The following is a 57,671-nucleotide window of genomic DNA, read 5'->3' on the forward strand; positions in this document are numbered from 1 at the left end:
CACGTCGATGAGCTGGACGATTTCGACAGCTCCCCCATCGCTTCCCGTCTGGCCGACCTGCACGCCGCGTTCGCGGATCCGGAAGTCGACGGGATCATCAGCGTCATCGGCGGGTTCAACGCCAACGAGTTGCTGCCCTACCTGGACTGGGACCTCATTGCCGCAAATCCCAAGGTCTTTTGCGGCTATTCGGACTTCACCGTACTTGCCAACGCCATCTACGCCAGAACCGGCTTGATCACCTACGTCGGAGCTCACTGGTCCTCCTTCGGGATGCGTGACCATTTCGAGCCAACCGGCCAGTGGTTCCGGCAGGCAACCCACGAAATGTCCTGGTCCATCGAGCACGGCACGGAGTTTACCGACGACCTGTGGTTCATGGACCAGGAACACCGCATCATACATGGCACCGACGGCCCATGGATTATTAATCCCGGGCAGACAACAGGCCGGGTAATCGGAGGCAACCTCGGCACGCTGAGGCTGCTGCAGGGCGGCGACATGATGCCCGAGTTGGCTGGCTCGCTGCTATTCCTCGAGGACGACGGCGCCGCAGACGCCGATGAATTCGCGCGCAGCCTCGCCTCGTTGCTGCAGATGCCAGGGGCTGAAAAGATCCGGGGCCTTGCCATCGGCAGGTTTCAGCTCGAATCCAAGATCACTCGGTCGCTGCTGGAACAGGTACTCGCCAAGCATCCGCGGCTGTCCTCCGTGCCGGTAGTCGCCAATCTGGACTTCGGGCACACCAGCCCGATGTTCACCCTGCCCATCGGCGGCTGGGCCACGCTCGATACCGACAACGGCAGCGTCCGGCTGGACTTTGCCCACCATCCCGACGGGCTCGCCGACTGATTTCCGGCCGGAAAGGCAGCAACGGGCTGGCGCCCGCCGAATTCCTTCGGCGGGCGCCAGCCCGTCAACCTTGTGTGCCGTGGATTGCAGCACCAACGCGGTGTTGCAGCTATGCCTTGTCGATGGCTTCCTTCAAGGTCGACAGCAGCAGCGCCACCGATGAAGGATTGGCATTGGGGCCCATCAGCCCGATGCGCCACACCGTATTTGCGTACTGTCCCACGCCGCCGCCGATCTCGATATTGAACCGCTCCAGCAGGTAGCCCCGGACCTTGGCAGAATCCACATTCTCGGGAACCTTCACCGTGGTCAGCTGCGGCAGGCGGTAGCCCTCCGCCGCGAACAGCTCCAGGCCCATCTCCTGCAGGCCGTCCTGCAGAGCCGTACCGGCAGCCTGGTGGCGCGCAGTCACCGAGTCAAGACCCTCGCTGAGGATGCGATCAAGGCCTGCTTCCAGCGAAGCCACCATGGCCACTGGCGCCGTGTGGTGGTAAGTTCGGCCTCCGCCGGTGGAACCGGTGGTGTATCCGCCCAGCAGTCCCAAGTCCAGGTACCAGGACTGCGGCTTCTGCACCCGGCGCTCGAAGGCGCGGTCCGAAATGGTGAACGGCGCCAGTCCGGGTGCCACGCCGATGCACTTCTGGGTGCCGGCATAACCAACGTCGATGCCCCATTCGTCGGCGAGCACGGGCATGCCGCCGATGGACGTCACCGCGTCAGTGATCAACAGAGCGTCGCCCTTGATGGCACCCAACGCGGCGATGTCGGACAGCACTCCGGTGCTCGTCTCGGCGTGGACTCCGGCGATCACCGTCGGATTCGGGTGGGCCTCGGCCACTCGCTGCGCATCGATCGGAGTTCCATACTCGTGGTCTACCCGGACAACCTCGGCACCCACGCGCGAAGCCACCTCGCACATACGCTCGCCAAACAGGCCGTTGATGGCGATCACTGCCACATCACCCGGGTTGATGGTGTTCACGAAGGCGGCTTCCATGCCTGCGGACCCGGTGGCGCTCAGCGGCAGGGTTCGGGCGTTGGACGTACCCCACAGGGTGCGCAGCGATTCGCAGACCCGGTCCATGCGGGCAATGAATGCCGGGTCAAGGTGTCCGAGCAACGGCAGGCCAAGGGCCGCGGTGGCCTCCGGGTACGGGTTGCTGGGACCAGGGCCGAAAAGTTGACGCTGAAGAACTGGCTGGGTCATGACGACTCGCTTTCTTGACACGGTGAAGCTCGAACGTGCCTCAAGCCTAACGCCGGTCACCAGTCAAAACGAAAGTTAACTTCCGTATGACAATAATTCCACAGTTCAAAGAATCCGCTAAACGTCGATATTTCCGTGATTCTGCCTGTGGCGGCGCTGAATTCGATATTCGCGTCTCGTGAGCCAAACAATGAACACGTCGAAGAGCGTCAGTGCCAGCAGACCAACGCTGAAACCGACAATCAGTTCGTAGCTCTGGTAACCAATGAAAATCAGCAGGAAAGCAATCATCCACGGATAGGCCCAGAGTTTGTCTAGCAACACTGCCCAGACCAATACCACCTTGACGATCCCGTGAAGCAATAGATAGGCGGCGAGAAACCATGAGCCCGATACAGTCAGCGACCCGCTGGCATGGAGCAGGAAGTTGGCAATCAGGTCCCCGGGATCCTCAGAGAGTTCATGCTGCGTGAGTATTCTGGCCAATGTATCCAGCTGGTCGGGATTGAACAGGAGAAAGAGCCCGCCGCCGACGATTTCCAGGAGACCGTCGATGCCTTTGAAGAGCAGTCCTACCCGAAAGATCCAGTCAAGAACCTGTGCACGGTGCTGGTGCTTTCCGGCCATTTCCAAGCCCTCCCGTCACCTACACCATTCGACGAACTGCCACTGATTCGGATTTTGTCACATTCCCACCGCCCCACCGCGCGCTTGATGAATCATCGCAAGCTCAGCGCTGGAGCATTCCCCAACACAACTTTCGTGCATGGTTGCTTGGTGAACTGTTTTTCTGATCAATTTTTTTGATCAGATTCTTGGACCGGTAAACAACAAGCACGACCGGAACAAACATGGTTTTCGAGCAGAATCATTGATCAGAAATCTTGCTCAGGCCCTCCGCACTGGACACAGAGCGTGGTTTTCGAACAGAATTCCTGATCAAAAAATCTTGATCAGATTCTCGGGCTCGACCGCAAAAGACCTGCACCGAATGCCGCCAGAGGTCCGTCCTGGACATCAAAGCCGGATATCAGCTCTCAATGACCTAGCTGGCAAGTCCCTCCAATTCCTTGAATCACCGGGAACCATCAACAAGGCTGGGGATACGAAAGCGAAAGGAGCACACCTTGAAGAAAATCCTCATGGTCCTTACCAGCGTTTCAGAACTCGGTGATACCGGAGAACCGACCGGCTACAACGTCGCCGAAGCTGCCCACCCGTGGAAGGTCTTCCGCGACTCCGGGCACTTTGTGGATTTCGCATCCATCAAGGGAGGTCAGCCACCGCGGGACGCCGTGGATGCCTCGGACCCGATTCAGGTGGCATTTACCCAGGATGAAACAACCCGTGCCGGTTTGTACAACACCGCCAGGGTTGAAGTCATAGACCCGCAGCAGTACGACGCGGTCTATCTTGTCGGCGGCCACGGCACCATGTGGGACTTCCCGAACAACGAAGGCCTGCAGAAGCTGATTTCAAGCATCTATCTCAAGGGCGGCATCGTCGGTGCGGTCTGCCACGGCCCGGCTGGGTTGCTTGATGTGGAACTCGACCACGGCATGAAGCTGCTGACGGGCAAGCATGTCGCCGCCTTCACGAATTCGGAGGAGATCACGGTGGGCAAGGAGAAGATCGTCCCGTTCCTGCTGGCGGACCGCTTGGAGGAGCAGGGAGCCACCCACGTGGCAGCGGACGACTTCGAGGAGAACGTCCAGGTCTCCGACCGGCTGGTGACAGGACAGAATCCTGCTTCCGCCGGAGGCGTAGCCAAAGAAATGGAAAAGCTGCTGGCCGAGGTGATTCACCACGAGAAGGCTGCAGCAGCCGAAGCGGAAGAAGCCGCTGAAGCCGCCACCCAGCCAGCTGAGTAGCCGCTTCCTCACCGGCAGATGCGAAAACCCCCGATTCCGGCAGGAATCGGGGGTTTCGGCTGAACAGCCGGAGACTACTTGCGCAGGCCCAGACGCTCGATCAGCGAACGGTAACGCTCGATGTCGGTGTTCTTGAGGTAGCCGAGCATACGACGACGACGACCAACCAGAGCCATCAGGCCACGGCGGGTGTGGTGATCATGCTTGTGCATCTTCAGGTGCTCGGTCAGGTCCGAAATACGACGGGACATAACGGCGATCTGAACCTCAGGCGAACCGGTGTCACCCTCGTGGGTGGCGTAAGCCTTGATGATTTCGTTCTTGATTGCGGCATCCAGTGCCATAACAAACTCCTAGAGTTGGACCGCGTTTCATTCAAATGCGAGCGTCAGACGCTCGCGGTGGCATCTCGCAACCGCGGACTGCAGCGAAGGCCATCAATAATCATATCATCGACGGGTGCGCCGACGCGCCCTCCAGGCATGCGTGAGATAGGGCACCTGCACCTTCGTCTCGGCGGCATGGCCCAGATGCTCCATCCAGTACCAGGCGAGGTTCGCTTCGACCTTGGCACGGGTGGATTCGTTGGCTCGCCGGTAGTAGCTGCGGGACTTGGTGAGTTCGACGATCTGAGCGAAATCCAGTTCCATAGACCAGTGCCAGATCCCGTGCTCGGGTTTTGAGAACTGCGTCCCCAACGGCGGCTCCAGCTCCGGCCGGTGGACGTCGCCCGCGTGCATGATCCGTGCCAGCCGGTGCACCCACGGAACGGTGACATCCAGCTGATTCCACAGCAACGTCAGCCAGCCGTCGCTGCGCAGCAGTCGCGCCGCCTCGGCGCTGGCTTTGGGGTGGTCCACCCAGTGCCAGGCCTGGGCGTAGGTGACCAGGTCGAAAGCGTCCCCGGGAAGCCCGGTATTCTCCCCCGCGGCGCAGGTGCTCACCACCTGCGGCAGGCGTTCGGCCAGCACCCGGAGCATGTCGGCGGACGGGTCAACCGCGCTGACCTCCAGTCCTCGGCCCGCGAGCTGCTCGGTGAAGATGCCCGAGCCGCAGCCGATGTCCACTACTGTCTTCGGATGCGCTTGCAACGTGAAGTCCAGCGCCTGCTCCGGATAGGAGGGGCGGATATTGTCGTAGCTGTCCGCCCCGTGCTGGAAGGCGGAGGCCAGGTCGGTGCGCCGCGCGGCGTCGACAGTGAAGGCGCGCCGCGGCAGCGAGGGAATTTCAGCCATCGAGCCTAGTGCTGCTCCAGCGCCAGGACCGCGCGGGCCTGCTCGACGTCCTCGGCCATCTGGTCGATCAGGGCCTCGATGCCGCGGTAGGCGACCATCGGGCGCAGGTGCGAGACGAATTCGACGATGACCTGCTGCCCGTAGAGGTCGAAGTCCTCGACGCCCTCGTCCGGGCGGTCCATGACGTGGGCTTCCACGACGCGGGAGATGCCTTCGAAGGTCGGGTTGGAGCCCACAGAAATCGCGGCAGGCCAGCGCACGTCGGCCTCGTCGACCAGCCAGCCGGCGTACACGCCGTCGGCCGGGATGATGCCGGAGGCGTCGGAGGACAGGTTCGCAGTCGGGAAACCAAGTTCCCGGCCGCGGGCGGCCCCGTGGACCACTTCACCGCGCATGCGGTGCGGGCGGCCGAGGATCGAGGCGGCGGCTTCGACGTTGCCGGCGGCCAGTTCCTCGCGCACCCAGGTGGAGGACAGGCGGCGCTTGTCGCCCACGTCGTCCACGCCGATGACGTCGAAGCCGTACTTCCGGCCCAGTTCCTGCATGAACTCGAAGTCGCCGGAGTTGTTGCGGCCGAAGCGCACGTCATGGCCCACCACGACGGCGGTGGCGTGCAGCGTGTCCACGATGATGGACTTCACGAATTCCTCGGCGCTCTGGTCCGCGAATTCCAGGGTGTAGTGGATCATCAGGACGGCGTCCAGGCCCACACTGGCCAGGGTGTCCACGCGGTCGGCGAGACCCATGATCAATTCCGGTGCGCTGTCCGGGCGGTGCACCAATGCCGGGTGGGGTTCAAAGGTGATGGCCACCGACTTGGCCGCCCGCTGCTTCGCCAGCGAGACGACGGCGTCCAGGACTTCGCAGTGTCCCAGATGGACCCCGTCGAAGTTGCCAATGGTCACAACGGTGGGAGCCACGTCAGTGGGGACTGCGTCCAGGCCCTTCCAATAGTGCACTTTGCTCCTTTATGGGTACTTTCCTCGGCAGATCAAAAAACCCGCCGAAGCAATTCTTACACGGGTTTAGCTGTGACGCTCACTACGATTACGGTACAGCCACCACAGGCCGATGATCGGAAGCACCAGCGGGATGTATCCGTAGCCTTCTCCGAAACCGCTCCACACCGACGGGTGGGCGAAGATCTCAGGGTGGGTCAGCGACAGCGTGCCGACCACCAGCACTCCGACCAGCTCGATGCCCACGGCCCACAGCGACACCATCCACGCGCGCGGCTTGGCCGAGGACAGCGAGAAGGTTGCGACGAAGTAGATCAGGCCGGAAATCAGCGACAGCACGTAGGCTTCCGGGGCTTCGTCGAACTTGCTCACAATTTGGTATACGGCGCGCACCGTCGCAGCCAGGGCGAGGATGCCGTAGACCGCGATGATGACCCGGCCCAGGCCGGTGGTGCGGCTGGGCTTGGGTCCGTCAGCGCTTTTCTTGGCTTCGGCCGCCTGCAGGATGCGCGAATTGCGTGGCTTCTGACTCATGTGGAGGCTCCTACTGCCAGATCTGTTCCATGCGGAACAACATTACGAACGTGACCAGTGCCGAAGCCGCGAGCAAGGCGTTTGACCAGCGGCTTTTCTCGCTGACGGCCCAGAAGAACGCGATCGGCGGCATGATCAGCGCGGTGATGAAGTAGCCCCAGAACTCGATCGGGTCTCCTGCCACAGCATCTCCCCCGGCCTGGCGGATGGCCGCGGCAATGCCGTAGACGATCAGGAACACCTCGGTGGCGATCGCGCCGACCAGGGCCCAGTCGTCAGGGTGCTTGCGGATGAGCGTGGCGATCACCGCGACAAGCAGCGCTACCGCGCAGCCAATCGCGCCGGCGACGAAAAAGCCGTTCATGACAATCAAAAGGGCAATCCTCCCTGGATTACGTTCCGGGTCCGCGGCTTACTTGGCGGTGAAAACCAGCGTGGTGCGGGCCTTGTCGCCCTTGTCTTCCAGCAGCGCGACCAGCACGCCGTTGGGCGCGAAAGCGGCCACGGGCTGGTCTGCCGCGACGTCCATGGTCTTGGATGACGCAGCGATGGGGCGGCCGAAGGACAGCTCGACTGCTTCGTCGACGCTCACGGTGCGGTTCGGGAAGATCGCCGCGGCAGCCTTTTCCAGGGGCAGGATCTCGAACTCCTGCGCCAGTTGCTCTAGGGTGCGGGCCAGCTCGATCTTGTACGGGCCGACTTCGGTGCGGCGCAGCGCGGTCAGGTGGCCGCCGACGTTCAAGGCTTCGCCCAGGTCGCGGGCCAGGGCGCGGATGTAGGTACCCGAAGTACAGGAGACGGTGACGTCCACGTCCAGGATCTTGCCGCCATTCTCGCGGCGGATCTCGTGGATGTCGAAGCGCTTGATCGTCACCGGGCGGGACTTCAGTTCCACCTGCTCGCCGGCGCGAACGCGCGCATAGGAGCGCTTGCCGTCGACCTTGATCGCAGAAACCTGGCTCGGGACCTGCTGGATGTCCCCGCGCAGCTTGGCCACCTCGCGCTCGATGTCCTCGTCGGTCACCGCAGCGGCGATGCGCTCGGAGACGATATCGCCCTCGGCGTCGTCGGTAACGGTGCTCTGGCCCAGGCGAATGGTGGCGGTGTAGGTCTTGTCGTGGCCGACGATGTAAGTGAGCAGGCGGGTAGCCTTGTTGACGCCGATGACCAGCACGCCAGTGGCCATGGGATCCAGCGTTCCGGCATGCCCGACCTTGCGGGTGCCCGCCAGCCGGCGGATGCGACCAACCACATCGTGGGAGGTCATGCCCTGTTCTTTATCGACTAGTACGAGGCCAGAGGCCTGCTCTTCAGTGTTCTGCCCGGCTTTACTCACGCGTTCCAGTATAGGCGCTGCCCCGGTCATTAGCCTGTTTGGGACGCAGATGTGGTCGATCCCATCACCAGCGCGCTGTCGGCCCATCAGGCCCGGAAAACACCGCGTTGAGTTCGGCTGTGCGATAGCGCGCCAACGCGATGCCGGCTGCAACACACCCCCCTGCGCTGCCGAGCGCTGGTCCCACGCCGTCCGCGCAGCGAAGAATGAACAAAAAATATGTTCACGCCGGAATTTCTGCAGACCTCAACGACGTCCCGGATCCTGGGCCGGAACCAAAGGTTACTGCTCGGAAACGATTGACCGGCGACGTCAACACTCCTAAACTCTAACCACTTGCGTGGTTTTATCACGCCTGTGACGTTGGGGACGAGGTGGCTGGGGCACTTCGCCGCGAGCCGCCTCGCACGGCTTCCACTCACTCGCAAAATTCTTGGGGCTATCAAAAACTGTTCCCTGTGGCCGCGCGCCATCAGGGGAGTATTTGCGCATGATGACTTCCACGGATCTTGCGGGTGACGATCCACAGCGCGCGATCCCTGTGATGGATCGCGAGTCACCAGCAAGGCAAGGAACACCCCATGAAATTCCGTGCATTCGCAGCTGTTGCTGCGGGGGCGCTTCTGGCAACAACGTTGAACATCGCCCCGGCACAAGCCGGCGGTGACTCCCACCATAACTCCCGGACGACGGTGCAGCATGTCGAAACCCTCATCGAGGGGCTCGGCGGGCCGTTGAAAGTGGCCTATGGATCCCACGGCAACATCCTGGTCGCAGAATCTTTCGCCGGCATGTTGTCGTCGGTGGCATCGGACGGAACCAAAAAGGTTCTGGCTTCTGCGCCGGGTAAGGAAATCGGAGCCGTGTCGTACTCTCGCGGCACCACCTACTACTTTGAAAACGTGGCGGGCACCGATGAAAATCCAGAGGCCATCGGCCCGGCATTGCTCAAGTCCATCAGCCACCATGGCAAGACCCGGACCATCACCGACATGACCAAGTGGGAAGTCAAGCTCAACCCGGACGGTAAGACCGTCTACGGTGTGCGCGATGCCCCTCAGACCTGTCTGGATCAAGCTCCGTGGATGCAATCCACCGGCGAGGTCTATTCCCATCCGTATTCCACCTCCGTGTGGCGCGGCAATGTCTATGTGGGCGACGCGGGCGGCAACGCACTCTGGAAGGTGAATTCACACGGCAAGGCGAGCGTAGTCAAAGTGCTCCCCGCCGAACCTGTTGTGATCGATGAAGCAGCCGTCGCTGCAGCCGCAGAAGCAGGACTGACGGTTCCCGATTGCATGATGGGACGCACCTACTGGGCCCAGGCCGTTCCTACCGACATCGAACTTCGTGGCAATTGGCTGTACTACACCGTACTGCCGGGAGCTCCGGGCGAGTCCATGTCCAAGGGCAAGATCTACAAGTTGAATCTCCACAGCAAGAAAAGCTACCTCGTGGCCAGCGGCCTGAGCGCGCCCACCGGCATCGCAGTGGATGATCGCGGAAGCATCTACGTGACCGAGCTGTTCGGCGGAGGCGTATCCAAGATCGTGAAGGGCAAGGCAGTTAATGTGCTCCCAGCGCCGATGGCCTCCGATGTCGCCATCAGCGGGCACAGGATGGCTGTCAGCACGAACGCGCTGACGCCGTCCGGATCAATAGTCACTGCAACGTTGGGCCACAGCCATCATGGCCATCGCTGAGTTAAATAGGAAACCGAAATCCGTGCAGGTCTCTGGAGAGACCTGCACGGATTTCTCCTGTCCGGCGAATAATCCTGCGTGGGAGCGATGGTGGTCAGAGCGTGACAATTCCAAGTCGATTAACCTATCCGCAAAGAGTATGAAAGTTGTAGCGGTTGCTTGCGAAGCTCTGGATCTGCCAGACGACCCGTCAACGATCTCAAGATCCCCCGGACCGAAGTCTGCGCATACTCTGTCTACCCATCAACAGGAATTAGGCAGCGGTGTAGAGCCGGTTCCGCTGCGGTATCTGCAACGGATCCACATGCTTCGGGAACAAGATATACGCCAATCCCCCGATCTTGACCAAGGTCAGCAACCCGGCATGGATCGCCAAATGATGCCGACGGCACAAACACGACGCATTACGGCAACTGGTCTGCCCGCCATGCTCCCACCAATCATCATGATGGCACTCAAGCATCTCCGGCGGCGCGGTGCACCCGGGCACAATACACCCTCGGTCCCGGGCCAACGCGGCCCGCTTGATCGCCTCGGTGAAGAACCGCTGGGACCGCCCCACATCCAAGGGCTGCCCGTCGGGCCCGAAGATCACCCGGTAAATCGCTCCCTCGCACATCAACCTCCCGGTCTCCGCCGCGTCGAGCCCCACCCCGTGATCCGTGGTCGAGGTGAGCATCTCGGGGTGCCGCAAATCCTCCAAGGCCTTGAGCTGGATGTGGATCCCGACCCGCGGCGCGATGGTCTTCGCCCCCGGCCCCGCCGGACCGGAGCTGAGGGCTGCGAGGAACGCGTTCAACCGGCGCTGGGCCGGCGGCACGTCCGCGTCGCCGCCCAACTCCGGGTCCTGATCGCTGTATTCGGTCCGCGGCTGCCCGGCGGCATCCCCGAAGCCATGGCCTGCATCCTCGTGACCGGTTTCCACACAGTCAAAATCTTGTTCTTCCTCGGCGTCTTGGCTCTTCGAGGCACCCTGCGAGCCTTTGCCCGCGCTATGCCACGTATCAAAGTCAATGAGATTCTCCCGGCCTTCCTCGGCCGGGCCGCCACCAGTGCCGCCATCGGGGGCGGGACCGGCATCGGGGCTGCTGTCGGGGCCGGAATTGATGCCGGCCCAGTCGGGAGCCGGGGCATCCGAACTGAACAACGGATCGGTCTGCACCTCGCCGCGTTCTATTGCCTCGGCGTCCGCAGCCGAGCGGTCGGGGTTCGAGGAACCAGGCCGGGCGGCCCGGGCGGCCCGGGCGGCCCGGGCGGCCTTGCCGGCCTGGGTGCGCGGGTTGTCCGCCTGCCCCATCAACGAGCGCAACTGCTCGGCCTGCTCCCCCGCCGCGCGCAGGTCATAGCAGTCCACCCCGGCGCGGGTGCCGCGGAAGAAGATCCCGGTCTCCGGGGCCCGTTGCTTGCCGTGCTCGCGCCGGTAGTCGGAGATCAAGGTGCAGACCTGTTTCTCGCTGGTGGTGCGGTTCGGCTCGGCCAAGGCGGCGAGCACGTGCTCTTCCATGAGTGCCCCGTCGGCGTGCCGGGCGGTCGGCGGCAACGGGAGCCCCTCGAAGCAGGTGTCGGCTGGTTCGAACTTGTCCAGCGCCCGGGCCGCCTGCGCGATCCGGCGCGGGTCCACGGCTCCCGGCTCCTGGTACAGCCGGGCCAGCCCGGCCAGCCGCGGGGTCAGCGTGCCGCCGTCCATGGCGCGGCGGGCGATCAGCAGGTGCGCATCGTGCAGCCGGGACGCGGCCCCGTAGTAGTTCAACCCCAGCCAGGCCGCGGAGAAGTCCGCGGTGCTGGTGTAGTGGGCGCGGCCCGCGTGCAGGCGCGGGGCCGTTGCCAGGTCCAGCTGCCGGTAGGCGTGCTGCTCCCCGGCTTGGCGCAGGGCGTCCAGCTCGTCGTCTTCGAGCAGGTGCGCGCCGGTGGATTCCAGATGGATCTGGCTGCGCAGCTGCTCGCGCTGGATGTCGTGGGCCAGCTGCTCGATCAGGTGGGCGTGGGCGGCGGCGACCCGAGGGTCCTCGATGCCGTGCAGGGCTTCGGAGAGTTTCACCAGCAGGGCGCGGCACGAGGCCATGACCTCGAGCAGGGCGGCGGCCGCGCCGCGCGGGATGCTCGTGGTGACGGCGTTGTGCAGGACCTGTAGTGCTGCGGCGAGCTGGTGGATACTCATGACCCCAGCCTGCGCCGGGTCTACGGGTGGCGGCGGGAGGTGGTTGCGGGGTGTGGAGAAGTCGGGGAAATATTTTCCACCCACCAGCTAGGCCTCCGTTATCCCAGGAGGACATCACATTGCCGTAATCCTCGATCCATATCACCACGCTGCGCCGGTTCCGACCGCACGTTGACTAGCCCTTTGCGTACTTCTGCATTGGCCGCAAAAGCGAAAATCCGGTGATGTTCCGCTCGCAGCCCATTCAACGTCCTTTCACGATTCGTCCGTTTGGGAAACATATTTTTGTGAGCCCACTCACCCATGACAATATGTCTTCAACCAAAAATAAAACCTACATCAAGGAACCTCATGACGCGCCCATCATCGGCAAGCCTTCGCGAGATCAGCGACCTCATTGCCCTCGACACCACTAGCAGGGACACCAACCTGCCGCTGATCGATCTGCTCGAAGCAAAGCTTCAAGCGGTTGGAATCGATTCCAAACGGATCTACAACGAAGATCGAAGCAAGGCCAATTTGCTGGCAACCATTCCGGCGGACGACGGAAGCCGCCGCGGGGGCGTGGTCCTCTCCGGCCACACCGACGTCGTCCCGGTCGACGGACAGAACTGGTCCAGCGATCCGTTTACTGTCCATGAGCGTGATGAGAAGCTGTACGGGCGTGGCACCTGCGACATGAAGTCCTACATCGGGGTCATCCTGGGCAAACTGCCCGAGTTCATCTCCGCCAAGCTTTCGCAGCCGATTCACCTCGCGTTCTCCTATGACGAAGAAATCGGTTGCGTCGGTGCGGTGAGCCTCGTTGATGAAATCGTGAGCCAGGAACTGGACCCTCGCGGCTGCTTCGTCGGTGAGCCAAGCAGCATGCGCGCAATCCGCGGGCACAAGTCCATGAATGTTTTCAAGGTTTCCTTCCACGGGGTCGCAGCGCACTCATCGCTGCCCAGCGAAGGACTCAACGCCATCTCCTACGGCCTTCGTTTCGCCAGCTTCGTGGAAGAGATCGCCCATGAGCTGCGGACGGAGGGCCCTTCCGACCCGGCTTTCATCGAACCCACCACGACGATGAACGTGAATCTGATCAACGGTGGAATTGCCGTCAATACGATCCCTTCAGACTGCACAGTGCATTTTGAGTTTCGTTCGCTGGCGGTCGTGGACCGCGAGGCGCTGACCGCCCGAATCAAGAATTTCGCGAGCCAACTGGGCGAAGAAATGCGCGCCCGGAACCCACAGGCATCCATGACCTTCGAGCAGGTAGCAGGTGCCCCGGGCCTGGACACCGACCCGTCGGAAGAGATCGTCGATCTTGCCGCTCGATGCGGCGCCATCGCCGCCGACGACAAGGTCACCTACGGCACGGAGGCCGGACTGTTCGCCGCCGCAGGCATTCCGACCGTGGTTTGCGGTCCGGGCGACATCGCCCAGGCCCATGCACCGGACGAATTCATTGAACTCGAACAAATCGTTGCCTGCGAAGGATTCATGGATCAACTGATCAAGGAACTTTCCTCATGACCGCTTCACCGCAATCCCCGACCACGCAGCAGCTTGCCGACGCACGCAAGGCAGTGATTTCTTCTTCCATCGGCGCAGCCCTGGAATGGTTCGACATCATTGTCTACGCAACCTTCGCCACGACAATCGCCAAATTGTTCTACCCCGAGTCGGATGCAACCTTCGCGCTAATCCTCACATTCGCCACCTTCGCTATTTCCTATGTCATCCGTCCCTTGGGCGGCATGGTTCTGGGCAGCTACGCTGATCGCAAGGGACGCAAAGCTGCGCTGACCCTCACATTGATGCTCATGATGGTCGGCACCTTGATCATGGCCATTGCCCCGACCTACGAAATGGTGGGTGTCTGGGGCGCCTTGATCATCCTGCTCTCACGCCTGCTCCAGGGTTTCTCGGCGGGTGGCGAATTCGGCACCGCCACGGCATTTCTCATTGAAACCGCCCCGCACAAGAAGGCCTTCTACTCCTCCTGGCAGGTCGCGGCACAGGGAGCCTCCATGCTGCTCGCTTCTGCTTTCGGGTTCGTCCTGACTACACAGTTGTCCACCGAGGCCCTGGAGAGCTGGGGATGGCGCGTTCCGTTCTTTGTCGGTTTGCTCATCGGTCCGGTCGGGCTGTACATCCGAGCACGGCTCGAAGAGACCGAAGAATTCATCAAGGTTGAAAAGTCGAAGTCTCCGCTGGGGCAGCTTTTTGCCCACAATTACGGACGGCTTTTGGCCGGAGCAGCGGCGATCGGCGTCGCCACGATCTCTGTCTACATGATTCTCTACATGCCGACATTTGCCGTACAGAATCTGCACATCCCTGCCGATGCCGCATTCCTGGGTGGCGTGGTTGCTGGCATCGTAACGCTGGTCAGCGTGCCGTTCATCGGCCATCTTGCCGACAGGGTGGGGCCAGCGCGCGTTATGACTTGGGCAGCGGTGGCCGCGCTCGTGGGAGCCTGGCCGCTGTTCAAGTTGATGACAGGTAATCCCACAGTTCCAGTCATGATCGTCGTGATCGCTCTGCTGGGTGTCATCATGGCGTTCTACTTCGGTCCACTTCCGGCGCTGATTTCGTCGTTGTTCCCTGCAGCGATTCGCGGATCAGGAATCTCGGTCACGTACAACGTAGGTGTCACCGTACTCGGCGGCATCGCGCCACTCGTGCTCACCTGGCTGATTAGCGCAACCGGTTCCCTGGATGCCCCAAGTTTCTACTACATGGCTATCGCAGTCCTTTCGCTCATCGGACTAGCGGTCATTCGCCTCAGGTACGAGTTGGCATAGCCGCATAACGTCATTCTCAGGGCCCGCGCTCCTCGAAAATTTTCGGGAAGCGCGGGCCCTTTGTCATGTCAGCGCCAGGTTCACCTGCGGGCCGCCGAATTCCGCCGATCAGAACCTGTTGCAGGCATACGACTGCCGCGAAACAGCCCGACCTTTTCGTCCTCACGGTCGGAGAACAGGGCACGACGCCGTTCCGGCATGACTCCGCGGGAAATATCCACTCTTCAGAATCCACGTGTTGCGAGCGGGAAATAGACGCCAAAATAATAATTCATTTTCGACGAATTTCAACCCCAGATAACGATTTATCACCATTTTTGAATTATCGAAATAGGAGGCGATGCGACACGAACTAAGCCCTGACTTGAGATACTAATCCGGAGCGATTTGAGCAGAGTCCTGTGATTCATGCTACGCTCAAACAGTCGATGATCCCGCCGGATCTACGGCGCTAGTCGGGCATGACGAGCTCCACAACACCGGTTTTCCGGTGAACTGCAGGCGCAGGACAGTTGCCGTCTCGACCGAGCGGAGCATCGACGGGTTCTCTGACCGGCTTGAATTTCGCCGTCAATTGGGAAAGAACCGCGCACGAATGGCAATTTTGTCACCGAGCACTTTACTCGGTGCGTTCGATTCAATCAGGATCGAATTCTCAGCCATTCACCAAGTATTAGGCCTCAACTAGGCATGTATGAGGACGACAGCGAACTGACTCAGCGCGCGTAAAAATAGGCTGGTTCTGGAAAGAGATGAGCCGAAGAACGGACGGAGAGTGATTGATGGCCCCAGGGCTTGTGTGCGTCGGCTAATCGAACCCCGCCATCGCAGTGTGCGGGATGAGACGTGCAGAACCATGCACCGCGGAGGATCCTTGTCCGATCCGGTGTCGATTCTCGAACTCGTCGATCCTAAGGAGGTGGAGTGTGAACCCGGAAGCAGTCGGTTTCAGCGCTCTGACCATTGTACTTTTATTGGTCTTGTTTTACGGTGGAACGTTTTTCGTTTCCACTCGCATTGGTAAGAAAAACGAAAATGCCGACGGGTACATGACCGCCGGCAATAAAATCGGCTTCGGCATTTCGGCGGCAAGCATGACCGCTACCTGGATCTGGGCCTCTTCCATGTATGCCTCGGCGTCGTCCGGCTACACCTACGGAATCAGCGGCCCCATCCACTACGGCCTGTGGGGCGCGTTGATGATCCTGTTCATCTACCCCTTCGGCAAGCGCATCCGCAAGGTGGCGCCCAAGGCCCACACGCTGGCCGAGGTCATGTACGTACGCCACGGCCGCTCCAGCCAGCTCATGCTGGCAGGGTCCAACGTCGTCGGCTCGGTCATCTCGCTGATGTCCAACTTCATCGCCGGTGGCGTGCTGATTTCGATGCTCTCCCCCTTCAACTTCATCCAGGGCGTATTCGCCGTGGCCGGCGGCGTGCTGCTCTACACCCTGTGGTCGGGGTTCCGCGCTTCGGTGCTCACCGATTTCATGCAGGTCATCGCCATGCTCGGCGCAGTGGCCATCATCGTGCCGTTCATCTTCTTCGCCGCGGGATTCCCCGCCGCGTTCGAGACCGGGGCAGCGAACCTCACCGCGCAGCAGTCGAACTTCTTCTCCTCCGAGGCCTTCCTGAACCAGGGTGCCCCGTACATCGCCGCGGTGCTGGCCTACGCCATCGGCAACCAGACCATCGCCCAGCGGCTGTTCGCGGTGCGCGAGGACCTGATCAAGCCGACCTTCATCACCGCGACCATCGGCTACGGCGCCATGGTCATCGGCGTGGGCATGCTCGGCGTGCTGGCGCTGTATCTGGGCTTCACCCCGACCGGCGGGGATTTGAACAACATCATCCCCGAAATGGCGGCAAGCTACCTCCCGGGCATCCTGTTGGCGCTGTTCTTCATCATGATCATCGGCGCGCTGTCCTCGACCGCCGATTCGGACCTCTCCGCGCTGTCCTCCATTATGATGGCCGACATCTACGGACAGAACATCGCGGGCAAGAAGAAGGCGAACCCGAAAACCATGCTGCTGGTCGGACGGCTGACGATGGTCGCCGCAACAGCCCTGGCCGTCGCTTTGGCCAGCATGCAGATGAACATCCTGGACCTGCTGGTCTTCGTCGGCGCCTTGTGGGGCGCGCTGGTGTTCCCGGTGCTGGCGAGCTTCTACTGGAAGAAGGTCACCAACAAGGCCTTCACCGTTTCGGTGATCGCCGCGCTGGCGGTATTCATTCCGGTGCGTTTCGACCTGATCCCGATGACGGGCATCACCGCCGTGCTGATCGAGCTGCTGGCCATCCTGGGCATCGGCATCGTCCTGGGCCTGATGGCCTTCGGCTTCTTCGGCCTGCGCCCGGCAATGGTCATCGGCATCGGGGCCAGCGTGGTCGCCGCGCCGTTCTGCTTCGGCTTCCTGCGCGACTACACGACCCTGTCGGCCTCGCTGGTCGCCTATTCGGTCAGCACCATCATCTGCTATCTCATGTCCTTCAGGTCCACGAAGAACTTCGACTTCGCGGTGATCGCCGAGCGGGCCGGAGACTTCGATACCGGGGAACAGCCGGTCGCTGCAGTGCCTGCCGGCAGCCGCAACTCAACCAGAACAGCCCAGGAGCGTGAATAAATGCTAGCCCTCAGCCTCTACGTCCTCATCTGGCCGGTCATCGTGGCCGTCGTCGCCATCGTCATCTCCAAGGCCTTCATTTCCGAAGCCCGCGAGGCGAAGCGCCGCGGCGAGGACCTGATCTAGGCGCCCCGCCCACTAGCCGTACAGCGCGCGTGCCGGTTCTCCCCTGCATCGGGGAGGGCCGGCGCGCGTGCTTCGTGCGGAGGTTGCAAAATTTTTTCGATCCGGTCCAATCCGCACCGTGCCGCGCCCCGAATACCGTGTGAAAGCCCGCCCCGACGGGGAGGGACACCACGACGGTTCTTGCCGTCGCCACAGGAGGAGAACGACATGAAGCACACGCAGAGAACGTTCGCCGGAGCCCTGGGATTGATCGCGGTCGCCGCGCTGGGACTCAGTGCCTGTTCGATGGACAGCGACACCCCGGAATCATCGAGCGCACCCGCCCCCGAAGCCTCCAGCTCGGAGATGGCCACCGAAAGCAGCCCAGCCGCGGACAGCAGCATGGACCCGACCGCGAATCTTGTCGGCTCGGGATGCTCGGCCTACGCCGAAGCCGTGCCGAGCGGCGACGGCTCGGTCGCCGGGATGGCCCAGGACCCGGTCGCCGTCGCGGCATCCAACAACCCGCTGCTGAAGACCTTGACCAAGGCTGTCTCCGGCGAGCTGAACCCGGACGTCGATCTGGTCGACACCTTGAACGGGGCCGAATTCACCGTCTTCGCACCGGTAGACGAAGCCTTCGCCGCCATCCCGGAGAAGGACCTGAACGCGGTCGTCAAGGATTCGGACATGCTGACCAAGGTGCTCACCTACCATGTGGTTCCCGGGGAGATCCAGCCCGCCGACATCGCGGGAACGCACACCACGGTTGAGGGCCGGGATCTGGAAGTGACAGGCAGCGGAGACAACCTGATGGTCAACGACGCCAAGGTCGTCTGCGGCGGAGTCCAGACCGCCAATGCGGTGGTCTACCTGGTCGACACCGTCCTGATGCCGCCGGCCGACAAGTAGCCGCGGCGCCTGGATTCTGTCCGACGTAAACCAGCCATGGCGGCGTCCGGTTCCGGCACAGGAGCCGGGCGTCGCCGTGCGCCGCGCGCCCCGGAACCCGCGGGGAACGCCCCTGAAACTGAATGGTGGATGAGAGCCATGGGAATGATCGGCTCGTGCATGAGATTCTTGGGTCCATGAGTTCGGAGATGAGCGACGCAGTTCCAGAGCCGGTGACGGCAGCACCCGAGGAACTGCTGCGCCGTATCGCCGGCGGCGACGAGCGCGCCTTCGAGCAGTTCTACGACTGCCTCGCGCCGCGCGTGTACGGCCTGGTGCGGCGCCTGCTGAGGGACGAGGCGCAAAGCGAGGAGATCCTGCAGGAAGTCTTCGTTCAGGCCTGGCAGCATGCGGCCCGCTTCGACCCTGCCCGCGGCAGCGCCGCGGGCTGGTTGCTGACCCTGGCGCACCGCCGCACGGTGGACCGCATCCGCTCCAGCCAGGCGAGCCGCGAACGAGACCTGCGCATGGGGCTGCAGGAGATCGGCACGGAATACAACGACGTGGAAGAGAACGCGATCCTGCATGACGAGAGCCGGCGCATCGTGCAGGCGCTCAAGCGCCTGAGCGAGGCCCAGCGCGCCGCCATCGAACTGGCCTACTTCGGGGGCTACACGCACCACGAGGTGGCCGACCTGCTGAAAATCCCGGTGGGCACCGCCAAGACGCGCATCCGCGATGGCATGATTAAGCTTCGAGACCTGATGGGGGTGGCGTAGTGGAACGGAACGAGAACGAGCTGACCGGCAGCTACGCCCTGAATGCGCTGAGCGACGAGGAACGCGCCAGGCTGCTGGCGCAGGCCGCGAACTCCCCCGCGCTTCAAGCCGACATGGATGCCATGGACGAGACCGCCGCCATGCTGGCGCTGGGCAGCGCACCGGTGCCCCCGCCGGCCAGGGTGAAATCCCGGCTCATGGAGGAGATCGCCCGCCGCCCGCAGCTGCCGGCGGAGGATCCCGCGGACGAACGAGCGGACGAGCCGGCGGCAATTCCGCAGCCCGAGCACGCGCCAGCCCCGGATTCCGTGCCCGCGCGGCAGGGATGGCCTGCCCGCCGCAAGTCCGCGAAGTTCTTCGCCCTGGCCGCGGCCATCCTGCTGCTGGGCTCGGCGGGGCTGGGAACCGTGGTCTACCTGCAGCAGGCCGAACAGCGCCAGCTGCAGGCCCAGCTCACCGATCTCAGCACTCGCCAGGCCGAGCTCACCGAGCTGCTGGGCGCGCCGGATGTGGAAACCAAAACCCAGACCATGCCCGACGGGGCGACGGTGACGCTGTCCTATTCCGTCGAGCGGGGCCTGATGGCAGTCACCACCGCCGGAATGCCCGAGCTGTCCAAGGACAAGGGCTACGAGCTGTGGCTCATCTCCGCCGACGGCGCCCAGCCGGCCGGCATGCTGCCGGGCACCGGGGCCGACGGCCTGAAATTGCTTACCGGTGCCATGGACGGGGTCTCGCATTTCGGCATCACCGTTGAACCGGCCACGGGTTCTCCGGCGCCGACCACCGAACCGCTGATGGTCCAGGAACTCTGAGCATGCCCGGGCCAATCCGCCCCCGGCCCGGCTCCGAACCAGTTGCTGAAGGACCAGCCGACCCGGAACGCCGGGCGGCAGCTACTCACCGGAGGTGACATGCCGTGAAGGAAACACCAAGGCGCAACCTGGGAGCACGCGGAGCGTATGCGCTGACGGGGCTCTGCTCGGCCGGGGTGCTGTTCGGCGTCGCCCAGCTGGCGTCAGCCTTTTTCGCTTCGTCGTCAGCACCTTTGGTGGCGCTGGGCTCCGCTGTCATCGACTTCACCCCGCCGGGGCTGAAGGACCTGGCGATTTCGCTGTTCGGCACCAACGACAAGCTGGCCCTGTTCGTCTCGATGGGCGCGGTGGCCGTGGTGCTCGCCGCGCTGATCGGCCTGCTGGCGCGGCGCAGCGCCGCCGCGGCCTCGGCAGCGGTGCTGGTGCTGGCGGGGATCCTGGGCGCCGCGGTGATCTCGCGTTCATCCACCGGTCCGCTGGATCTGGTCCCGACCGCCCTGGGCACCGCGGCGGCGCTGCTTGTCCTGCGGTGGCTGTGCTCGTTGGCTTCCCGGCTGGATCCCGCGCACTCGGAGTCGCCCGATGGCGTGGCCCGGCGCAACTTCATGCTCGGGGCCGCCGGGGCCGTGGTGCTCGCGGCGGGCGCCGCCATCCTGTCCACGTCGCTGTCCGCGGCCCGGAACACCGCGCAGCTGGCTCGCAAGGCCCTGCGGCTTCCGGCCGCCAAGACCACGGCTCCCGCGGTGCCGCCGGGCGCCCAGGTCAATCTGGCGGGGATGCCCGAGTTCGTCACCCCGAACCAGGATTTCTACCGCATCGACACCGCGTTGAGGGTGCCCGGCATCGACCCGGCGCAGTGGTCGCTGCGGGTCCATGGCCTGGTGGAGCACGAGTTCACGATGAGTTTCCAGGAGCTGCTCAGCCAGGACCTGGTGGAGCACTACCTGACGCTGACCTGCGTTTCGAACCCGGTGGGCGGGGATCTGGTGGGCAACGCAAAGTGGCTGGGCTATCCGCTGCGCGAGGTGCTGGCCCGCGCCAAGCCGGCCGCGGGCGCGGACATGGTGCTGTCCACCTCGATCGACGGATTCAGCGCGTCCACCCCGCTCGAAGCCCTGACCGATGAACGCATGGCGCTGCTGGCCGTGGGCATGAACGGCGAGGCGCTGCCCATGGAGCACGGCTTCCCGGTGCGCATGGTGGTTCCCGGGCTCTACGGGTACGTCTCGGCCACCAAATGGGTGGTGGACCTTGAGGTGACCCGCTTCGCGGACAAGGCGGCCTACTGGACCACCCGCGGCTGGTCCGAACGCGGCCCGATAAAGATGTCATCCCGCGTGGACACCCCGCAGTCCTTCGCCACGGTGCCCGCCGGACGGGTGGATCTCGGCGGCAGCGCCTGGGCGCAGACCCGCGGCATTTCCCGGGTCCAGGTCAGCATCGACGGCGGTTCCTGGCGCGAGGCAACGCTGGCCGAGGAGGCGACACTCGATACCTGGCGGCAATGGAGCTACCGCTGGGAGGACGCGGCGCCCGGCACGCATGCGGTCGCCGTGCGGGCCTACGACCGCAGCGGCAAGCTGCAGACCGAAGAGCGCGCCGACCCGGTGCCCGACGGAGCGTCAGGCTGGCACCGGGTGCAGTTCACGGTGGAATGAGCCGCGCCGCCGCGGGCGGCGCAAGGTATCGGGAAAAACGAAATCCCCGGCGCCTGCACGATATGCATCGTGCAGGCGCCGGGGATTTCCCGGCTGTGGGCCCCGGATCCGGGCCAGGCAGCGCAGGTGCGCCTAGGCCTGTTCCGCGTCCTGGTCCTCGTCCTTCTTGTACGGGTCCTCGTCGCCGGCGAAGTGCTTGCCTTCGCGCAGGGCCGCGACCTCGGCGTCCTTCTCGCGGGCCTTGGCCAGCAGTTCCTCAAGGTGCGAAGCGCCCTCGGGGATCTCGTCGGCCACGAAGGTCAGCGTCGGGGTCAGCCGGATGGTCAGGTTGCGGCCCAGCTCCTTGCGCAGGGCTCCCCCGCGCTTGGACAGCAGCTCGGCGATTTCTGCCTTGGCAGTGTCGTCGCCGAACACCGTGTAGTACACGGTGGCGTGCTGCAGGTCGTTGGTGACGCGGGCGTCGGTCACCGTCACGTTGTCGATGCGCTCGTCCTTGATGACGGTGCGCAGGGACTGGGCCATGAGGACCTGCACGCGCTTGGCAAGGCGTGCGGCACGGGCTGAATCAGCCATGATTTTCTCCTTATGGTTCAAAATTCGTGGGCGCCTGACCGCTTGGAAGCGGTCAAACGCCCACGAATCGGCAAGTCACGAAGCTACCAGCGGGTTGCTGCTAGGCGCGTGGCTTCTCGCGCATCTCGAAGGTCTCGATGATGTCGCCTTCCTTGATGTCGTTGAACGACCCCAGGCCGATACCGCACTCGAAGCCCTCGCGGACTTCGGTGACGTCGTCCTTCTCGCGGCGCAGCGAGTCGATCGACAGGTTGTCGGCGACTACGTTGCCGTCGCGCACCAGGCGGGCCTTGGTGTTGCGCTTGATGGTGCCCGAGCGGATGATCGAACCGGCGATATTGCCGAACTTCGAGGAGCGGAAGACCATGCGGATCTCGGCGGTGCCCAGCTCCACTTCTTCGTACTCCGGCTTGAGCATGCCCTTGAGCGCCGCTTCGATGTCGTCGATGGCTGCGTAGATGACCGAGTAGAAGCGCATGTCAACGCCTTCCTTGTCGGCCATTTCGGCAACGCGCTCAGCAGGACGCACGTTGAAGCCAATGATGATCGCGTTGTCCACGGTCGCCAGGTTGACGTCGTTCTGGGTGATCGCGCCGACGCCGCGGTGGATGACGCGCAGCTGCACGTCCTCGCCCACGTCGATCTTCATCAGCGAGTCTTCCAGTGCCTCGACGGCACCGGAGGCGTCGCCCTTCAGGATCAGGTTGAGGGTATCGATCTTGCCCTCGGCCACTGCCTTGTCGAAGTCCTCCAGAGTGATGCGCTTGCGGCGCTTGGCCAGCATGGCGTTGCGCTCAGCGGTCTCGCGCTTGTCGGCGATCTGGCGGGCGGTGCGCTCGTCCTCGGTGACCAGGAAGCTGTCGCCTGCACGCGGCACGGAGGACAGGCCGAGAACCTGCACCGGACGCGACGGCAGGGCGATGTCCAGGTTCTCGCCGTTCTCGTTGAACATTGCGCGCACGCGGCCGTGGGCGGTGCCCACCACCATGGTGTCGCCGACTGCGAGGGTACCTGACTGCACCAGGACGGTGACTACGGAACCGCGGCCCTTGTCCAGGTTGGCTTCGATGGCCACACCGCGGGCGGACTTGTCGGGGTTCGCCTGCAGCTCCATGACGTCGCTGGTCAGCAGCACGGCGTCGAGCAGTTCCTCGATGCCCAGCTTCTGCAGCGCGGAAACCTTCACGAACATGGTGTCGCCACCGTATTCCTCGGGCACCAGGCCGTACTCGGTGAGCTGGCCCATGACCTTGTCCGGGTTGGCTTCCGGCTTGTCGACCTTGTTCACTGCGACGATGATCGGCACGCCTGCGGCCTGCGCGTGGTTCAGCGCCTCAACGGTCTGCGGCATGACGCCGTCGTCCGCTGCGACCACCAGCACAGCCACGTCGGTGACCTCGGCACCACGGGCACGCATGGCGGTGAACGCCTCGTGGCCCGGGGTATCGATGAAGGTCATCGCGCGTTCGCGGCCCTCGTGCTCGTGGGTGATCTGGTAGGCGCCGATGTGCTGGGTGATGCCGCCGTGCTCGCCCTCGATCACGTTGGACTGGCGGATGGCATCCAGCAGTCGGGTCTTACCGTGGTCGACGTGGCCCATGATGGTGATGACCGGGGCGCGCTCCTCGAGCACGTCCTCGCCCTCAGCCTCGAGCTCGGCATCCAGGTCCAGACCGAAGCCTTCGAGCAGTTCCTTGTCCTCGTCCTCCGGGGAGACGACCGAAACCTTGTAGCCCAGCTCTTCGCCGAGGACCTCGAAGGTTGCCTCATCCAGCGACTGGGTGGCGGTGGCCATTTCACCGAGGTGGAACAGCACGGTCACCAGTGCGGCCGGGTTTGCGCCGATCTTGTCAGCGAAATCGGTGATCGATGCGCCGCGGCGCAGACGGATCTCGGTGTCGCCGGTGCCGCGTGGAACATTCACGCCGCCCAACGACGGAGCGCTCATCTGCTCCAATTCCTGGCGCTTCGCGCGCTTGGACTTGCGCTGCTTGCCGCGACCGGCGCCTCCCTTGCCGAAGGCACCGCCCACGCCGCCGCGGCCGCGTGGTGCACCTGGGCGGAAGCCGCCACCGGTACCGCCGCCGCCACCTGCGCCGCCTGGACGACCACGGCCGCCGGCGCCTGCGCCTGGGCGACCGCCGCCGGCCGGAGCCGGACGATCGGTGCGGTTAGGCATCATGCGCGGGGTGGCAGTGGTGCCGCCCGGACGCGGTGCGCCTGCTGGGCGTGGTCCGCCGGCCCCGGCTGGACGTGGGCCGCCCTGGCCGGCTGGACGCGGGCCACCGGCACCGGCTGGACGTGGACCGCCCTGGCCAGCTGGACGCGGGCCGCGCTGGCCGTCGCGTAATGGGCGTGGACCGCCCTGGCCTGCGCCGCCCGGACGCGGGCCGCGCTGGCCGTCGCGTGATGGACGCGGGCCGCCCTGGCCGCCCTCGGAGCGCATGCCCTGCTGGGAGCTGAACGGGTTGTTGCCCGGGCGTGGGCCGCCTGGACGCGGAGCACCCGGACGAGGAGCGCGCGAACCATCGCGGCCGCCGCCACGGCGGTCGGTCGATTCGCCGGTGCGCATGCCCTGCTGGGAGCTGAACGGGTTGTTGCCCGGACGCGGGGTGCCCGGCTTCGGAGCCGGACGGGCGCCTGGCTTCGGGGCACCTGGGACAGGTGCGCCCGGGGTGGCCTGGGCCTTCGGTGCAGCCGGGGCTGCCGGTGCCGCTGGGGCAGCCGGTGCGGTCTTCGGCGCGGCGTCGGCAGGCTTGGCTGCCGGACGCGGGCCCGGAGTAGCAGCAGTCTTGGCGCCAGCTGGCTTCGGAGCAGCCGGGCGGCCGGCGCCCGGGGTTGCCGCCGGACGTGCGGCGGCAGGCTTGGCTGCGCCGCCATTGGCGCCCGGGAATGCGTCGCGCAGCTTGCGGGCGACCGGAGGCTCAACGGTTGAGGACGCGGAGCGAACGAACTCGCCCATGTCCTGCAGTTTGGTCAGTGCTTCTTTCGAAGTGATTCCGAGCTCTTTGGCGAGCTCGTGAACGCGGGGTTTAGCCACATCTCTCCTGTTTTGATGTGATCTGCATAAACCCCGAGTCCCTGGGGACTTAGGTGTTCTGGCAGATCAGCTGTGTAATTCGTGAAATTCTTCCGCCGCACGGTGGATCACGCAGAACTGATTGTTCATCGGTGTGCGCTCAACATTGCGGACTCATCGGGTTGCCATCAGATTTCTGACCCGCTTTCATCATGTTTGCCAGATGGCCGGCCTGCGGCCGGTCGATCTTCGTATGCGGTGAATTGCGCGAGCACCGTATCGGCGTTGACCGCGGACTTGAAAGCCCTGGAGAACGCTCGTCGCTGCACTGCCTGCCGCACACACTTTTCAATCCCGTGGGTCCAGGCGCCCCGCCCAGGGGCGGAAGCGCCGACATCAAGAAGCACCGCGTGAAGCGGTGCCTGCTCGGTGAGAACCCAACGAATCAGATCATTTCTGGAGGTAGAGGTCCGACAGCCAATGCACGTGCGTTGCTGATGCAGCTTCATGCGAGCGTCGTCGCCACCTTCCCGTTGAAATGAACCAACTACCAGTCTAGCGCGTTTGCGCCCCGGTGTGCGCGTGAGTTTGGTATCACACACGTTCAGGGCGCACCGCGGCAGACCGCAAACTTATCCCAGCCAGTTCTAGTACTGGGGCTCCTTGCCGCCCGAAGCGGCCAGGATGTCGATGCGCCAGCCGGTCAGCTTGGCGGCCAGTCGGGCGTTCTGCCCTTCCTTGCCGATGGCCAGCGAAAGCTGGGAATCCGGAACCACCACGCGGGCGCGGCGTTCGGCTTCATCCAGGATCTCCACGGAGACCACCTTCGACGGCGACAGGGCGGCGGCAATGAACTTGGCCGGATCCTCGTTGTAGTCAACGATATCGATCTTCTCGTCGCTCAGCTCGTTCATCACGGCGCGCACGCGGGTGCCCATTTCGCCGATGCAGGCGCCCTTGGCGTTGACGCCCGGCTTGGTGGCGCGGACGGCGATCTTGGTGCGGTGCCCGGCTTCGCGGGCCAGTGCCTCGACCACGACGGTGCCGTCGGCGATCTCGGGAACTTCCATTTCGAACAGCAGGCGAACCAGGTTCGGGTGCGACCGCGACAAGGTCACGGCAGGGCCCTTGTTGCCGCGTTCCGCGGAGACCACGTAGGCGCGCAGGCGGTTGCCGTGCTGGTACTTCTCGCCCGGCACCTGCTCCACGGGAGGCAGCAGCGCTTCGACGGCGCCGATGTTGACCTGCACCATGTGCGAGGAGTAGCCCTGCTGGATGACACCGGAGATCAGGGTGCCCACGCGGGCGGCGTATTCGCCGACAACCTGGGCATCCTCTGCTTCGCGCAAGCGCTGCATGATGACCTGGCGCGCGGTCGACGCCGCGATGCGGCCGAAGCCGTGCGGGGTGTCGTCGAATTCGCCCAGCAGCACGCCGGCTGCGTCGCGGTCCTCAACGAGGATCGAGACGTGGCCGTTGCTGCGCTCGATGTGGGCACGGGCGCCGGGCATGGCGCCTTCGGTCTTGTTGTAGGCAAGCAGCAGCGCGGACTCGATGGTCGGGATCAGGACATCCATCGGGATATCGCGGTCTTTTTCCAGAATGCGTAGTGCGTCGAGATCAATATCCACGCCTAGCCCTCCAAATCTTCAGTGTCAATGGTGTCAAACAGCTCGTCGTCGAAGTTCAGCTCCGGATCGACCACGGCCTTGCGGATGTTTTCAAAGGAGTAGCTGACTGGATCAAGGATCTTGGTCTTCATGCCCTTTTTGGCAGGCTCCCGGTGTTCGGCAATAACGACCTCGTCGTCGGAAACCTCGTTAATGCGTCCGCGAAGCTTGGTGCCGTCGGTCAGCGTGAGCTTGACCATGCGGTTCAGTGCGCGCACCCAGTGGCGTGGCGCGGTCAGCGGACGGGACAGGCCTGGCGAGCTGACTTCAAGTTCATAGGGGGATGCCGAGGCGTAGACGACGTCCTTATCCAAGGCGTTTGAAATGGTGGTGGTGACTTCACCGAGCGCATCGAGATTCACCGACTCGCGGCCGTCGGCCTTGTCGACGATGACCTGGATGATCATCTGCTTGCCCGACGGGCGAAGAGAGACTTCTTCCAGAATTAATCCGTGGGATTCTACTTCCGGTTTCAACGCAGTACTCAGACGCTGCGCTTCCTGTTCGGTATCGGCCGGCATACCGGTCATGGATATCCTCCCACGCTATTCGATGTTGTCCGTTAAGCGTATCTCCCCGAACCCCGCTTGAGAACTCGTTGACCGGCTCAGGTGAAGGAACTCACGCCAGTCTTTTGCACCACGCCACGGAAGAATGGCCAAAGGCCGGGTCGCCGGCCCACTTCATGGGATGATCATTTCGCTATGACTGATCCATCGCCCCGCCCCGCAAAGCCCGTTCAGCCGCCGGCCAAACGCGCCCCCGGCTGGATCGCCCCGGTGCTGGTCGCTTCCATTGCCGGGGCCGCCACCTGGGGAATCGGCGTCACAGTGTTCCGCGGCGCGCTAGTCGACCGCGGCCTTCCGGATGCAGTCAGCGAGGCTTCGGCCGACCAACAGGCGCAGTGGGGGTACGGAGCCCAACTGGCCGACCTGGGAAGCCAGGCGGCCGCGATGGCTTCCCTGGCCGAGAACGAGAAGATCGCCGCGGCGCTTGCCGATCTGGGCACGTCGCTCTCGCAGGGCGCGGCCCTGCTGGGCGAGCTGCATTTCGACGACCAGCCTCCGGCCGACGCGCCGGAGAGCTACTCCCCCGAAAAACTGGCCGCCTTGGCGTCATCGGTCGCGACCTTGAGTTCGAGCATTCCCGAGTTCGCTGATCCCGATCTCCAGCGTGGCGAGACTTTGGCGCGAATAGCGTTCCAGATCAACTTCGATGCCCGGGACGCCTTGAAGCTGGTGGACAAGAAACAAGCGGCACAGCTGCCCCCGGCAATCAGCGCAGGCAAGGCGGACTCGCCGGAGGCCGCGCAAACCGTGGCATGCCTTGCTGACCACAGCTTGATCGAAGGCACGTCGTCGCCAGCAGACCAGGAACTCCTTGAACCCGTCGTGCTGGCCCGCGCCCTGGATCGCGGATACGCCTTGGACTACACCTTGCAGCTCAACGCGGCCAGGGGCGGCAACGCGACGGCGCAAGCAGCAGAAAAGCAGCGGACCGCCCTGAACTCACAGCTGCGCACCCTGCGTTCAGCCTTGCCCGAGGACTGCCCGGATCTCCGCCTGCCCGCCTACGAGCTCCCGGAGAACGGGCTGGACCGGCTGGAAAAGGTCGCCGCTGCGGCACAATCCGACTACTCGAATGCGCTGCTCGCGGCGGCGGGGAATATCACCGGGGACCAGCGATCCACCGTTGCCGGTGTCGTCAATAGCGCATTGGGCGCCCAGCAGTCGCAGTCCGAGGCGGAGCGCATCCTGCGCTCGCGCGCCGAGTAGAGCGCTCGCTTCCAGGTCTCCGCCGCGCAACCGAACCGGCACCGTCCAATTCTCGAACCATTACCGAATTCCACACCACCACAGCAGTAAAAATAAATCCAGCATTCCGGCGGCAAGTTTATTCTTGCGGCCTCGTGCCCACCAAGTGAAATCTTCGCTTTCCGCCAAGTGAATTCCCTGGTTCATAAAAACTTCAAATCGGCACGACAGCTACCGTCCTGCCGTCCTCAGCTCTCGATAAAACCTACATCGACCAGTTCCTTTACGTACTTTCCGAAGATCGGCATCCTCGGAGAACCGGATCGCTCCCCGTTCGAACCGAATGATTCGACCTCGCAATTTTGCCCTATGAGAGTTAGGGTCTAATTATTAGAAGTTTTAAATTCGAGATTTTAAATCATCGAATCCGTCATTTTTCCGGAGAGGAATATTCCGCTTCGAGTGCCAGGCTTCAGCCAGTGCAGCCACTCGTTTTGCTCCCATCAGATAGAGGTAGAAAACCATGACAGGACGCATTGTCCGCTCGAAGATCGCAGAGCTCGCTGCGGAGACCATCGGGTCGCGCCACGGTCGAGAGGTATTGAAGGAGCATGGTTGGAGTGAGGGCATGCCCATCGTCATCGCCCAGCATGACGAGAAGCTCACCGATGTCATGGCCTTGACAGTAGTGCACCAACCGCCGGTGTTGATCGCGACGCTGGATCCGCAGTCCAACGACCTCTGCTTCACCTATGTCGTGATTGGATGCACCGATCTTGAAGTTGTCGCCCCACGCGACGCGAAGGACTCCATCTTGGACCTTTACCGCGAAGCGCAATCGACCCCATGCCTGACCTTCCGGGTCGCACCGCTGACACACAGCGCAATCGCCCACGCAATTCCTCCACTGCAGAAGTCTGCAGGAGTGAAGTACCCGGGGCTGCCCAGCGCCGTCGACGTCCGCCGCGCCTGAATTCGACTCCATCTTCGCCAGCCGCACTTCCGGTCCAGCTCCTTGCGGGCGGCCCGAAGCGGCTGGCGTTTCGTTTTCTAATCGCGTTCCCGTTGCCCGGATTCCTGCTCGACCTTGTCGACCGCGGCGATTTCGCTCACGATCCTGATCTGTTCGCCGTCGCGAATGTCCTGCTCCTTCTGTTGAGTCTGTTTTTGCAGTCCGGCGACATCGCGCGGCGGCAGCTGCAGGGAATGCTCGGCGCTGAGACCTGCCTGCAGTTCGCGACCGCGTTCGAGCTCGGCATCCAGCACCGCGCCAAAGAGCAGCGACAAGTTGGCGATCCAGATCCAGAGCAGAAGCACGATGACGCCACCGATCGCGCCGTAGGTCTTGTTGTAGTTCCCGAAGTTGGAGACATAGAAGAAGAAGCCGGACGTGGCCAGTGCCAGGACGATGAGTGCGACAAAGGCCCCGACACTGAGCACCCTGAACTTTGCGTGCTTGACGTTCGGGGTCCCGTAGTAGAGCACCGCGACCAGCATGACCGCGAAGACGGCCATCACCGGCCATTTGGCGATATTCCATACCAGCAGCGCCGATTCCCCGAGCCCGATGAAGTTGCCCAGTTTCTGGGCGATGGGACCGGACAGCACAAACAAGGCGCCCATGACCGCCGCGGCAACCAGCAGGAAAAGCGTCACCAGAAGCATCATCGGCTTGAGCTTGTAGAACGGACGGCCTTCATCCACCGAATAGATCTGGTTCATTGCCCGGCCGAACGCACCGACGTACCCGGAGGCACTCCAGATCGCGCCCAAGAGACCAGCGGCCAAAGCCAGCCCCGCCGCGGGTGTCGAGGTCAGCTGCTCGATGGGTTGGCGCAGCGTTTCTACCACCTGCGGGCTGGCGAATTCCTCCAGCAGCGACAGCATCGATTTAGTGGTGGTCTCCGCCTGCCCGACGACGCCCAGCAAGGAGACAACTGCCAGCAATGCCGGGAAAATCGAGAGCATGGTGTAGTAGGTCAGCGCCGCGGCCAGATCGGTGCATTTGTTCCTGGAGAACTCATGCAGGGAGCGTTTAACGACATATTTCCATGAATCCGCGCGCAGCCTTTGCGGCTTGTCCAGTTGCGTCTTGACCGCTGTTTCAAATTCCTCGTCAATGCCGGCAAGCCCGGTCATGCTGGTGCCCGGTTGCGCTTCCGTACCCAGTGGATTCGTCTGGTTGTTATCGGACATCTGCCCACCCCGAAGTCTGCGTGTTCTGTACGTACCCTTTCGGCCATTCAAACAGGGTTACCGCATCGGCTCAACATACTTTCCCCAATACACAGTCTGAAACCAGCTTCCTTGCCCGGAGCGCTCTACGGCACAGACCTCCCCTGCGCCAGCTGGCCGACGGTGTCAAGGGCCTGAGGCAGACATACAGTGCACGGATGATGCACCCGGATAGCGAATGTGTCACGATTCTTCTAACGGCACTCGCTTGAGGAGAACACCATGTCAGAGACTTCCGGGGGCGCAACGTCGGGGAAAAATCGCCCCTTGCTTCCTGTTGCCCGTTCATATCCGGTCCATGTCGACGATTTGTTGCTGGTCGGCTGGGCTATCCGATCCGACGCAATCCTGGTCCAGGCTGGCGGCTTGGGCGAGTCCGTCCATGTTGATATCCACGGCAAGCATGTCGAACCCGCAACGATCCGCTACGTCGGCCGCGAGCTCAAGGGTTGGGAGCCTTGGACCCTGCTGCTCCTGGAAACGGGCACCCTGCATGTCGGGCACGACGCCTTCCCGCCAGGCTTCCAAGGTCTGGACCCCGACGACGACCTCGGGGAATCCCCCTGGTGCCGGCTGTTTCCATGGCTTCCGGGATGCTAAAGCGCCGGCACGTTGTGCGTGTAGTTGTCGGCCTGTTCGCCTTCGTATTTGACCTGTTCCTGTGGCAAGGAGCCGTCACCACGCCGGGCGGTGCGGTGCTGCCGGTGTGGCTGGTCCCCGTAGCGCTGATTAGCGCGTATGCGGTCCTGCTGATCCAGCGCAGGATCTGGATAGGGTTCAGCGTTTTCCTCCTCATCTCGCTGCTGGGTCTCGCGGTGGCCTCCATCGTTGGAATCGTCGGAACCTACATGGCGTTTTTCCTCATGGTCCGGCATTCGAGCACGCGAGTGGCTAATACGGCACTGGCGGGAATGATCCTGCCTGTTTTCGTGGCGACCTACAGCTCCGTGAGCTACGACGGCCGATCCGAGGATCTGCTGGGTCTGATGGCGTGGAATATCGGCTTCTATGCCGCAGTTGCATTCCTCTGCTACTTCGCCGCCCGGACGCAGCGGAGAACCGAGCACCGGTTGCAAACCGAACGGCGGTGGGCTGACGCTGCGCTGGAGGAAGCCCGCGCCGGAGAGCGCCTGCGCATCAGCCGCGACCTGCATGACTCGGTAGCGCACTCCATGACCGCTGTGGTGCTACAGGTCGCCGGTGTGCGCGCAATCTTGAAGAAGGGCGCAGAGTTCGAGAAGGTCGACCCGGTGCTCGCCGACATCCAGGTGACCGCCGAGCAGAGCATGCGCGAGCTGCACCGACTGCTGGGCATGCTGCGCAGCGAGGAAGAATCCCAGGTCGGGCAGTCGCATTCCTTTGACGACATCCCCTCGCTGGTTTCGTCAGCGCAGGATTCCGGCCTCGATGTCGTGGTGACCTGCAACGGCGAAGCGCAAATGCTGGACCCCAGTATCAGCCATGCCGGCTACCGCGTTGTGCAGGAAGGCCTGTCCAATGCGATGAAGCACGGTGGCGAAGGCTGCCGGGTGGAAATCGCGACGCACTGGATGCCGACGGAACTGACGATCTCCGTGACGTCCATTTCCGGGGTCGCGAAAAGGCCTGCGGTATCCGGCGGTTTCGGGCTGCTCGGACTACGCGAGCGGGTCGGAGTCTCCGGTGGTTCGCTGAGCCACGGCCCAACCCCTGGCGGTTACCTGCTCAAGGCCTCGCTTCCGGTCGACAAGCCCGAAGATGCTTCCGCCTCCGACCAGCGAAGTACGGATACAGCAAAGACCCAGGAGGCGTCGTGATTCGAGTGGTGATTGTTGACGACCAGCCCCAGGTTCGAGCCGGGATCAGCATGATTCTCTCCGCGGAGGACGACATTGAAATCGTCGGACAGGCTGGATCCGGTGCCGAAGCCCTGGCTCTCGCCCAAGAGGTCGCTCCCGATGTGCTTTTGATGGATGTGCGCATGCCGGGCATGGACGGGGTCACCGCAACCAGCGAGCTCATCCGGCAGAACGGCAGTGACCCGGACCATCTGGTCCGGGTGCTGATCATGACAACGTTCGATGACGAGGACATCGTCGTCTCCTCGCTCCAGGCCGGCGCCAGCGGCTACCTGCTCAAGCACGCGTCCCCCACCGAAATTGCCGATGCGCTGCGCCGGGTAGCCGGCGGGGATACCTGGCTTGATGCCACCGCGGCCACGCGGCTGGTGGCCAAATTGCGCGAGCGCAGCGATGAGCAGATTGACATCCGCCAGGTGCTCACCCGCAGGGAGCAGGAAGTCCTGCGCCATGTTGCCGCCGGACGGTCAAACCAGCAGATTCTCGAGTCGCTGGTGCTCAGCGAGGCGACGGTGAAAACACATGTTGCCAGGATCCTGTTCAAGACCGGTGCCCGGGACCGCGCCGCGGTGGTCGCGTTGGCCTATCGCTCGGGTTTCGTCCGCCCGGACGACCCGCTGCCGGCCTGAACATACCGTCCTGGTATGACGCTTTACCTCGAATTCTAAGCGATGATTTAAGGGAAATGGATCTCTTCGGGCACCTTGGAGAGGCATTTTGAAATACGCGCAGGTTCTCGACCACGCGTAATAGAGATAAAGATTCCTAATCGGTTGAGCGGTCTTCACCGCAATCTGTTCGGCATGACGAACTTTGCGTCACTCAACGGAATCGATTGTGGTGTTCCTTGGGGGAGGATAACCACAAGCCCATTGTGTACCCGGGTCTTCGCCGGGCACGCAATGGGCATTATCCTTTTCCACGGCCCTGCCGCGGCCGCTCCGGGTCAGTATCCCAAGACCAGATCGGAACCGAGCTTCAGGATCAGCGCGGCAACTACCACCACAAAAACAATGCGGATGAACTTGCTGCCCTTGGATATGGCCATGCGCGCGCCGAGATAGCCGCCGAGCATGTTCATCACGCCCATGGCCAGCCCCACGCCCAGCAGCACGTGGCCGGTGGGCAGGAACAAGGCCAGGGCGCCGAAGTTGGTAAGCAGGTTGACGATCTTCGCCTTCGCCGACGACTGCAGGAAATTGTACCCGAGGACCGTCACCATGGCGATGATCAAAAAGGACCCGGTGCCCGGGCCGATCATCCCGTCGTAGCCGCCGATCACCAGGCCTATGAGCACCGCGCGCAGGTAGTGCTGCTTGCCGCTGTAGCGCAGGCGGGAAAGTTCGCCGGCCCTGGGCTTGAGCATCGTGAACAGCAATACCGCCACCAGCGCGGCGATGATGATCGGCTTGATGGCGGCGGCCGGAAGCATCGTGGCCAGCGCCGCGCCGCCGAAGGCGCCGACCATCGCGGTCAGCGCCATGGGTATGGCGGTTTTCAGGTCTGGACTGGTCCGCCGGTAATAGGTCACGGCGCTGGTTGCGGTTCCGAAGATGGATGCCATCTTGTTCGTTGCCAGCGCCTGGACCGGGCTGATGCCGGGAAAGAGCAGCAGCGCGGGCAATTGGATCAATCCCCCGCCGCCAACCACCGCATCGATCCACCCGGCCCCGAACCCTGCCAACAGCAGCAGGAGCAGGGGCCACAGGGAGACTGGTTCGCCGTTGACGGACAGGAAATCGAGAACCTCTTGCACCGCGCTACTCTCCTATTCAATTGTCATGGCTTCGCCGGCTGGCGTCCTAGGCGGACAGCTCGACCACCACGTCGCTCAGTTGCACATCGCGGCGTTCGCCGGTGGCGCGGTCCTTGACCTCGACCAGGCCGTCGGCCAGGCCGCGGCCGACGACCACGATGGTCGGCACACCGATCAGCTCGGCGTCGGAGAACTTCACGCCGGCCGAGACCTTCGGACGGTCATCGAAGATGACCTCCTTGCCGGCGGCTTCGAATTCCTTGGCCAGCTTGTCGCCGGCTTCCAGCAGCTCGGCGCTCTTGCCGGTGACCACGATGTGGATGTCGGCGGGGGCAATCTGCTTTGGCCAGGCCAGGCCGTTCTCGTCATGGTAGGCCTCGGCCAGCGCCGCCACCGCGCGGGTGACGCCGATGCCGTAGGAGCCCATGGTGACAACCTGCAGCTTGCCGTTCTGGTCCAGGACCTTCAGGTCCAGGGACTGCGCGTACTTGCGGCCGAGCTGGAAGATGTGGCCCATCTCGATGCCGCGCTCGGTGCGCAGCGGACCGGAGCCGTCCGGTGCCGGATCGCCTTCCAGCACGTTGACAGCTTCGATGGTGCCGTCGAAGGTGAAGTCGCGGCCGGCCACCAGGCCGAAGACGTGCTTGCCCTTCTCGTTGGCGCCGGTGATCCAGGTGGTTCCGGAGACCACGCGCGGGTCGACCAGGTAGGTGACGCCGTGCTCGGTTTCGCTGCCCAGCAGCTGCTGGTCCAGTCCCAGGGCGGGGCCCAGGTAGCCGGTGACAATCTCCGGGTGGCTCTTCAGGTCCTCGGCGGTGGCCTGCTCGACCTCGACCTCGCCGTTGATGCCCAGGGCCGCGCCGATGGTTGCTTCCAAGCGCTTCTCGTCGACCTGGCGGTCGCCGGGAACACCCAGCACGACCAGGTGGCGGTTGCCCTCGGGGTCGATGATCGCCAGCACGACATTCTTCAGGGTGTCCTTGGCTTCCCAGGCGCGGTCGGTGCGCGGGCGCAGCTCGTTGGCGGCGGCGACCAGGGTGTCGATGGTCGGGGTATCCGGGGTGTCGAGCACCTCGAAGGCCGGGGCATCGGTGAAGTCGATGGCCTCCGGGACCACTGTGGTCACTGCCTCCACGTTGGCCGCGTAGCCGCCCGGCGAGCGCACGAAGGTGTCCTCGCCGATGGCGGTCGGGTGCAGGAATTCCTCGGACTTCGAGCCGCCCATGGCGCCTGCCTGGGCAAACACCGGGACAACTTCCAGGCCCAGGCGCTCGAAGATCTTCAGGTAGGCGCCGCGGTGGGCCATGTAGGCCTCGTCCAGGCCTTCGTCGTCGATGTTGAAGGAGTAGGAGTCCTTCATGATGAATTCGCGGCCGCGCAGCAGGCCTGCGCGGGGGCGCGCCTCGTCGCGGTACTTGTTCTGGATCTGGTACAGGTAGACCGGCAGGTCCTTGTACGAGTTGTACAGGTCCTTGACCAGCAGGGTGAACATTTCCTCGTGGGTCGGAGCCAGCAGGTAATCGGCGTCCTTGCGGTCCTTGAGGCGGAACAGGCCCTCGCCGTATTCGGTCCAGCGGCCGGTCTGCTCGTACGGCTCGCGCGGCAGCAGCGCCGGGAAGTGGACTTCCTGGGCGCCGATGGCGTTCATCTCTTCACGGACGATGGCTTCCACACGTGCCAGGACCCGCAGACCCAGCGGGAGCCAGGTGTAGATGCCAGGTGCGGCGCGGCGGATGTAGCCGGCGCGAACCAAGAGTTTGTGGCTGGCAACCTCGGCGTCAACCGGATCTTCGCGCAGGGTGCGCAGGAACGTTGTGGAAAGCTTCAAAACCACGCGTGGTGTCCTTTTCCGTATGACGGCAGACCCATGGATGAGCAGCTGCCGCCGTGCTAGGCAAAATCTGTTGTGAGCTGCCGTCGTGGCAACCACCTCCAATCCTACCGGGTTCGGCTCTTCGCCCGGGCACTGCGGTTCCGGCGCCGACACACGATGCACCGGGCACAGGCTCCTAGCCCACGTGCACCCAGGGCCGGCGCTGCAGGTCCGGTTCCGCTTCGCGCAGGACCTCGCGGGTCAGCGGCGCGATTTCGCCCTGCCCCAGGAGCAGGAAGCGGGCTAGGTTGCTCAGCGGGTTGCCCTCGGTCCAGCGAAAGTAGATGTGCGGCATGACCTCGTAGTTGTCCCTGATCGCCAGGCAGATCGCAGCGATCGCGGTGGGCACCGACGGTGCGGTCGCCTCCAGGATCCAGAAGCCATGCCGCGTGATGCCGCGGACCTCGATATCCTCGGCGAAGTCTGAGTAGTCCGAGACCTTGACCTCCAGGAAGACCACCGGGGCCTTGTCCGAGATGTGGCTTGCCAGCACCGCATGGTGCAGTTTGCGGCGGTAGCGTGCCTTCGTGGTGTTGGCCGGCTCGTGGGCAATCAGCTGCACGATCCCCCGCCGCGCTGATTCGGAAATCAGGTGTTCCGCGACCGCGTCGAAGCGCACCGAGGTGGCGCGCAGCTCGGTCGAGCGGCGGAAGCGCGAGGACAGCGACACCAGCAGCACCGCGCCGATGAAGAACGCCGCGATCTTCAGGCCCTCGGGCCTCTCAAAGCAGTTGACCACCGTGGTGTAGAAGAAGACCAGCGAGACGAACATGTACAGGATGGTTTTGCCGCGCTCGCGGCACCGCCGGGCGGAGATCGTCACCGCGATGGCTGCCGAGCTCATCAGCACCAGCACGCCGGTGGCGTAGGCCGCGCCCTGGGCATTGACGTCTGCCTCGAAATGCCACGTAATGGCCAGCGCCACCAGGATGACCACGACCACCAGCGGACGCACGGCACGGGCCCATTCGGGAGCCATGCCGAACCGCGGCAGATAGCGCGGGATCAGGTTCAGCAGCCCGGCGATGGCCGAGGCGCCGGCGAACCACAGGATCAGGATGGTGGAGACGTCGTAGACGGTCCCGAAGCCGTCCCCCATCAGCCGGTGGGCCAGCCATGACAGGGCGCGGCCGTTGGCGGTTCCGCCTTCCTGGAACTCCGGAGCGGGGATCAGTACCGTGGTGACCACCGACGACAGCACCAGAAAGCTGCTCATGATCAGCGCGGCAGTGGTCAGCAGCTTGCGGGCGCCGCGGATGCGGCTTACTGGATCCGCGGCCGATTCTCCGGGCTTCAGGCTGATCTGGGGCATGACGGCCACACCCGTTTCAAAGCCGGACAGGCCCAGGGCGAGCTTCGGGAATACGATGAGGCAAACCAGCAGCATCATCACGGGATTGCCGTGCGCGGCCAGCAAGGAGTCCATCCAGTTGCCCAGCACGACAGGTTGTTCGGCGATATTGGCGAAGGACACTGCGATGACAACCAGATTCAGGGTCAGGAACGCGCCGACCAGCGTCACCGCGATCCAGGTGACCTCGTTGAATCCGCGCATGAACAAGGCGCCGAGCAGGAGCAGCAGGATCACCGTCAGGGGGATCTGCTTGCCGGTGAACCACTCGGGGGTGAATGGATTCTCGATGAGGTGGGCGGAGGCGTCCGCCGCGGAAAGAGTCGCGGTGATCATGAAGTCGGTGGCAGCGAATCCCAGCAGGATTAGCACCAGCAGCTTGCCTTTCCAGTGCGGCAGCAGGCGTTCGAGCATGGCGATGGATCCTTGCCCGTGCGGTGATTCGGCGGCGACGCGGCGGTAAACCGGCAAGGCCGCGCCCAGGGTGACGGCAACTAGGATCAATGTGGCGAACGGAGCCAGGGCGCCGGCGGCCAGGGCGGCGATGGCTGGCTGGTATCCCAGGGTGGAGAAGTAGTCCAGGCCCGAGAGGCACATGACCTGCCACCATTTTCCGGCGTGTTTCTTGTCATCGCCGAGGTCTTCGTGGCCCACGGATTGGTCATTCAACCACCGGTAGAGGCGGAGGCGGGCCGAGTCCGAATTCGAAGACTGAGAGACGTTCAGCGTCCCAATATTCGTATTCACGAATGTGAACTGTACGCCTGTATCGTCCCCGCGTCACTGGTTTGCACAAAAGAAATCAGGGGATTTTCCCGGGCCCCGAAATCCACAAAAACGGGGGCCGGAACAGGTTATCCCCGAAATTCCGGCTCCCGCTTCCGGGTGCTTTCGCGTGGCTACTTGGCCACTGCCTTGACCTCAGCGACGGCCTTGTTCAGCTCGTCGGTGAGCTTCTTGAGCACGTCGGCCTCGGACTTTGAACCGGTTCCGGTCATGGCCACCGAGACCGCGTTGTTTCCGACCAGTCCCTGCATCTGGTAGCTGCCGCCGGGCACCTCGGTGCCGTTCATCTTCATGGCGCTGCTGGTGGCGTAGGTCAGGTCGGCATCCGAGGAAGCGTCCAAGATCTTCGCGCTGGCTTCGACTTCCTGGCCGGATACCGCCATGCTGAATGAATCGCAGCCCTGCAGGTTCTTGTTCTTGGCCTGTTCAGTGATCTTGTCCAGCTTCGCGGTGTCCTCATACCCTGCCACGCTGTAGCTGGTCGAGGCCATAGTGGCTTCATCCATCAGCACGGCAACAGCCATGTTGATGCCTTCGATGTCCCATGAACCCTGCTGGCTGACGAACTCCGCGCACTTCTCCGGCTTGATTTCCATCTGCTCGATCAGCTTCTTGGCCTGCGGCAGCGAAGCGGCGATGGTGTCGCCGTCCATGATCTGGGCGCCGCTGGAATCTCCGGCGAGTTTGGTGACGATGGCAGTGGCTTGCTCGGTGCTCAGCGCCGCGGTCGCAGGGGCCGACTGCTCCTGGGCGGCTCCGGCGTCCGCGGATCCCTCAGTGGTGTCGCTGCCCGAGCCGCCGCAGCCGGAAAGCGCCAGTGCGCCAGCGAGCGGAAGCAGCAGGAATGAACGCTTCTTCATGATGTTTTGTCCTCACATTTGGTGGTGATGGACACAACTCTATTTCAAAACCAACTAGAAATAAAACATTTTTACCGCTTAGCTGAGCGTTTCTATCTCAGCGAAGGCCTTGTTAATCAATTCGACAGCTTCTGCGGACATCGTTGCCGACTCGGCGAGCCCGGTCTGGAAAGTGACGATGACGAAGTTGTTGCCCTTCAATGCCTGCACAACTACTGAACTCATTTTTTGTCCACCTCCGACGTCCATCTGGGTGGACATCGTCAGCGACTGGTCGGCGTCGACCTTCAAGGGCAGGATCTGCCGATCGGCGCTCAGCTTTTCGCCGCTTTGTTCCACTGTCACTTTTTCGCAGCCGGAAATGTCATCCAGCGTAAGCGCATCGGAAATTTTCTTGCGTGTCGCTTCATCCGTAATGGAGAAGACCTGGACCACCTTGCCCAGGCTTTCAGCCGTGACGCTTCCGGTGGCGGAGACCGACGCGGTCAGGTCGGTGACGGTGTATTTTTCCATCTGCTTGGCGCATTTTTCCGGGTTGATTCCGGAGGTCGAGCCCATGCCCTTGGCCATTTGAAGCTGCTGTTGCATGGTCTCGTTTCCGACGACCGTCAGCGAGGGATCCTCCCCCAACAGGGTCCTGACCACCGTTTCAACCTGCCCTGCATCCAGGTACCCGTCCTGCGACTGGGTCTGGGCCTGCTCTGGTTCCGGCTGCGTCTGGCCTGCGGATGAACAACCGGTCAAGGCAAGCGCTGCGGCCAGGGGAAGGAACCAGAGGAACCGATGTGACATGAAGTATTTTCCTTATGTTTTGGTGTCGGGGACGGATTTCAGCTCTGCGTCAGTTCAGCTGCTCGATGAGCTTGTCTACGGTTTCGGCAGCGGCTGCCAGATGTTCCGGCATCGTGGCCCCGTTGGTATCCTGCTGGACGCCCAGCAGGATATTCGCGGTGGCGGCGCGGACTACCAGCTGCTGGGAGGTCTTCTTGCCGTCGCTGCCGGTGACAACGTACCCCTCGGTGAGTTTCGCTGTGCTCTGGACCGATTGCTTGGCCAGATGGAAGGCGCGGGATTCGCCATCGACCTTGACCGAGTAACGAGAGCAGTCCGCGCTGGCTGCCGCCTGCGCGTCCCACTGGGATTTGAGGGTTTCGGAATCAGGGTACACGGCGACGGTGATCAGCCGGTCCCCCGCTTCGACGGCGCCCATCACTGAATTCTGCAGCTGCTCGGCGATGGGGGCGGCGAAGGTGATTCCGCATTTGCTGGGGTTCACCTCCACGTCTTCAAGCCATTGCTGCGCCTTGGGAATCATCGAGCGCAGCTGGGCGTCGGTGATCACCGTGGCCCCCGGCTGGTCGCCGGCGAACTGGTTGAGCGCCTCTTCCAGCTGCTGGGCGTTGCGTTCAATGGCAGGGCCCAGTGAATCATTGGTGTCCGACGGCGCCGGGGCGCTGCAGGAGGCCATCACGAACGCGACGACGGCCAGGGATGCCGCCCGCAGAATTTGTGGTCGATGCGCCAGCACTTCACTTCCCGTCGTTTACAGAGACTGCAATCGAGTCTATGGGATGGACCGGGGCAAGTGCGGGATGCCGGATGCCGGCCCCGTTCCCGGTTCGGCCTAGAACAAGACCGTTGCGAAGGTTCCAACCTGGGTGAAACCGACCTTCAGGTAGGTGCGTACCGCCGCCTCGTTGAAGTCGTTGACGTACAGGCTGACGATCGGCGCTTGCTGAAGGGCGTAGTCAACGGTCGATGCCATATACCCCGCGGCCAGCGAGTGGCCCCGGTACATCGGGTTGATCCAGACGCCTTGGATCTGCGCGACCTGTTCGGTGACGGTTCCCAGGTCGGCCTTGAAAACGATGTGCCCCATCTCGTCCGTGTCAATCAGGGTGTGGCCCTGGCGGATGAGTTGGCGAACGCGGCCCCGGTAGAAGCTGCCGCCGTTTTCCAGCGGCGAATACCCGAGTTCCTCTTCGAACATGGCTGCGCTGGCAGGCAGGACCTTGTCGAACTCCGCGGGCTGGGCCACGCGCAGACGACGGCGCTGGATGCCTTCGGGGTTGGTGCGGATCTCCATCAGCGGCTGGTTGCGGCGCACGTCGAATATCGGCTGCGGCCCGTCCTGAAGCACCTCGTGCATGGCAAGCACGGTGGATGCCGGACCGAAGATGGAGGCGAAGCGCTGGCGCGTGGCCAGCGCCATCAGCGCGTATTCGTGGGCGTGATCGTCCGGCATGGCGGTGGGCGCCATGTTGGCGCCCACCCAGCATGCGGACAGCAGGCCTTCTTCACCGTCGACCCCCAGCACGTGGGCGAACCCGTCCGGCACTGCCGAGCGGTGCAATTCCACTTGGGACCTGGTGAAGATGTTGGCCACGGGGTCACGGTCGAGCAGCTCGATGAGGGCCGCAGTGTCCCTGCGGCCCAAGATGCGCGGTTGTCCCTCGTCGACTCGTCGGCCAGATCTAGCTGACGGAGACCACTGGAGAACCCGCGGCAGGATTCTCGTCATCGCCCAAGTCCATTTCCTCGGCCAAGCGGTTGGCTTCTGCAATCAGGGTTTCCACGATCTGGTCCTCGGGCACGGTCTTGATGACCTCGCCCTTGACGAAGATCTGGCCCTTGCCGTTGCCGGAGGCTACGCCAAGGTCTGCATCGCGGGCTTCGCCCGGACCATTGACGACGCAGCCCATCACGGCCACGCGCAGCGGAACAGTCATGCCTTCAAGCCCGGCGGTCACTTCGTCGGCCAGGGTGTAGACGTCGACCTGGGCGCGGCCGCACGACGGGCAGGAAACGATTTCCAGCTTGCGCGGGCGCAGGTTCAGGGATTCGAGGATCTGGTTGCCGACCTTGACTTCCTCGACCGGCGGGGCCGAGAGCGAGACGCGGATGGTGTCGCCGATGCCCTTGGACAGCAGCGCACCGAAAGCCGTCGCGGACTTGATGGTGCCCTGGAAGGCTGGTCCGGCCTCGGTGACGCCCAGGTGCAGCGGCCAGTCGCCGCTTTCTGCCAGCAGTTCGTAGGCGCGGACCATGACCACCGGGTCGTTGTGCTTGACCGAGATCTTGAAGTCGTGGAATCCATGCTCCTCGAACAGCGAGGCTTCCCAGATGGCGGATTCGACCAGTGCCTCCGGGGTTGCCTTGCCGTACTTGGCCAGCAGGCGGCGATCCAGCGAGCCGGCGTTGACGCCGATGCGGATCGAGGTGCCGTGGTCCTTGGCGGCCTGGGCGATCTCCTTGACCTGGTCGTCGAACTGTCGGATGTTGCCCGGGTTCACGCGCACGGCGCCGCACCCGGCCTCGATGGCCGCGTAGACGTACTTTGGCTGGAAGTGGATGTCGGCGATCACCGGGATCTGCGACTTCATCGCAATGATCTTCAGCGCTTCGGCGTCCTTGTCCGTCGGGCAGGCGACACGCACGATATCGCAGCCCGAAGCGGTCAGCTCGGCAATCTGCTGCAAGGTGGCGTTGATGTCGTGGGTCTTGGTGGTGGTCATCGACTGAACCGAAATCGGCGAGTCAGACCCCACGCCAACCGACCCGACTTGAATCTGGCGGGTCTTACGACGTGGAGCGAGAACCGGCGGTGGGGCTGCCGGCATGCCTAGGCTGACCGAAGTCAATGGATGCCTCCGAATGGATTGTGGGTAATACTCTCTACCCAAGTATGTCACCGACTCGTTCAAAGCGGTGGTCTATGCGAGAAAGGCCACGGAAGAACCGTGGCCTTTCTACTTGTTTGCCGCGCGGGAATCCGCTGCGGCGGGGCAGAAACCTAGTTGGCTTCGGCGACGGCCTTGACGCTGTTCAGCACGCCGGCGACCTGCTCGACGACCTCGGCGTCGTCCTTCGGGTTCAGCTCGGCGAAGCGGACCACCGAGTTCGGGATGGCCATCTTGACGTCTTCCAAGACCTTGGCTCCGGCGATGCCCAGGGCCTTGCGAGCTTCGTCCTGTGCCCACACGCCGCCGTACTGCCCAAAGGCGGTGCCCACGACCACTGATGGCATGTCCTTGACGGCGCCGGCGCCGAACGGACGGGACAGCCAGTCGATGGCGTTCTTCAGGACGGCCGGCATGGTGCCGTTGTACTCGGGGGTGACCAGCATCAGCGCGTCGGCTGCGGTGGCTGCATCGCGCAGTGCCTGCGCCGCGGCGGGGACGCTGCCTGCCACGTCCTTGTCCTCGTTGTAGAAGGGGATGTTCTCCAGTCCTGCGAACAGTTCGACCTCGACGCCTTCCGGGGCGTTGACGACAGTGGCTTCGGCCAACTGCTGATTGGTCGAGCCGCTGCGCAGGGAACCTACGAGAGTGAGGACTTTGGTTGCCATGGGCAATACTCCTAAAGAAGGGGAAAGTTAGAAAGCTGACGCTTCATCTACATTCAACCCGCAGGCAACCCGGATCCATTCCCCGATTTCCGGTGATCTGGCTCACTGGCGGAGGATGCCGCCTCTAGTCCATAGGCGGTCGGCGGCGCAGCTGCTTGGTCGCTGAGCGATTCGACTTGGTCTCCAGCCGGCGGCGCTGGGAACCCCTGGTGGGTTTGGTGGCCCGGCGCTGCGGCGGGTCGGGCCGCAACGCGGCGGCCACCAGCTCGGCCAGCTTCTGCTGGGCATTCTGCCGGTTGCGCCACTGCGAACGTTCCTGGGCCGAGGCGACCACGAGCATCCCGCCGGTCAGCCGGGAGGACAGCTTGTCCAGCAGCCGCTGCCGCTGCCAGGGCGAGAGCGCCCTGGACCCGGCGATGGACCACGACAGTTCCACCCGGCTGTCCGAGGTATTCACGTGCTGGCCGCCGGGCCCGGAAGAGCGGCTGAAGTGCCAGGACAGCTCGGCGGCCGGGATCACCAGCGAACGGGAAATGTGCAGGTCCATCTCCCCAGTCTCCCACGGGCAAACGCAGGCCGGCGCCCGCTGCGCAAGCTGCGCAGTGCAGGCGCCGGGCGGGCGTGGAATGGCGGCTTCTAGGAAGCGAAGTCCTTGAGCAGGCCGGTCACCGGGTTCCACTCGGTGATGATGCGCTGCGCCAGGGCACCGGTGGTGCTGAACGGGTCCTGCTCCAGCACCTCGACGAGCGCTGCCTCAGACTGCGCGGCCAGGATCAGCAAGGCGCCGTCGTTGACCGGCGTCGGGCCTGAAGCCAGCAGCTGCACCGGTCCGTCGCCCACAAAACCTCCGAGGAACTCCCGGTGGGCCGGGCGGTGCTCGTTGCGCAGCTGCGCGGAGTTCTCGGCGTATACGTATTCAACAGCAAAAACAGTCATGGGTTCAGCTTAAATCCTTGCGCCTAGAACAACTGAATCGGCTTGAAGATGTCCGCGTATATTAAGAGGCCGCCCATCGCCAGCATGGCCACGACCACCACATAGGTCAGCGGCAGCATCTTGATGGTGTCCACCGGCTTGACGTTCTTGATGTTGAAGATTCGGGCGACGGTGCGCTTCATTCCGTCGTAGAGCGCGCCGACCACGTGGCCGCCGTCCAGCGGCAGCAGCGGGATCAGGTTGAATGCGAACAGCGCGAGGTTCAGCCCGCCGGCCAGCGAGAGCAGCGTGGCGAACTTGTCCCCCACGGAGATCGAGTCTTCCGCGCTGATTTCCCCGGCGATCCGCCCGACCCCCACGATGGACACCGGGCCGTTCGGGTCCCGCTCCTCGCTGCCGAAGGCCGCCCGGGCGACATCGCCCATGCGCTGCGGCAGGTGCAGGATCACGTTGCCGATGTTGGCCAGCTGGGTGCCCACCACGCCGGGCACCTCGCGCAGTGGCTGGGGCAGGTTCTCCACGGTGGAGCTCATGCCCACGAAGCCGACCTTGGCCATTTCGTATTCGCCGTCCGCGCCCTTCACCGGGTAGCCGTTGACGTCGGTGACGGGGCGGTCGGTCAGGTAGGGGGTCATCGTGGTGCTGCGGCTGGTGCCGTCGCGGGTGTACTCCAGGGACACCGGCTGGCCCGGGTTCTCGCGGATGACGTCGGTGAGCTTGTTCCACTCCCCCTGCGCCACGGCAATGCCGTTCACCGAGGTGATGGTGTCGCCGGGCAGCAGCCCCGCCTCGTAGGCGGGAGCGGCCGGGTCCGAGGCCGAGCATTCGGTCTGGTCGGCGTTCTCCGCGGTGGCGATGCACTTGTAGACCTCGGAAACCGTGGTCGTGGTGGTGGCGATGCCGAAGCTGGTGAGCACGATGCCGATCAGCACGAAGCCGATCACCAGGTTCATGAACGGTCCGCCGAGCATGATGATGATCCGCTTGTAGGTGGGCAGCTGGTAGAACATCCGGCCTTCGTCTTCGGGCTTGACGTTCTCGTTGGCCTGCGAGCGCGCGTCATCGACCATCTGGCCGAACACGCGTTGGAACAGGTTCGGCTTCTTCCGCGGCGCCCCCGCCTCGCCTTCGGCGGCCGGGCGCGGCGGGTACATGCCGACCATGGAGATGTAGCCGCCCAGCGGCAGCATCTTGATGCCATACTGGGTTTCCCCGCGCTTGAAGGAGAACAGGGTCTTGCCGAAGCCGATCATGTACTGCGGCACCCGCAGCCCGAACAGCTTGGCCGGCACCAGGTGCCCGACCTCGTGCAACGCGATGGAGACTCCGATGGCCAGCACCATGAAGACCACTCCGAGGATGAACAGCACGGTGCTCATGCGCCAGCCCCCAGGATCTTCGACGCGCGGGCGCGAGCCCACTTGTCGGTCTCGAGCACCACTTCCACGCTGGGCTCCGCGTTGACCGGGGTGTAGTCATCCAGCGCGCGCTCGATGGTCTCCACGATGTCGGTGAAGCGGATCTTCCCGTCGTGGAATGCATCCACCGCGACCTCGTTCGCGGCGTTGTACACGGCCATGTGGGTTCCGGAGGCCGCGGCGGCCTGCTTGGCGAGCTTCACCGCGGTGAACACCGACTCGTCCAGCGGGTCGAAGGTCCAGCTGGAGGCGGTGGAGAAGTCGCAGGCTGTGGCGGCGCCGGCCACACGGTGCGGCCAGTTGATGCCCAGCGCGATGGGAAGGCGCATATCCGGGGGCGAGGCCTGGGCGATGACCGACCCGTCGATGAACTCGACCATGGAGTGGATGATCGACTGGCGGTGCACCACCGGCTCGATCCGGTCCAGCGGCACGTCGAAGAGCAGGTGCGCTTCGATGACTTCCAGTGCCTTGTTGACCATGGTGGCTGAGTTGGTGGTCACCACGCGGCCCATGTCCCAGGTCGGGTGGGCCATGGCCTGCTGCGGGTTGACATCGCGAAGCTGGTCGTAGCTGTAGCCGAAGAACGGCCCGCCGGAAGCGGTGACGATGAGCTTGGCCACCTCGTCAGGGGTGCCCGAGCGCAGCGCCTGGGCCAGGGCCGAGTGCTCGGAGTCGACCGGGGCGATCTGCCCCGGTGCGGCGAACTGCTTGACCACCTGGCCTCCGATGATCAATGATTCCTTGTTGGCCAGCGCCAGCAGGTGCCCTGCCTTCAGCGCGGCGATGGTCGGCTCCAGGCCGATAGCGCCGGTGATGCCGTTGAGCACCACGTCGGCGTCCGCGAACCCGGCGACCTCGGTGGCGGCCTGCGGGCCGGCGAACAGCTCGGGCGCGTAGCCGTGCACCGAGGCCTGATGCGCGGCCGCGGCGATCGCGTCGGCGAGCTCCTGCGTGGAATCCACGGCGCTGCCCACCACGGCAGGGCGGAACTTCACCGCCTGGCGCGCCAGCAGCTCCAGGTTGTAGCCGCCGCTGAGCGCGGCAACGCTGAACTGCTCCGGCGCGTTGTCGATGACATCCAGCCCCTGGGTGCCGATGGACCCGGTGGAACCGATCAACGTGACGCGGCGCGGCCGCCCTGGTTCGGGAGAAAAATCTTTGGTGCTCACCCATCCATTATGGTTCTTCTAACTGTGAGGTCCCAAAGAGCGCCGCCTCCGCGCCGGCGCTCACAGCCCCAGGCTGCGGGCAATCAGCAGCTGCTGCACCTGGGTGGTTCCCTCCCCGATTTCAAGGATCTTGGAGTCCCGGTAGTGCCTGGCCACCAGGGATTCGTTCATGAAACCGTAGCCGCCGAAAATCTGGGTGGCGTCCCGGGCGTTGTCCATGGCCGCCTCGCTGCCCACCAGCTTGGCGTGCGCGGCCTCCACCTTGAAGTCCTTGCCCGCCAGCATCTTCGCCGCCGCCGCGTAGTAGGCCAGGCGCGCCAGATGCACCCGGGTGGCCATGCGGGCCAGCATGAACGAGATTCCCTGGTTCTTGCCGATCGGGGTGCCGAAGGTCGTGCGGGTCTTGGCATAGGCCACCGCCTCGTCCAGGCATCCCTGGGCTGCGCCCGTGGCCAGGGCGGCGATGGCGATGCGCCCCTCGTCGAGGATCTCCAGGAAGTAGGAATAGCCGCGCCCCTGCTCGCCGAGCAGGTTCTCCTGCGGCACCCGGGCGCCGTCGAAGTGCAGCGCATGGGTGTCGCTGGCCCTCCAGCCGACCTTGTCATAGGCGGGAGCGACGGTGAACCCCTGGGTGCCCGAGGGGACGATAATAGCCGAGATCTGCTTCTCTCCGGTGGATTCGTCCATGCCGGTCACCGCGGTGACCGTGACCAGGGAGGTGATATCCGTACCGGAGTTCGTGATGAATTCCTTGCCCCCGTCGATCACCCATTCGCCGCCCTCGAGCCGGGCGCGGGTCAGCGCCGCCGAGGCATCGGATCCCGCCCCGGGCTCGGTCAGCCCGAAGCCGGCCAGCTTTTCCCCGGCCGCCAGTTCCGGAAGCCAGGTCAGCTTCTGCTCCTGGCTGCCGAAGCGGTACAGCGGCATGGCGCCCAGCGACACCCCGGCTTCCAGGGTGATGGCCACCGACTGGTCCACCTTGCCCAGTTCCTCCAGCGCGAGGGCCAGGTGGAAGTAGTCGCCGCCCGAGCCGCCGTATTCCTCGGAAATCGGCAGCCCGAACAAGCCCAGTTCACCCATCTGCTTCACAATGTCATAGGGGAAGGTCTTGTTGGCGTCGTTGGCCGCGCTCTGCGGGGCCACGACCTGTTGGGCGAAGTCGCGAACGAGGTTTACCAGGTCCTGGTATTGCTCATCGAGTTCCAGATCAAGCATGGGGCTCTCTCTCCATCGGGGTTCCCCATCCAGCTGCGCGGTGTGCCGGCACCGGATGACGGGTCGTGTCGCCCTGAGGCCAGCATTACTTGGCCGCTCACACCCAAGGCGCGTATGGTTAATATTCGTTAACTGATCGCCGATATTTTTTAGTATCAGCCACATTTTTGACACTAGTGGCAGGCATCATAGTTGTCCATAGTCGGGGTCGGCATTCGCAAGGAGATGATGCCTGTGGCAAGGTACCAGCCGCTGCATGAGCCAACGGACCGCGAGCGCGCCAAGGCCGAACGCCGAGAGGCGCTGCTGCGCGAGGCAACCCGCCTGTTCGCCCAGCACGGCTACGCCGGGGTGTCGCTGGAAGACCTGGGCGCCGCGTGCGGCATCTCGGGCCCGGCGGTCTACCGCCACTTCGCCGGCAAGCAGGCGGTGCTCATCGCCCTGCTGGTGGACATGTCCAAGGACATCCACGACGGCGGGCAGGCCGCGGCCGAGGCCGGCGGCGAGCCGATCGAGGTGCTCTCCCGGCTGGTGGATTTCCACACCGATTTTTCGCTCTCGCGCCCCGACATCCTGCAGGTGCAGGACCGGGACCTGAAATCGCTGCCCAAGGCCGAGCTGGCGCTGGTGCGCAAGCTGCAGAACTCCTATATCGCGCTGTGGACCGCGCAGCTGGCCAAGCTGCATCCCAGGGACTCGGCGCAGTCGCACCGCTTCCGCGCGCACGCGGTGTTCGGCCTGCTGAACTCCACCGCGCATTCGGCGCACAATCCGCGCACCAAAAAGTCGGGATTAAAGCCGCTGCTGTCCAATATGGCGCTTGCGGCGCTGACTTCACCGGTAACCTAGTTCTAAGCCCTTGCTCTTTGAAGCCTGCCAACCGGCACGCTTCCCACCCGATCGAAAGGCCTTTGCCGTGCAGCTACGTGAGGTCCGCGCTTCCGACTTGGACGCATTCTTCGCTCACCAGCAGGAACCAGAAGCGAATCTGATGGCCGCTTACCAGGCGCGCAATCCTGCTGATCGTTCGGTGTTCGACCACCACTGGAACCAGATCCTGAACGATCCCACGGTGCTGGTGCGCACCATCGAGCACGAAGGCGAAGTCGCCGGCTCGATCCTGGTCTTCGACGGCGAAGCCCCCGAGATCAACTTCTGGACCTCCACCAAGTTCTGGGGCAAGGGCATCACCACCAGCGCGGTGGATGCGTTCCTGGCCGAGTTCACCAAGCGCCCGTTGATGGCCCACGTGGTGCAGGACAACCTCGGCTCCATCAAGGTCCTTGAGCGCCGCGGCTTCAAGACCGTGGGCACCGAGCAGATCTTCTCCAACGCCCGCGCAGAAGTCGTCACCGAGAACGTCATGCAGCTGGACTAGCGGCGCCAAGCATTGATGCACTGAGCCGGTTCCCTTTGCGGGAACCGGCTCAGTGCATTGTCGGGGCGAATCGCCGTGCCCCGGCCGGCGCTACCTGGTGGCGTTCAGCGTCCGCCAGGCCTCGCGGCGGACCGCCTGCTCATGAGGATCCGGCACCGGAGCGGCCGCCAGCAGGCGACGGGTGTAGTCGTGCTGCGGGGCGTGCAGCACGGTCTTGACCTTGCCCTGCTCCACCGCACGGCCTGACTGCATGACCACCACGTAGTCGGCGAGCATGTCCACCACTGCCAGGTCGTGGCTGACGAACAGGCAGGCGAAGTTGAAGTCCCGCTGCAGGTCCTGGAGCATTTCCAGCACCACCGCCTGCACCGAGACATCCAGCGCGCTGGTGGGCTCGTCGGCAATCAGCAGTTCCGGGTTCATCGTCAGCGCGCGGGCGATGCACACACGCTGGCGCTGGCCGCCGGAGAGCTCGTGCGGATAGCGGTTGACCACGCTGCGCGGCAGCTTCACCGCGTCCAGCAGCTCCATGGCGCGCTGGATGCGGCTGGCCTTGGTGCCCTCCTTGTGCACCACCATCGGCTCCGTGATGCATTCGCCGATCGGGAACCTCGGGTTCAGCGAGGCGGCGGGATCTTGGAAGATCACGCCGATCGACTTGCGCACCTTGCGCGCTTCGCGCGGCGACAGCTTGGGCAGGTTGTGCCCCTGCACCGAGAGCGTGCCTTCGGCGACCGGAAGCAGGCCGATCACCGCCTTGGCTACGGTCGATTTGCCGGATCCGGACTCGCCCACGATGCCCAGCACCTCGCCCTTGGCCACGTCGAAGCTTACGCCCTGAACGGCCCTGAACTTGGTGCCGCGCATGTCGTATTCCAGCACCAGGTCCTTGGCTTCAAGCACCAGCTCGCGGCCCGCGGAGGCGGTCTGCTCGGCGTGGGCGGCGTTCGCGTCGATCACCACCGGCGAAAGCTTCGGCACCGCCGACAGCAGGCGCTGGGTGTACTCGTGCTGCGGATGCAGCATCACCTGCTCCACGGTGCCGGTCTCCACCAGATTGCCCTGGAACATCACGGCCACCTGGTCCGCCATGTCCGCCACTACACCCATGTTGTGGGTGATCAGCAGGATGCCGGTGTTCAGCCGGTCCTTGAGCTCACGCAAAAGGTCGAGGATCTCGGCTTGCACCGTCACGTCCAGCGCGGTGGTCGGCTCGTCGGCGATGATGACCTTCGGGTCGCAGGAGATCGCCATGGCAATCACGATGCGCTGACGCTGGCCGCCGGAGAACTGGTGCGGGTACTGCTTGATGCGCTTGGCCGGGTCGGGAATGCCGACCAGGGTCAGCAGCTCCACGGCGCGGGCGGTGGCTTCCTTGCCGTAGGCGATGCCGTGCAGTTCCAGCGCCTCGGTCAGCTGGCGCTCGATGGTCAGCACCGGATTCAGCGCGGTCATCGGCTCCTGGAAGACCATGGCGATGTCGGTGGCGCGCATCTTGCGCATCTTCCCGGCTTCCAGGCCCACCACGTTCACGTTGCCCACCTTGGCCACGCCCGAGACGTTAGCGTTCTCAGGCAGCAGGCCCATGGCGGCGGTGGAGGTCACCGACTTGCCGGAGCCGGACTCGCCGACCAGCGCGACCACTTCGCCGGGCTTCACTGCCAGCGACAGCCCCTTGACCGCGTGCACGTCGGGGCCCGCGGTCTCGAACGTGACCTGCAGGTTGTTGAAGCTCAGCGCGTAGCCCCCGGCAGAGTCATTGGTTGGTGCGGCGTGGCTCATGGCTTCTCCTTGCGGGTTGGCATGGCAAACAGGCCCGCGCGGCGGCGGCGCTTGCCACTGTGGCGTGGGTCGAAGGCATCTCGCAGGCCGTCGCCCAGGAAGTTCACCGACAGGGCGATGGCCACGATGGTCATGCCCGGCCACCAGAACAGCCACGGCCGGGTGGTGAACGCGTTCTGGTACTGGCTGATCAGCAGGCCCAGCGAGGATTCCGGAGGCTGGACCCCGAAGCCCAGGAAGGACAGCGAGGATTCCAGCAGGATCGCCCCGGCGATCAGGAAGGTCGAGTTCACCACGATCACGCCGATGGTGTTGGGCAGCAGGTGCTTGAAAATCACCCGCGAGGTCTTGGAGCCCATGGCCTGGGCCGCGGAGACGAATTCGCGTTCACGCAGCGACAGGATGTCGCCGCGCACCAAGCGCGCCATGCCGGTCCAGGACACCAGTCCCAGCATGAGCGCCAGCAGGATGATCGAGCTGGATCCGCGCCCGGCGATCTGGCCCAAGACCGCGGCCAGCACCAGCAGCGGGATGACGATGAACAGGTCGGTGATGCGCATCAGCGCCTCGTCGATCCAGCCGCGGAAATATCCGGCCAGCGCGCCGACGACTGCGCCGATCGCGGTGGCCACCAGCCCGACGACCACGCCGATGATGATGGACTTCTGCGTCCCGTTCATGACCAGGGCGAAGTAGTCCTTGCCGATGGAGTCCTGGCCGAAGGGGTGCTCGCCGATCTGGATGCCCGAGCCGCCGAGCCAGGTGGGCAGCAGCGACAAGGTGGGCTTGCCGCCGTTGACCACGGCGCCGGCGTCGAGGTAGCTCTGTTTCCACCAGCCGGGAATCGGCCCGTAGCCGATCGAGGTGAATGCCAGCAAAGTGATCAGCACGAGGACGATCGCGGAAATCATGGCCGGCTTGTGGCGCAGGAAGCGTTCCAGGACGATCCGCGACTGGCTCTTGGAAGTTTCGGTCGAGACAGCGAGTTTGGCGTCTTCGACCTCTGCAATGGATGTCAGGTTCCCTGGCATCTTGTCGTTTGTGTTACTCATCGAATGTCCTTAGTTTCCTAGACCCGGATCCGCGGATCGAGAATCGCGTACACAATGTCTGCCAGGAGGTTGAACAGCACCGCTGCGGTGCCGGTGACCAGGAAGAATGCCATGACCGGTGCGGGGTCCACCGCATGCAGCCCGGTATTGAACAGGTCTCCCATGCCCTTCCAGCCGAACACCGTCTCGGTTACCACAGCGCCGCCGATCAGGCCGGCGAAGTCGAAGGCCGCGATGGTGGCGATCGGGATCAGCGCGTTGCGGAATGCATGGCGGAAGATCACGGTGCGTTCGCTCAAGCCTTTGGAGCGTGCGGTGCGGATGTAGTCCTGCTGCTGCACTTCCAGCATCGATGAGCGGGTGTAGCGCGAGTAGCTTGCCAGCGAGATGATGGCCAGCACGATGGTTGGCAGCAGCAGCTGGGTGGCGTTGTCCAGGAAATGGTCCCAGAAGCCGCCTTCAAGGTTCGCGGTGGAGGAACCGATGGTTGCGATGGGGCGTCCCTTGAGGTCCAGGAAGCCAGGCCACGCGCGGAAGATGTGGTCCAGCACGGTTAGGCCGGCGCCGACCAGGCCGACGGTCACCGAAACGCCCATGGCGGCCTTGGACAGGCGGCCCCCCATGAGCTTGCCGATCAGGCCCGGAATGACCACGGCCAGGATGGCACCGCCCAGCAGCAGCCATCCGTTCGGTTCCGCCAGGAGCCAGAAGGTCGCGTAGTACATGCCCAGCACTAGCACCGCGGTGATCAAGGCCGGGTACAGCACGCGCTTTTCCTTGAGCCCGACGCTCATGGCGGTGGCGGACAGCGCCAGCAGCACCGTCAGCACGATGATGACTGCCGGTCCCATCTGCGGGAAACGGTAGAAGTTCAGCCACACGCTGTACTGCAGCAGCAGCGGCACGAAGATGGCAGTGGCCAGGAAGGTGATGCCGCGGCGCTTGAGCGAACCGGCCAGCAGCATCTGCAGGACCAGACCTGCGACCACGCCGATCAGGATGCTGGTGCCCAGTGAGATCTGGGGGTTCTCCAGCCAGTTGTTGTAGCCGATGGCCATGTATTCCTTGAGCAGCACCGCGGCCCAGAACACCGGCAGGGAGAAGAACAGGAAGGTCAGGAAGGTGACGAGGTAGTCGAGACCCGAGTACTGGCGCACGGCGGTCAGCACGCCGATGGCGATGCCCAGGATGGCTGCGATGACTGTTGCCAGCAGCACCAGTCGCAGGGTTGATGATGCGGCGTTGGCCAGCAGGTCCGTGACCTCGATGCCGTTGATATTGCGGCCCAGGTCGCAGGCGCCCACGAAGCACTTGGAAACACCGGTCAGCCAGGTCAGGTACCGCAGGTACCAGGGCTGTTCCAGGTTCATGTATTCGGTGCGCTGCTGCATCAGGTACTCGCGGTTTTCCGCGTTGCTTTCACGCAGATCGCCGAGCGGGTCGCCGGAATTAATGACCAGGATATAGAGCAGCAGCGATGCGGCTAACAGCACGCCGGCGGCCGACCCCAGTCTCTTCAGGATGAATTTCAACACGGTACTAACGTCCTCTTTCTTCTCGCCTTGTGGCGCTCCCGCCTCCGCGATGTTGGAGCCGGACACGACGCGGGGCCCGATGATGATCGGGCCCCGCGGGCGCTCACAGCTGGTGTATGCGTTTGTCTAGGCCCAAGGCCTACTCAGCACGCATCCACTGCTCGGCGTTCCAGACGATGCCGTTCTGGGTTGCCGTGTGGCGGACATTCTGGATGTCTGCGCCCGAGGCGCTCAGACCCGGGTGGGCGAACATCGGGATGCCGAACAGGTCATCCCACAGCAGCTTCTCGATCTTCTTGGTCTGCTCCGCGTGGACTGCCGGGTCCAGCGAGGTGGCCAGGGTCTCCCACGCGGCGTCGACCTCAGCATTCGAGTACTTGCCGTAGTTCTGCGGCTTGCCTGTCGCGTAGATGTTCTGGCCGGATGTGATCTGGCCCGAACCGGCCCACGCGAACAGTGCTACCTCGTAGTCGCCGCGCTCCTGGGTTCCGCCCGGTGCGAAGAACTTCGGGTCGCCTGCATCCACGATCTCGAAGCCCGCCTTGTCGCACGAGGACTTGATCTGCGCGACCTCGTTGGTGCGGCGTTCGTTCGGCGCCGAGTAGCCGATGCGCACCTTGGTGCCGACTGCGTCCTGTTCCTCGAGGATCTTCTTGGCACCCTCGATGTCGACCTGGTCGTAGCGTCCGTCATAGGCTGCTGCCACGGTGTCCGCGTAGTTCTCCTGGAACGGGAAGACTTCGCGCAGGTTCATGACCTGAGCCTCAGGGTTCAGCGGCTTGATCAGGTTGTCGACGATTTCCTGGCGCGGAACGCACATGGCGAAGGCCTTGCGCAGCTCCAGATTGGTCATCGTGTTGCCCTTGACGAAGTTGAAGTCCAGGTGCTCCCAGGTCAGGGTGTCACCCTGCTGGATGTTGACGGCGCTGCCCAGCCCCTTGAGCTGTTCCAGGGTATCGACGGTCGGCTGTGGGCCAATGACGTCGAGGTCCTTGTTCTGCAGTGCCTGGACCATGCCGGAATCGGCAAGGAAGCGGAAGTTCAGTTCCTTGGTTGCCGCCGGGGTGCCGTAGTAGTTCTCATTGGCGGTCAGGGTGACTGACTCGCCAGCCTTCCACGAGCTGAGCTTGTATGGGCCAGAAACCGGAATGTCTGCTTCGTCAGGAAGGGTGCCCGGCTTGGTGGTCCAGCCTTCGTTCCAGAACTTTGCGGCCTTCTCAAGCTTCTTGGAGTCGCCATCGCGAACGGCAGCGACGAACTCTTCGGTGCTCAGGCCGCCCTTCTTGGCCACGACGTGGGCCGGGTGCAGCATCCAGGTCTGGATCTGCCAGTCCGGATCCGGGGCCTTGAACTCAACGGTGAACTCCTTGCCCGCAGGATCGCCCTGAGGGCCCTTCGGGACGGTATCGCCGAGGTCGGTGGAGACCGAGTTGAACAGCGGCTTGTCCTTTGATCCCGAATTCAGGTTCAGGTTCTGAGTAGCCCACGCGAGTACCGCGTCGGCGGTGGTGATGTCGGTGCCATCGGACCACTTGGCGTTGTCTGCGATGGTGTACTTGATGGTCAGCGGGTCGTCGCTGATCTTCTCGAAGCTTCCCAGGTCCTCGTTCGGGTAGATCTTCCCGTCGGTACCGAAGTAGACGAAGCTCGCGAACATCCGGTCGGTAATGCCGGAGTTGTAGGTGGAGTAGGTCTGCGGCGTGTTGCCGTTGTAGCTGATGAATTCAGGGGCGCCGATGGAAACCTTGATGGCTCCATCCTTGGTCGTGATGTCGCCCAGGTCCGCCAGACCGGTAGTGGTCGCCTCTGCGCCGGCGTTGCCCCCGCCTGCGGATTCGCTGGCCGATGGGCTGGTTTCGCTTCCGCCTGGGGCACATGCAGACAGCGCCAGTGCCATCGCTGCGCCTACGACGACTGCCTTCGAAACGCGTTGGAACCGCATTTCGCCTCCTTGAGATCTTCGATTGATACGAGTTCTGAAACTTCCGAATCAGTGTGGATCAAGTCACACCCGATCCAATGAGCAATAGACTAACGGGAATTTCCGGTCTTGGATATAGAAAGACTCGCTTCAGATAGTCACGGGAAGGCCACGAAAAGTTAATGCAGGATTTCGCATGTTACCGGCGAGTTAATGCGAGTTGCCTCACATCCGCAAGATTTCAAGGGTTTCTTTCAGATTGGGAAAAATCAACCAGATGCACAGCTGAGCCCAAGTCTTGCCCCGGAGTCGTTTATAACAGTTTGGTAACGCCGGATGATTCCCGTAATAATCTCAAGCAAATCTTGAATATCGATGTCCTGGCACGTCATCAAGACAGGCAGGCATATCCTCAAGACTGAAAAGAACGCCGCAACCGGTATCGGTTGCGGCGTTCTCTTCGGCGTGCTCAGCGTGGGCTAGATCAGGGTTGCCCCCGGGATGGCTGCCAGCAGATTACGGGTGTAGTCGCTCTTCGGCGCGTCGAAAATATCGTCGACAGAACCCTGCTCGACGATCTTTCCGCGTTCCATCACGCAGACGTTGTCCGCGATCTGGCGCACGACTGCAAGGTCGTGGGTGATGAACAGGTAGGTCAGCCCCATGTCACGCTGCAGCTCATCAAGGAGCTCCAGCACCTGGGCCTGGACCAGGACGTCCAGCGCGGAAACCGCCTCGTCGCAGACGATCATTTCCGGCTGCAGGGCCAGGGCACGCGCAATCGCGATGCGCTGGCGCTGGCCGCCGGAGAGCTCGTTCGGGAAGCGGTGCATAGTTGCCGCAGGCATGGAGACCTGGTCAAGCAGCTCCTTGACCTTCTTCTGGCGCGAGGCCGAGTTTCCGATGCCGTGAATGCGCAGCGGCTCCTCGATCGTGCGGTAGATCGAGTACATCGGATCCAGGGAGCCGTACGGATCCTGGAAGATCGGCTGGACGCGGCGGCGGTACTTGAACAGCTGCTTCTCGCTCAGGTTGCCGATCTGCTGGCCGTCGAAGGTGATCTCGCCGCTGGTCGAATCCAGCAGGTTCAGCACCATCTGCGCAATGGTCGACTTGCCGGAGCCCGATTCGCCCACAACTGCAGTCGTGGTGCCCTTCGGAATCTCGAAGGAGACGTTGTCCACCGCGGTGAACTTTTCCTTCTTGCCGAAGCCCTTGCGGATGTCGAAGACCTTGGTCAGGTTGCTGACGGACAGCAGCGGCTCGGCCTTGGCCGGGGAGGTCTCCTCGACTATGGCCTCATGCTTGTCGCCGCGTGCAGCGGAGAGCGATGGCGCCGAGTTGATCAGGCGCTGGGTGTACGGGTGCTTCGGGTTGCGCAGGATCTCCAGCGCCGGCCCGTACTCGACCACGCGGCCCTTGTACATCACGACGACCTTTTCGGCACGCTCTGCGGCCAGGCCCAGGTCGTGGGTGATCAGCAGCACGGCGGTGCCCAGCTCGCTGGTCATGGTATCCAAGTGATCCAGGATCTGCTGCTGCACCGTCACGTCCAGCGCACTGGTCGGCTCGTCGGCAATCAGCAGGCGAGGACGGCAGGCGAGGCCGATGGCGATCAGCGCGCGCTGGCGCATGCCGCCGGAGAACTCGTGCGGGTACTGGTTGGCGCGGGCC

Annotated in this window: 52 protein-coding genes (2 of these 52 cut by a window edge); 18 read left to right on the top strand and 34 right to left on the bottom strand. The window is 63.7% G+C overall.

Going from position 1 to position 57,671, the window contains the following annotated elements:
• Positions 1–852, top strand: partial view of a S66 family peptidase gene (locus RF641_RS03030; RefSeq protein ID WP_047121093.1) — the 3' portion only. 168 nt of this gene lie to the left of the window's left edge; the window shows 852 of its 1,020 coding nt (coding positions 169–1,020); its start codon lies beyond the left edge, outside the window; the stop codon is at positions 850–852.
• Between the two features lie 109 nt (positions 853–961).
• On the opposite strand, the gene RF641_RS03035 is transcribed toward RF641_RS03030, so the two are convergent.
• The gene (locus RF641_RS03035) at positions 962–2,059 is read right to left on the bottom strand and encodes a pyridoxal-phosphate-dependent aminotransferase family protein (RefSeq protein ID WP_047121092.1); all 1,098 of its coding nucleotides are present in this window, start codon (positions 2,057–2,059) and stop codon (positions 962–964) included.
• Between the two features lie 117 nt (positions 2,060–2,176).
• Positions 2,177–2,686, bottom strand: a complete 510-nt coding sequence (locus RF641_RS03040; protein WP_047121091.1) for a DUF2127 domain-containing protein — start codon at positions 2,684–2,686, stop codon at positions 2,177–2,179.
• Between the two features lie 500 nt (positions 2,687–3,186).
• Between RF641_RS03040 and RF641_RS03045 the strand changes: the two genes are divergently transcribed.
• Positions 3,187–3,930 (top strand): type 1 glutamine amidotransferase domain-containing protein, encoded by a 744-nt coding sequence (locus RF641_RS03045; RefSeq protein ID WP_047121090.1) that lies wholly within the window; start codon positions 3,187–3,189, stop codon positions 3,928–3,930.
• A gap of 74 nt (positions 3,931–4,004) precedes the next feature.
• On the opposite strand, the gene rpsO is transcribed toward RF641_RS03045, so the two are convergent.
• From rpsO to truB, 6 genes are all read right to left on the bottom strand, one after another.
• Positions 4,005–4,274, bottom strand: a complete 270-nt coding sequence (rpsO, locus tag RF641_RS03050) for a 30S ribosomal protein S15 (protein ID WP_047121089.1) — start codon at positions 4,272–4,274, stop codon at positions 4,005–4,007.
• A gap of 105 nt (positions 4,275–4,379) precedes the next feature.
• Positions 4,380–5,165: a class I SAM-dependent methyltransferase gene (locus tag RF641_RS03055; protein WP_047121088.1), complete on the bottom strand. Its 786-nt coding sequence runs from the start codon at positions 5,163–5,165 to the stop codon at positions 4,380–4,382.
• A gap of 5 nt (positions 5,166–5,170) precedes the next feature.
• Entirely contained in the window at positions 5,171–6,124 is a 954-nt protein-coding gene (locus tag RF641_RS03060; RefSeq protein WP_047121087.1) for a bifunctional riboflavin kinase/FAD synthetase, read from the bottom strand.
• Positions 6,125–6,190: 66 nt separating this feature from the next.
• Complete coding sequence (locus RF641_RS03065) at positions 6,191–6,658, bottom strand: hypothetical protein (protein ID WP_183043116.1); 468 nt, start codon at positions 6,656–6,658, stop codon at positions 6,191–6,193.
• A 10-nt stretch (positions 6,659–6,668) separates the two neighbouring features.
• On the bottom strand, positions 6,669–7,022 hold the full coding sequence (locus RF641_RS03070; protein WP_424572656.1) for a hypothetical protein: 354 nt from the start codon (positions 7,020–7,022) through the stop codon (positions 6,669–6,671).
• A 48-nt stretch (positions 7,023–7,070) separates the two neighbouring features.
• Positions 7,071–8,024, bottom strand: coding sequence for a tRNA pseudouridine(55) synthase TruB (truB, locus tag RF641_RS03075; protein ID WP_272926282.1), 954 nt, complete (start codon positions 8,022–8,024; stop codon positions 7,071–7,073).
• A gap of 551 nt (positions 8,025–8,575) precedes the next feature.
• Between truB and RF641_RS03080 the strand changes: the two genes are divergently transcribed.
• Entirely contained in the window at positions 8,576–9,697 is a 1,122-nt protein-coding gene (locus RF641_RS03080; RefSeq protein ID WP_113606662.1) for a ScyD/ScyE family protein, read from the top strand.
• A gap of 253 nt (positions 9,698–9,950) precedes the next feature.
• Here the strand turns inward: RF641_RS03080 and RF641_RS03085 are convergent, their stop codons facing one another.
• Complete coding sequence (locus RF641_RS03085; RefSeq protein WP_424572476.1) at positions 9,951–11,855, bottom strand: hypothetical protein; 1,905 nt, start codon at positions 11,853–11,855, stop codon at positions 9,951–9,953.
• 351 nt (positions 11,856–12,206) lie between these two features.
• Here RF641_RS03085 and argE point away from each other — a divergent pair, with 351 nt between their 5' ends.
• From argE to RF641_RS03125, 8 genes are all read left to right on the top strand, one after another.
• Entirely contained in the window at positions 12,207–13,376 is a 1,170-nt protein-coding gene (gene argE, locus RF641_RS03090; protein ID WP_424572477.1) for an acetylornithine deacetylase, read from the top strand.
• Entirely contained in the window at positions 13,373–14,650 is a 1,278-nt protein-coding gene (locus RF641_RS03095; protein ID WP_424572478.1) for an MFS transporter, read from the top strand. Before argE ends, RF641_RS03095 begins: the two co-directional genes overlap by 4 nt.
• A 1,049-nt stretch (positions 14,651–15,699) precedes the next feature.
• Positions 15,700–17,277 carry a sodium:solute symporter family transporter gene (locus RF641_RS03100; protein ID WP_424572479.1) on the top strand — a complete coding sequence of 526 codons (1,578 nt, stop codon included), beginning with the start codon at positions 15,700–15,702 and terminating at the stop codon, positions 17,275–17,277.
• On the top strand, positions 17,278–17,403 hold the full coding sequence (locus RF641_RS03105) for a putative transporter small subunit (protein ID WP_047121081.1): 126 nt from the start codon (positions 17,278–17,280) through the stop codon (positions 17,401–17,403). It abuts the gene before it with no gap.
• Between the two features lie 207 nt (positions 17,404–17,610).
• Positions 17,611–18,294 carry a fasciclin domain-containing protein gene (locus RF641_RS03110; protein ID WP_424572480.1) on the top strand — a complete coding sequence of 228 codons (684 nt, stop codon included), beginning with the start codon at positions 17,611–17,613 and terminating at the stop codon, positions 18,292–18,294.
• Between the two features lie 188 nt (positions 18,295–18,482).
• On the top strand, positions 18,483–19,052 hold the full coding sequence (gene sigK / locus RF641_RS03115; RefSeq protein ID WP_113606666.1) for an ECF RNA polymerase sigma factor SigK: 570 nt from the start codon (positions 18,483–18,485) through the stop codon (positions 19,050–19,052).
• On the top strand, positions 19,052–19,867 hold the full coding sequence (locus tag RF641_RS03120) for an anti-sigma factor (protein WP_424572481.1): 816 nt from the start codon (positions 19,052–19,054) through the stop codon (positions 19,865–19,867). Before sigK ends, RF641_RS03120 begins: the two co-directional genes overlap by 1 nt.
• Before the next feature lie 104 nt (positions 19,868–19,971).
• Positions 19,972–21,525: a molybdopterin-dependent oxidoreductase gene (locus tag RF641_RS03125; RefSeq protein ID WP_424572482.1), complete on the top strand. Its 1,554-nt coding sequence runs from the start codon at positions 19,972–19,974 to the stop codon at positions 21,523–21,525.
• 132 nt (positions 21,526–21,657) lie between these two features.
• Here RF641_RS03125 and rbfA read toward each other — a convergent pair whose 3' ends face one another.
• The 5 genes from rbfA to rimP form a co-directional block, all read right to left on the bottom strand.
• Positions 21,658–22,098: a 30S ribosome-binding factor RbfA gene (gene rbfA / locus RF641_RS03130; RefSeq protein WP_047121077.1), complete on the bottom strand. Its 441-nt coding sequence runs from the start codon at positions 22,096–22,098 to the stop codon at positions 21,658–21,660.
• Between the two features lie 100 nt (positions 22,099–22,198).
• A complete protein-coding gene (infB, locus tag RF641_RS03135) occupies positions 22,199–25,138 on the bottom strand; it encodes a translation initiation factor IF-2 (protein WP_424572483.1) in 2,940 nt (979 codons plus the stop codon).
• Between the two features lie 167 nt (positions 25,139–25,305).
• On the bottom strand, positions 25,306–25,626 hold the full coding sequence (locus RF641_RS03140; protein ID WP_082124096.1) for a YlxR family protein: 321 nt from the start codon (positions 25,624–25,626) through the stop codon (positions 25,306–25,308).
• 138 nt (positions 25,627–25,764) lie between these two features.
• Positions 25,765–26,748, bottom strand: a complete 984-nt coding sequence (gene nusA / locus RF641_RS03145; protein ID WP_047121075.1) for a transcription termination factor NusA — start codon at positions 26,746–26,748, stop codon at positions 25,765–25,767.
• Between the two features lie 2 nt (positions 26,749–26,750).
• Positions 26,751–27,317, bottom strand: a complete 567-nt coding sequence (rimP, locus tag RF641_RS03150) for a ribosome maturation factor RimP (RefSeq protein WP_082344667.1) — start codon at positions 27,315–27,317, stop codon at positions 26,751–26,753.
• A 174-nt stretch (positions 27,318–27,491) separates the two neighbouring features.
• On the opposite strand from rimP, the gene RF641_RS03155 reads away from it, so the two are divergent.
• A complete protein-coding gene (locus tag RF641_RS03155; RefSeq protein WP_424572484.1) occupies positions 27,492–28,562 on the top strand; it encodes a hypothetical protein in 1,071 nt (356 codons plus the stop codon).
• 502 nt (positions 28,563–29,064) lie between these two features.
• Positions 29,065–29,514, top strand: a complete 450-nt coding sequence (locus RF641_RS03160) for a hypothetical protein (RefSeq protein WP_082124095.1) — start codon at positions 29,065–29,067, stop codon at positions 29,512–29,514.
• A gap of 77 nt (positions 29,515–29,591) precedes the next feature.
• Here the strand turns inward: RF641_RS03160 and RF641_RS03165 are convergent, their stop codons facing one another.
• Positions 29,592–30,737: a YihY/virulence factor BrkB family protein gene (locus tag RF641_RS03165; protein ID WP_424572485.1), complete on the bottom strand. Its 1,146-nt coding sequence runs from the start codon at positions 30,735–30,737 to the stop codon at positions 29,592–29,594.
• 306 nt (positions 30,738–31,043) lie between these two features.
• Here RF641_RS03165 and RF641_RS03170 point away from each other — a divergent pair, with 306 nt between their 5' ends.
• From RF641_RS03170 to RF641_RS03180, 3 genes are read left to right on the top strand one after another with little or no spacing between them, the layout of a single operon-like run.
• Positions 31,044–31,376 (top strand): hypothetical protein, encoded by a 333-nt coding sequence (locus tag RF641_RS03170; RefSeq protein WP_146955865.1) that lies wholly within the window; start codon positions 31,044–31,046, stop codon positions 31,374–31,376.
• On the top strand, positions 31,370–32,572 hold the full coding sequence (locus RF641_RS03175; RefSeq protein ID WP_424572486.1) for a sensor histidine kinase: 1,203 nt from the start codon (positions 31,370–31,372) through the stop codon (positions 32,570–32,572). The genes RF641_RS03170 and RF641_RS03175 overlap by 7 nt, the downstream gene beginning before the upstream one ends.
• A complete protein-coding gene (locus RF641_RS03180; protein WP_424572487.1) occupies positions 32,569–33,243 on the top strand; it encodes a response regulator in 675 nt (224 codons plus the stop codon). Before RF641_RS03175 ends, RF641_RS03180 begins: the two co-directional genes overlap by 4 nt.
• A gap of 317 nt (positions 33,244–33,560) precedes the next feature.
• Here the strand turns inward: RF641_RS03180 and RF641_RS03185 are convergent, their stop codons facing one another.
• The 14 genes from RF641_RS03185 to RF641_RS03250 all read right to left on the bottom strand — a co-directional run bounded on the left by RF641_RS03185 (position 33,561) and on the right by RF641_RS03250 (position 48,329).
• The gene (locus RF641_RS03185) at positions 33,561–34,349 is read right to left on the bottom strand and encodes a TSUP family transporter (RefSeq protein ID WP_424572657.1); all 789 of its coding nucleotides are present in this window, start codon (positions 34,347–34,349) and stop codon (positions 33,561–33,563) included.
• A gap of 67 nt (positions 34,350–34,416) precedes the next feature.
• Positions 34,417–36,204 (bottom strand): proline--tRNA ligase, encoded by a 1,788-nt coding sequence (locus RF641_RS03190; RefSeq protein WP_047121067.1) that lies wholly within the window; start codon positions 36,202–36,204, stop codon positions 34,417–34,419.
• Positions 36,205–36,379: 175 nt separating this feature from the next.
• Positions 36,380–38,191: an amino acid transporter gene (locus RF641_RS03195; protein WP_424572658.1), complete on the bottom strand. Its 1,812-nt coding sequence runs from the start codon at positions 38,189–38,191 to the stop codon at positions 36,380–36,382.
• A 302-nt stretch (positions 38,192–38,493) separates the two neighbouring features.
• Positions 38,494–39,240 (bottom strand): hypothetical protein, encoded by a 747-nt coding sequence (locus tag RF641_RS03200; protein ID WP_424572488.1) that lies wholly within the window; start codon positions 39,238–39,240, stop codon positions 38,494–38,496.
• Positions 39,241–39,318: 78 nt separating this feature from the next.
• Complete coding sequence (locus tag RF641_RS03205; protein WP_424572489.1) at positions 39,319–39,828, bottom strand: hypothetical protein; 510 nt, start codon at positions 39,826–39,828, stop codon at positions 39,319–39,321.
• Between the two features lie 253 nt (positions 39,829–40,081).
• Positions 40,082–40,768 (bottom strand): hypothetical protein, encoded by a 687-nt coding sequence (locus RF641_RS03210; RefSeq protein ID WP_424572490.1) that lies wholly within the window; start codon positions 40,766–40,768, stop codon positions 40,082–40,084.
• A 96-nt stretch (positions 40,769–40,864) separates the two neighbouring features.
• A complete protein-coding gene (locus RF641_RS03215) occupies positions 40,865–41,677 on the bottom strand; it encodes a GNAT family N-acetyltransferase (RefSeq protein ID WP_052772606.1) in 813 nt (270 codons plus the stop codon).
• A gap of 37 nt (positions 41,678–41,714) precedes the next feature.
• Positions 41,715–42,881, bottom strand: coding sequence for a flavodoxin-dependent (E)-4-hydroxy-3-methylbut-2-enyl-diphosphate synthase (gene ispG / locus RF641_RS03220; RefSeq protein ID WP_047121062.1), 1,167 nt, complete (start codon positions 42,879–42,881; stop codon positions 41,715–41,717).
• Positions 42,882–43,033: 152 nt separating this feature from the next.
• Complete coding sequence (locus tag RF641_RS03225; RefSeq protein WP_047121061.1) at positions 43,034–43,588, bottom strand: NAD(P)H-dependent oxidoreductase; 555 nt, start codon at positions 43,586–43,588, stop codon at positions 43,034–43,036.
• 124 nt (positions 43,589–43,712) lie between these two features.
• A complete protein-coding gene (gene arfB / locus RF641_RS03230; protein ID WP_047121060.1) occupies positions 43,713–44,135 on the bottom strand; it encodes an alternative ribosome rescue aminoacyl-tRNA hydrolase ArfB in 423 nt (140 codons plus the stop codon).
• An 89-nt stretch (positions 44,136–44,224) separates the two neighbouring features.
• Positions 44,225–44,524 carry a YciI family protein gene (locus RF641_RS03235; protein ID WP_047121059.1) on the bottom strand — a complete coding sequence of 100 codons (300 nt, stop codon included), beginning with the start codon at positions 44,522–44,524 and terminating at the stop codon, positions 44,225–44,227.
• A gap of 23 nt (positions 44,525–44,547) precedes the next feature.
• Entirely contained in the window at positions 44,548–45,903 is a 1,356-nt protein-coding gene (locus tag RF641_RS03240; RefSeq protein ID WP_424572491.1) for a M50 family metallopeptidase, read from the bottom strand.
• Positions 45,900–47,114 carry a 1-deoxy-D-xylulose-5-phosphate reductoisomerase gene (dxr, locus tag RF641_RS03245; RefSeq protein ID WP_424572492.1) on the bottom strand — a complete coding sequence of 405 codons (1,215 nt, stop codon included), beginning with the start codon at positions 47,112–47,114 and terminating at the stop codon, positions 45,900–45,902. Before dxr ends, RF641_RS03240 begins: the two co-directional genes overlap by 4 nt.
• 60 nt (positions 47,115–47,174) lie before the next feature.
• Positions 47,175–48,329 (bottom strand): acyl-CoA dehydrogenase family protein, encoded by a 1,155-nt coding sequence (locus RF641_RS03250; protein WP_113606677.1) that lies wholly within the window; start codon positions 48,327–48,329, stop codon positions 47,175–47,177.
• Positions 48,330–48,557: 228 nt separating this feature from the next.
• Here RF641_RS03250 and RF641_RS03255 point away from each other — a divergent pair, with 228 nt between their 5' ends.
• Together RF641_RS03255 and RF641_RS03260 are read left to right on the top strand one after the other, a co-directional pair.
• Positions 48,558–49,178: a TetR/AcrR family transcriptional regulator gene (locus RF641_RS03255; protein WP_047121055.1), complete on the top strand. Its 621-nt coding sequence runs from the start codon at positions 48,558–48,560 to the stop codon at positions 49,176–49,178.
• 67 nt (positions 49,179–49,245) lie between these two features.
• On the top strand, positions 49,246–49,707 hold the full coding sequence (locus tag RF641_RS03260) for a GNAT family N-acetyltransferase (RefSeq protein ID WP_047121054.1): 462 nt from the start codon (positions 49,246–49,248) through the stop codon (positions 49,705–49,707).
• A gap of 90 nt (positions 49,708–49,797) precedes the next feature.
• Here RF641_RS03260 and RF641_RS03265 read toward each other — a convergent pair whose 3' ends face one another.
• The 5 genes from RF641_RS03265 to RF641_RS03285 all read right to left on the bottom strand — a co-directional run.
• The gene (locus RF641_RS03265) at positions 49,798–51,489 is read right to left on the bottom strand and encodes an ABC transporter ATP-binding protein (protein WP_047121053.1); all 1,692 of its coding nucleotides are present in this window, start codon (positions 51,487–51,489) and stop codon (positions 49,798–49,800) included.
• A complete protein-coding gene (locus tag RF641_RS03270; protein WP_047121052.1) occupies positions 51,486–52,541 on the bottom strand; it encodes an ABC transporter permease in 1,056 nt (351 codons plus the stop codon). The genes RF641_RS03265 and RF641_RS03270 overlap by 4 nt, the downstream gene beginning before the upstream one ends.
• Positions 52,542–52,558: 17 nt before the next feature.
• Complete coding sequence (locus tag RF641_RS03275; RefSeq protein ID WP_047121051.1) at positions 52,559–54,076, bottom strand: ABC transporter permease; 1,518 nt, start codon at positions 54,074–54,076, stop codon at positions 52,559–52,561.
• A 139-nt stretch (positions 54,077–54,215) separates the two neighbouring features.
• Complete coding sequence (locus RF641_RS03280; protein ID WP_424572493.1) at positions 54,216–56,018, bottom strand: ABC transporter family substrate-binding protein; 1,803 nt, start codon at positions 56,016–56,018, stop codon at positions 54,216–54,218.
• A 458-nt stretch (positions 56,019–56,476) separates the two neighbouring features.
• Positions 56,477–57,671: the 3' portion of an ABC transporter ATP-binding protein gene (locus tag RF641_RS03285; RefSeq protein WP_113606679.1), read on the bottom strand. The gene runs 449 nt beyond the window's last position; 1,195 of the gene's 1,644 nt are visible here — the last part of the coding sequence; its start codon lies beyond the right edge, outside the window; its stop codon occupies positions 56,477–56,479.

Source organism: Arthrobacter sp. 'calajunan', from assembly GCF_046940185.1.
Classification (GTDB): Bacteria; Actinomycetota; Actinomycetes; order Actinomycetales; family Micrococcaceae; genus Glutamicibacter; species Glutamicibacter soli.

Excerpts from the sequence above, each read along its gene's own strand:
- RF641_RS03035 (WP_047121092.1), bottom strand. The coding sequence starts at position 2,059 with ATGACCCAGCCAGTTCTTCAGCGTCAACTTTTCGGCCCTGGTCCCAGC.
- RF641_RS03040 (WP_047121091.1), bottom strand. The coding sequence starts at position 2,686 with ATGGCCGGAAAGCACCAGCACCGTGCACAGGTTCTTGACTGGATCTTT.
- rpsO (WP_047121089.1), bottom strand. The coding sequence starts at position 4,274 with ATGGCACTGGATGCCGCAATCAAGAACGAAATCATCAAGGCTTACGCC.
- RF641_RS03055 (WP_047121088.1), bottom strand. The coding sequence starts at position 5,165 with ATGGCTGAAATTCCCTCGCTGCCGCGGCGCGCCTTCACTGTCGACGCC.
- RF641_RS03065 (WP_183043116.1), bottom strand. The coding sequence starts at position 6,658 with ATGAGTCAGAAGCCACGCAATTCGCGCATCCTGCAGGCGGCCGAAGCC.
- RF641_RS03070 (WP_424572656.1), bottom strand. The coding sequence starts at position 7,022 with ATGAACGGCTTTTTCGTCGCCGGCGCGATTGGCTGCGCGGTAGCGCTG.
- truB (WP_272926282.1), bottom strand. The coding sequence starts at position 8,024 with ATGACCGGGGCAGCGCCTATACTGGAACGCGTGAGTAAAGCCGGGCAG.
- RF641_RS03080 (WP_113606662.1), top strand. The coding sequence starts at position 8,576 with ATGAAATTCCGTGCATTCGCAGCTGTTGCTGCGGGGGCGCTTCTGGCA.
- RF641_RS03085 (WP_424572476.1), bottom strand. The coding sequence starts at position 11,855 with ATGAGTATCCACCAGCTCGCCGCAGCACTACAGGTCCTGCACAACGCC.
- argE (WP_424572477.1), top strand. The coding sequence starts at position 12,207 with ATGACGCGCCCATCATCGGCAAGCCTTCGCGAGATCAGCGACCTCATT.
- RF641_RS03095 (WP_424572478.1), top strand. The coding sequence starts at position 13,373 with ATGACCGCTTCACCGCAATCCCCGACCACGCAGCAGCTTGCCGACGCA.
- RF641_RS03100 (WP_424572479.1), top strand. The coding sequence starts at position 15,700 with ATGACCGCCGGCAATAAAATCGGCTTCGGCATTTCGGCGGCAAGCATG.
- RF641_RS03105 (WP_047121081.1), top strand. The coding sequence starts at position 17,278 with ATGCTAGCCCTCAGCCTCTACGTCCTCATCTGGCCGGTCATCGTGGCC.
- RF641_RS03110 (WP_424572480.1), top strand. The coding sequence starts at position 17,611 with ATGAAGCACACGCAGAGAACGTTCGCCGGAGCCCTGGGATTGATCGCG.
- sigK (WP_113606666.1), top strand. The coding sequence starts at position 18,483 with ATGAGCGACGCAGTTCCAGAGCCGGTGACGGCAGCACCCGAGGAACTG.
- rbfA (WP_047121077.1), bottom strand. The coding sequence starts at position 22,098 with ATGGCTGATTCAGCCCGTGCCGCACGCCTTGCCAAGCGCGTGCAGGTC.
- RF641_RS03140 (WP_082124096.1), bottom strand. The coding sequence starts at position 25,626 with ATGAAGCTGCATCAGCAACGCACGTGCATTGGCTGTCGGACCTCTACC.
- rimP (WP_082344667.1), bottom strand. The coding sequence starts at position 27,317 with ATGACCGGTATGCCGGCCGATACCGAACAGGAAGCGCAGCGTCTGAGT.
- RF641_RS03155 (WP_424572484.1), top strand. The coding sequence starts at position 27,492 with ATGACTGATCCATCGCCCCGCCCCGCAAAGCCCGTTCAGCCGCCGGCC.
- RF641_RS03160 (WP_082124095.1), top strand. The coding sequence starts at position 29,065 with ATGACAGGACGCATTGTCCGCTCGAAGATCGCAGAGCTCGCTGCGGAG.
- RF641_RS03165 (WP_424572485.1), bottom strand. The coding sequence starts at position 30,737 with ATGTCCGATAACAACCAGACGAATCCACTGGGTACGGAAGCGCAACCG.
- RF641_RS03175 (WP_424572486.1), top strand. The coding sequence starts at position 31,370 with ATGCTAAAGCGCCGGCACGTTGTGCGTGTAGTTGTCGGCCTGTTCGCC.
- RF641_RS03195 (WP_424572658.1), bottom strand. The coding sequence starts at position 38,191 with ATGTGCCTCTCGGGCCTGGACTACTTCTCCACCCTGGGATACCAGCCA.
- RF641_RS03200 (WP_424572488.1), bottom strand. The coding sequence starts at position 39,240 with ATGAAGAAGCGTTCATTCCTGCTGCTTCCGCTCGCTGGCGCACTGGCG.
- RF641_RS03205 (WP_424572489.1), bottom strand. The coding sequence starts at position 39,828 with ATGCAACAGCAGCTTCAAATGGCCAAGGGCATGGGCTCGACCTCCGGA.
- RF641_RS03225 (WP_047121061.1), bottom strand. The coding sequence starts at position 43,588 with ATGGCAACCAAAGTCCTCACTCTCGTAGGTTCCCTGCGCAGCGGCTCG.
- arfB (WP_047121060.1), bottom strand. The coding sequence starts at position 44,135 with ATGGACCTGCACATTTCCCGTTCGCTGGTGATCCCGGCCGCCGAGCTG.
- RF641_RS03235 (WP_047121059.1), bottom strand. The coding sequence starts at position 44,524 with ATGACTGTTTTTGCTGTTGAATACGTATACGCCGAGAACTCCGCGCAG.
- RF641_RS03240 (WP_424572491.1), bottom strand. The coding sequence starts at position 45,903 with ATGAGCACCGTGCTGTTCATCCTCGGAGTGGTCTTCATGGTGCTGGCC.
- RF641_RS03250 (WP_113606677.1), bottom strand. The coding sequence starts at position 48,329 with ATGCTTGATCTGGAACTCGATGAGCAATACCAGGACCTGGTAAACCTC.
- RF641_RS03255 (WP_047121055.1), top strand. The coding sequence starts at position 48,558 with ATGCCTGTGGCAAGGTACCAGCCGCTGCATGAGCCAACGGACCGCGAG.
- RF641_RS03265 (WP_047121053.1), bottom strand. The coding sequence starts at position 51,489 with ATGAGCCACGCCGCACCAACCAATGACTCTGCCGGGGGCTACGCGCTG.
- RF641_RS03270 (WP_047121052.1), bottom strand. The coding sequence starts at position 52,541 with ATGAGTAACACAAACGACAAGATGCCAGGGAACCTGACATCCATTGCA.
- RF641_RS03280 (WP_424572493.1), bottom strand. The coding sequence starts at position 56,018 with ATGCGGTTCCAACGCGTTTCGAAGGCAGTCGTCGTAGGCGCAGCGATG.